Source organism: Streptomyces sp. NPDC026589 (genome assembly GCF_040638385.1).
In the GTDB taxonomy this organism is placed as follows: Bacteria; Actinomycetota; Actinomycetes; order Streptomycetales; family Streptomycetaceae; genus Streptomyces.
Window position 1 is genome coordinate 139,332 of sequence record NZ_JBEZYG010000002.1, and the last position, 56,714, is coordinate 196,045.

General features: G+C 71.0%; 46 protein-coding genes and 5 pseudogenes (2 of these 51 cut by a window edge). 25 read left to right on the forward strand and 26 right to left on the reverse strand.

The genetic code is table 11. From position 1 onward, the window contains the following. Positions 1 to 381: the 5' portion of a DUF3105 domain-containing protein gene (locus tag AB0F29_RS03635; protein WP_361867187.1), read on the reverse strand. The gene continues 312 nt to the left of window position 1, outside the view; the window shows 381 of its 693 coding nt (coding positions 1-381); the start codon lies at positions 379 to 381; its stop codon lies off the left edge, out of view. A gap of 289 nt (positions 382 to 670) precedes the next feature. Between AB0F29_RS03635 and glnA (AB0F29_RS03640) the strand changes: the two genes are divergently transcribed. Beyond that, the gene (glnA, locus tag AB0F29_RS03640; protein WP_003969536.1) at positions 671 to 2,032 is read left to right on the forward strand and encodes a type I glutamate--ammonia ligase; all 1,362 of its coding nucleotides are present in this window, start codon (positions 671 to 673) and stop codon (positions 2,030 to 2,032) included. A 426-nt stretch (positions 2,033 to 2,458) separates the two neighbouring features. Here glnA (AB0F29_RS03640) and AB0F29_RS03645 read toward each other — a convergent pair. From AB0F29_RS03645 to aac(6'), 3 genes and pseudogenes are all read right to left on the reverse strand, one after another. Further along, positions 2,459 to 2,770, reverse strand: a pseudogene (locus AB0F29_RS03645) (aminoglycoside phosphotransferase); the annotation flags it as partial. Positions 2,771 to 2,879: 109 nt separating this feature from the next. Then, positions 2,880 to 3,365: pseudogene (locus AB0F29_RS03650) on the reverse strand (transposase family protein); the annotation flags it as partial. An 89-nt stretch (positions 3,366 to 3,454) separates the two neighbouring features. Then, a complete protein-coding gene (gene aac(6'), locus AB0F29_RS03655) occupies positions 3,455 to 3,928 on the reverse strand; it encodes an aminoglycoside 6'-N-acetyltransferase (RefSeq protein ID WP_361867189.1) in 474 nt (157 codons plus the stop codon). An 884-nt stretch (positions 3,929 to 4,812) separates the two neighbouring features. Here aac(6') and AB0F29_RS03660 point away from each other — a divergent pair. Both AB0F29_RS03660 and AB0F29_RS03665 read left to right on the forward strand, forming a co-directional pair. Then, entirely contained in the window at positions 4,813 to 4,914 is a 102-nt protein-coding gene (locus tag AB0F29_RS03660; RefSeq protein ID WP_361867191.1) for a glutamine synthetase, read from the forward strand. A gap of 184 nt (positions 4,915 to 5,098) precedes the next feature. Then, positions 5,099 to 5,395 carry a hypothetical protein gene (locus AB0F29_RS03665; RefSeq protein ID WP_361867192.1) on the forward strand — a complete coding sequence of 99 codons (297 nt, stop codon included), beginning with the start codon at positions 5,099 to 5,101 and terminating at the stop codon, positions 5,393 to 5,395. Between the two features lie 161 nt (positions 5,396 to 5,556). On the opposite strand, the gene AB0F29_RS03670 is transcribed toward AB0F29_RS03665, so the two are convergent. Next, positions 5,557 to 5,853 (reverse strand): hypothetical protein, encoded by a 297-nt coding sequence (locus AB0F29_RS03670; RefSeq protein WP_361867193.1) that lies wholly within the window; start codon positions 5,851 to 5,853, stop codon positions 5,557 to 5,559. Positions 5,854 to 6,069: 216 nt separating this feature from the next. Then, positions 6,070 to 6,408 carry a hypothetical protein gene (locus AB0F29_RS03675; protein WP_018958162.1) on the reverse strand — a complete coding sequence of 113 codons (339 nt, stop codon included), beginning with the start codon at positions 6,406 to 6,408 and terminating at the stop codon, positions 6,070 to 6,072. Positions 6,409 to 6,567: 159 nt separating this feature from the next. On the opposite strand from AB0F29_RS03675, the gene AB0F29_RS03680 reads away from it, so the two are divergent. After that, positions 6,568 to 7,347, forward strand: coding sequence for a GntR family transcriptional regulator (locus AB0F29_RS03680; protein WP_361867194.1), 780 nt, complete (start codon positions 6,568 to 6,570; stop codon positions 7,345 to 7,347). Positions 7,348 to 7,468: 121 nt separating this feature from the next. On the opposite strand, the gene AB0F29_RS03685 is transcribed toward AB0F29_RS03680, so the two are convergent. After that, complete coding sequence (locus tag AB0F29_RS03685) at positions 7,469 to 8,080, reverse strand: TetR family transcriptional regulator (protein WP_361867195.1); 612 nt, start codon at positions 8,078 to 8,080, stop codon at positions 7,469 to 7,471. A gap of 214 nt (positions 8,081 to 8,294) precedes the next feature. Between AB0F29_RS03685 and AB0F29_RS03690 the strand changes: the two genes are divergently transcribed. From AB0F29_RS03690 to AB0F29_RS03700, 3 genes are all read left to right on the forward strand, one after another. After that, a complete protein-coding gene (locus AB0F29_RS03690) occupies positions 8,295 to 9,794 on the forward strand; it encodes an MFS transporter (protein WP_361867764.1) in 1,500 nt (499 codons plus the stop codon). A gap of 253 nt (positions 9,795 to 10,047) precedes the next feature. After that, complete coding sequence (locus AB0F29_RS03695) at positions 10,048 to 10,905, forward strand: putative protein N(5)-glutamine methyltransferase (RefSeq protein WP_361867196.1); 858 nt, start codon at positions 10,048 to 10,050, stop codon at positions 10,903 to 10,905. An 87-nt stretch (positions 10,906 to 10,992) separates the two neighbouring features. After that, a complete protein-coding gene (locus tag AB0F29_RS03700; RefSeq protein ID WP_361867198.1) occupies positions 10,993 to 13,989 on the forward strand; it encodes a bifunctional [glutamine synthetase] adenylyltransferase/[glutamine synthetase]-adenylyl-L-tyrosine phosphorylase in 2,997 nt (998 codons plus the stop codon). Between the two features lie 285 nt (positions 13,990 to 14,274). Here AB0F29_RS03700 and AB0F29_RS03705 read toward each other — a convergent pair whose 3' ends face one another. Continuing rightward, a complete protein-coding gene (locus AB0F29_RS03705; protein ID WP_361867200.1) occupies positions 14,275 to 15,255 on the reverse strand; it encodes a phosphatase PAP2 family protein in 981 nt (326 codons plus the stop codon). Between the two features lie 76 nt (positions 15,256 to 15,331). After that, entirely contained in the window at positions 15,332 to 16,375 is a 1,044-nt protein-coding gene (locus tag AB0F29_RS03710; RefSeq protein ID WP_073741864.1) for a LacI family DNA-binding transcriptional regulator, read from the reverse strand. Positions 16,376 to 16,721: 346 nt separating this feature from the next. Between AB0F29_RS03710 and AB0F29_RS03715 the strand changes: the two genes are divergently transcribed. From AB0F29_RS03715 to AB0F29_RS03755, 9 genes and pseudogenes are all read left to right on the forward strand, one after another. After that, entirely contained in the window at positions 16,722 to 17,993 is a 1,272-nt protein-coding gene (locus AB0F29_RS03715; RefSeq protein ID WP_361867202.1) for an extracellular solute-binding protein, read from the forward strand. Positions 17,994 to 18,012: 19 nt separating this feature from the next. Next, positions 18,013 to 19,032, forward strand: a complete 1,020-nt coding sequence (locus tag AB0F29_RS03720) for a sugar ABC transporter permease (RefSeq protein ID WP_228923434.1) — start codon at positions 18,013 to 18,015, stop codon at positions 19,030 to 19,032. Then, complete coding sequence (locus AB0F29_RS03725; RefSeq protein ID WP_361867203.1) at positions 19,029 to 19,907, forward strand: sugar ABC transporter permease; 879 nt, start codon at positions 19,029 to 19,031, stop codon at positions 19,905 to 19,907. The genes AB0F29_RS03720 and AB0F29_RS03725 overlap by 4 nt, the downstream gene beginning before the upstream one ends. A gap of 117 nt (positions 19,908 to 20,024) precedes the next feature. Beyond that, complete coding sequence (locus AB0F29_RS03730; RefSeq protein WP_361867205.1) at positions 20,025 to 21,701, forward strand: glycoside hydrolase family 13 protein; 1,677 nt, start codon at positions 20,025 to 20,027, stop codon at positions 21,699 to 21,701. Beyond that, a complete protein-coding gene (locus AB0F29_RS03735) occupies positions 21,686 to 22,744 on the forward strand; it encodes a LacI family DNA-binding transcriptional regulator (protein ID WP_361867207.1) in 1,059 nt (352 codons plus the stop codon). The genes AB0F29_RS03730 and AB0F29_RS03735 overlap by 16 nt, the downstream gene beginning before the upstream one ends. Positions 22,745 to 23,272: 528 nt before the next feature. Next, positions 23,273 to 25,006 (forward strand): carbohydrate-binding module family 20 domain-containing protein, encoded by a 1,734-nt coding sequence (locus AB0F29_RS03740; RefSeq protein WP_361867209.1) that lies wholly within the window; start codon positions 23,273 to 23,275, stop codon positions 25,004 to 25,006. 145 nt (positions 25,007 to 25,151) lie between these two features. Further along, positions 25,152 to 30,471, forward strand: a pseudogene (pulA, locus tag AB0F29_RS03745) (pullulanase-type alpha-1,6-glucosidase). Positions 30,472 to 30,651: 180 nt separating this feature from the next. After that, positions 30,652 to 32,892 (forward strand): regulator, encoded by a 2,241-nt coding sequence (locus AB0F29_RS03750; protein ID WP_361867210.1) that lies wholly within the window; start codon positions 30,652 to 30,654, stop codon positions 32,890 to 32,892. A 125-nt stretch (positions 32,893 to 33,017) separates the two neighbouring features. Further along, positions 33,018 to 33,722: a DUF2470 domain-containing protein gene (locus tag AB0F29_RS03755; RefSeq protein ID WP_361867211.1), complete on the forward strand. Its 705-nt coding sequence runs from the start codon at positions 33,018 to 33,020 to the stop codon at positions 33,720 to 33,722. Positions 33,723 to 33,737: 15 nt separating this feature from the next. On the opposite strand, the gene AB0F29_RS03760 is transcribed toward AB0F29_RS03755, so the two are convergent. The 3 genes from AB0F29_RS03760 to AB0F29_RS03770 form a co-directional block, all read right to left on the reverse strand. Then, positions 33,738 to 34,463, reverse strand: a complete 726-nt coding sequence (locus AB0F29_RS03760) for a TetR/AcrR family transcriptional regulator (protein WP_361867212.1) — start codon at positions 34,461 to 34,463, stop codon at positions 33,738 to 33,740. A gap of 182 nt (positions 34,464 to 34,645) precedes the next feature. Continuing rightward, positions 34,646 to 35,728: a PDR/VanB family oxidoreductase gene (locus AB0F29_RS03765; protein WP_361867214.1), complete on the reverse strand. Its 1,083-nt coding sequence runs from the start codon at positions 35,726 to 35,728 to the stop codon at positions 34,646 to 34,648. A 3-nt stretch (positions 35,729 to 35,731) separates the two neighbouring features. Continuing rightward, entirely contained in the window at positions 35,732 to 36,664 is a 933-nt protein-coding gene (locus tag AB0F29_RS03770; protein WP_361867215.1) for a metal-dependent hydrolase, read from the reverse strand. A gap of 90 nt (positions 36,665 to 36,754) precedes the next feature. Here AB0F29_RS03770 and AB0F29_RS03775 point away from each other — a divergent pair, with 90 nt between their 5' ends. Beyond that, positions 36,755 to 37,507, forward strand: coding sequence for a class I SAM-dependent methyltransferase (locus tag AB0F29_RS03775; protein ID WP_361867217.1), 753 nt, complete (start codon positions 36,755 to 36,757; stop codon positions 37,505 to 37,507). Positions 37,508 to 37,540: 33 nt separating this feature from the next. Here AB0F29_RS03775 and AB0F29_RS03780 read toward each other — a convergent pair. The 3 genes and pseudogenes from AB0F29_RS03780 to AB0F29_RS03790 form a co-directional block, all read right to left on the reverse strand. Next, a pseudogene (locus AB0F29_RS03780) lies at positions 37,541 to 37,765 on the reverse strand (hypothetical protein); the annotation flags it as partial. Between the two features lie 91 nt (positions 37,766 to 37,856). After that, a complete protein-coding gene (locus tag AB0F29_RS03785; protein WP_361867218.1) occupies positions 37,857 to 38,504 on the reverse strand; it encodes a response regulator transcription factor in 648 nt (215 codons plus the stop codon). Next, positions 38,489 to 39,757, reverse strand: coding sequence for a sensor domain-containing protein (locus AB0F29_RS03790; RefSeq protein ID WP_361867219.1), 1,269 nt, complete (start codon positions 39,755 to 39,757; stop codon positions 38,489 to 38,491). The genes AB0F29_RS03785 and AB0F29_RS03790 overlap by 16 nt, the downstream gene beginning before the upstream one ends. Before the next feature lie 243 nt (positions 39,758 to 40,000). Here AB0F29_RS03790 and AB0F29_RS03795 point away from each other — a divergent pair, with 243 nt between their 5' ends. Then, entirely contained in the window at positions 40,001 to 42,166 is a 2,166-nt protein-coding gene (locus AB0F29_RS03795; RefSeq protein ID WP_361867220.1) for an MMPL family transporter, read from the forward strand. 79 nt (positions 42,167 to 42,245) lie between these two features. Here AB0F29_RS03795 and AB0F29_RS03800 read toward each other — a convergent pair whose 3' ends face one another. The 3 genes and pseudogenes from AB0F29_RS03800 to AB0F29_RS03810 form a co-directional block, all read right to left on the reverse strand. Beyond that, complete coding sequence (locus tag AB0F29_RS03800; protein ID WP_361867221.1) at positions 42,246 to 42,923, reverse strand: winged helix-turn-helix domain-containing protein; 678 nt, start codon at positions 42,921 to 42,923, stop codon at positions 42,246 to 42,248. Between the two features lie 387 nt (positions 42,924 to 43,310). Next, positions 43,311 to 44,345 (reverse strand): glutamine synthetase, encoded by a 1,035-nt coding sequence (glnII, locus tag AB0F29_RS03805; RefSeq protein WP_361867222.1) that lies wholly within the window; start codon positions 44,343 to 44,345, stop codon positions 43,311 to 43,313. Positions 44,346 to 44,517: 172 nt separating this feature from the next. After that, positions 44,518 to 44,790 (reverse strand): annotated as a pseudogene (locus tag AB0F29_RS03810) (hypothetical protein); the annotation flags it as partial. 199 nt (positions 44,791 to 44,989) lie between these two features. Here AB0F29_RS03810 and AB0F29_RS03815 point away from each other — a divergent pair. Continuing rightward, positions 44,990 to 45,916 (forward strand): Gfo/Idh/MocA family oxidoreductase, encoded by a 927-nt coding sequence (locus AB0F29_RS03815; protein ID WP_361867223.1) that lies wholly within the window; start codon positions 44,990 to 44,992, stop codon positions 45,914 to 45,916. 145 nt (positions 45,917 to 46,061) lie between these two features. Here the strand turns inward: AB0F29_RS03815 and AB0F29_RS03820 are convergent, their stop codons facing one another. Further along, complete coding sequence (locus tag AB0F29_RS03820) at positions 46,062 to 47,480, reverse strand: PLP-dependent aminotransferase family protein (RefSeq protein WP_361867225.1); 1,419 nt, start codon at positions 47,478 to 47,480, stop codon at positions 46,062 to 46,064. Between the two features lie 47 nt (positions 47,481 to 47,527). Here AB0F29_RS03820 and AB0F29_RS03825 point away from each other — a divergent pair, with 47 nt between their 5' ends. After that, complete coding sequence (locus tag AB0F29_RS03825; RefSeq protein ID WP_361867227.1) at positions 47,528 to 48,046, forward strand: carboxymuconolactone decarboxylase family protein; 519 nt, start codon at positions 47,528 to 47,530, stop codon at positions 48,044 to 48,046. 83 nt (positions 48,047 to 48,129) lie between these two features. Here AB0F29_RS03825 and AB0F29_RS03830 read toward each other — a convergent pair whose 3' ends face one another. After that, positions 48,130 to 48,489, reverse strand: a complete 360-nt coding sequence (locus tag AB0F29_RS03830; protein WP_361867229.1) for an arsenate reductase family protein — start codon at positions 48,487 to 48,489, stop codon at positions 48,130 to 48,132. Positions 48,490 to 48,609: 120 nt separating this feature from the next. On the opposite strand from AB0F29_RS03830, the gene AB0F29_RS03835 reads away from it, so the two are divergent. The 4 genes from AB0F29_RS03835 (at position 48,610) to AB0F29_RS03850 (ending at position 51,074) form a co-directional block, all read left to right on the forward strand. Then, the gene (locus tag AB0F29_RS03835) at positions 48,610 to 48,915 is read left to right on the forward strand and encodes a hypothetical protein (protein ID WP_007450191.1); all 306 of its coding nucleotides are present in this window, start codon (positions 48,610 to 48,612) and stop codon (positions 48,913 to 48,915) included. Between the two features lie 101 nt (positions 48,916 to 49,016). After that, the gene (locus AB0F29_RS03840; protein WP_361867230.1) at positions 49,017 to 49,847 is read left to right on the forward strand and encodes a M55 family metallopeptidase; all 831 of its coding nucleotides are present in this window, start codon (positions 49,017 to 49,019) and stop codon (positions 49,845 to 49,847) included. 60 nt (positions 49,848 to 49,907) lie between these two features. Then, complete coding sequence (cpt, locus tag AB0F29_RS03845; RefSeq protein ID WP_361867232.1) at positions 49,908 to 50,441, forward strand: chloramphenicol phosphotransferase CPT; 534 nt, start codon at positions 49,908 to 49,910, stop codon at positions 50,439 to 50,441. Positions 50,442 to 50,507: 66 nt separating this feature from the next. Then, positions 50,508 to 51,074, forward strand: coding sequence for a GNAT family protein (locus tag AB0F29_RS03850; protein WP_361867234.1), 567 nt, complete (start codon positions 50,508 to 50,510; stop codon positions 51,072 to 51,074). A 52-nt stretch (positions 51,075 to 51,126) separates the two neighbouring features. Here AB0F29_RS03850 and AB0F29_RS03855 read toward each other — a convergent pair whose 3' ends face one another. Together AB0F29_RS03855 and glnA (AB0F29_RS03860) are read right to left on the reverse strand one after the other, a co-directional pair. Beyond that, positions 51,127 to 51,816 carry a hypothetical protein gene (locus AB0F29_RS03855; RefSeq protein ID WP_361867235.1) on the reverse strand — a complete coding sequence of 230 codons (690 nt, stop codon included), beginning with the start codon at positions 51,814 to 51,816 and terminating at the stop codon, positions 51,127 to 51,129. 150 nt (positions 51,817 to 51,966) lie between these two features. Continuing rightward, positions 51,967 to 53,376 carry a type I glutamate--ammonia ligase gene (gene glnA / locus AB0F29_RS03860; RefSeq protein WP_018958122.1) on the reverse strand — a complete coding sequence of 470 codons (1,410 nt, stop codon included), beginning with the start codon at positions 53,374 to 53,376 and terminating at the stop codon, positions 51,967 to 51,969. A 281-nt stretch (positions 53,377 to 53,657) separates the two neighbouring features. Between glnA (AB0F29_RS03860) and AB0F29_RS03865 the strand changes: the two genes are divergently transcribed. After that, on the forward strand, positions 53,658 to 54,065 hold the full coding sequence (locus AB0F29_RS03865; RefSeq protein WP_215108943.1) for an RDD family protein: 408 nt from the start codon (positions 53,658 to 53,660) through the stop codon (positions 54,063 to 54,065). A gap of 159 nt (positions 54,066 to 54,224) precedes the next feature. Here the strand turns inward: AB0F29_RS03865 and AB0F29_RS03870 are convergent, their stop codons facing one another. From AB0F29_RS03870 to lipB, 4 genes are all read right to left on the reverse strand, one after another. Then, on the reverse strand, positions 54,225 to 54,932 hold the full coding sequence (locus AB0F29_RS03870; protein WP_215108930.1) for a DUF4191 domain-containing protein: 708 nt from the start codon (positions 54,930 to 54,932) through the stop codon (positions 54,225 to 54,227). A 30-nt stretch (positions 54,933 to 54,962) separates the two neighbouring features. Beyond that, a complete protein-coding gene (locus tag AB0F29_RS03875) occupies positions 54,963 to 55,163 on the reverse strand; it encodes a hypothetical protein (protein WP_361867236.1) in 201 nt (66 codons plus the stop codon). A 266-nt stretch (positions 55,164 to 55,429) separates the two neighbouring features. Next, a complete protein-coding gene (gene lipA / locus AB0F29_RS03880; protein ID WP_361867238.1) occupies positions 55,430 to 56,410 on the reverse strand; it encodes a lipoyl synthase in 981 nt (326 codons plus the stop codon). A gap of 236 nt (positions 56,411 to 56,646) precedes the next feature. Next, a protein-coding gene (gene lipB, locus AB0F29_RS03885; protein ID WP_361867240.1) for a lipoyl(octanoyl) transferase LipB crosses the window boundary here: on the reverse strand, positions 56,647 to 56,714 show its 3' portion. The gene runs 772 nt beyond the window's last position; the window shows 68 of its 840 coding nt (coding positions 773-840); the start codon falls outside the window, past its right edge — the gene reads right to left on this strand; its stop codon occupies positions 56,647 to 56,649.

Sequence of the window (56,714 nt, forward strand, 5' to 3'; positions counted from 1 at the left end):
TTCGTATACGTCGCCGTCGCAGTTCATCCAGGACTGGTTGTGGTCGCCGCCCACCGGAGGCTTCATCGGATAGTCCACCGAGCCCGCCACGTGCTGGCGGCCGAGCTTCGCCGCGTCCCAGGACCTCAGCCCCTCGATGGCCCCGCCCGTGGCGTTGCCGTGGGAGTCGCCGTGACCGCCCGGGTGCTTGCCGTCCTGGGCCGCCGAGGCGTCGGCGGACTTCTCGTTCGCCTCGGAGTTCTCCAGCAGCAGGTACGAGCCGAAGGCGACGAGACCGGCCACGACGGCAGCGCTCAGCCCTATGGCGATGGCCCGGTTGCGGGTGGCGCGGGCGCGCGGGTCGGGGGCCTGCGGCTGGGGGAACCGGGGGTCGAAGCTCATGTCGTCGAGTCCTTCTGCGAAGGGGCCGGGAAGAGGGGGGACGGCCCGTGAACCGATGCGCGCGGACGGCCGGAAAACCGGGAGAAAAGCCGGGCGGAAAGCCGGGCGGAAAGGCGGCCAGTGCTCAGCTGCCGCCCCCGTGCGCCACGGTCGCCGATCGTAGTGGGTGGCCGAGTGCTCTCTCTCACACCGTGTGCGTAATCTGGGGGAAATCCCGGGTCGCGATACTGAAGTGTCCCCCTACCCCGGGCGGTGGAGCACGGGCCGTCTGAACTGCAAGGATGTGGCAATGGACAAGCAGCAGGAATTCGTCCTCAGGACCCTTGAGGAGCGCGACATCCGCTTCGTGCGGCTGTGGTTCACCGACGTCCTCGGGTTCCTCAAGTCCGTCGCCGTGGCTCCGGCCGAGCTTGAGCAGGCGTTCGACGAGGGCATCGGCTTCGACGGCTCGGCGATCGAGGGCTTCGCCCGAGTGTACGAATCGGACATGATCGCCAAGCCGGACCCGGGCACCTTCCAGATCCTGCCCTGGCGCGCGGAGGCCCCCGGCACCGCGCGGATGTTCTGCGACATCCTGATGCCGGACGGCTCCCCGTCCTTCGCGGACCCCCGCTACGTCCTCAAGCGCATCCTCGCCAAGACGTCCGACCTCGGCTTCACGTTCTACACCCACCCCGAGATCGAGTTCTTCCTGCTGAAGAACAAGCCGGTCGACGGCACCCGCCCGACCCCGGCGGACAGCTCGGGCTACTTCGACCACACGCCGCAGAACGTCGGCATGGACTTCCGCCGCCAGGCGATCACCATGCTCGAATCGATGGGCATCTCGGTCGAGTTCAGCCACCACGAGGGCGCCCCCGGCCAGCAGGAGATCGACCTGCGGTACGCGGACGCGCTCTCCACGGCGGACAACATCATGACGTTCCGTCTGGTGATGAAGCAGGTGGCGCTGGAACAGGGCGTGCAGGCCACGTTCATGCCGAAGCCGTTCTCGGAGTACCCGGGTTCGGGCATGCACACCCACCTCTCCCTCTTCGAGGGCGACCGCAACGCCTTCTACGAGTCGGGCGCGGAGTACCAGCTCTCCAAGGTGGGCCGCTCCTTCATCGCGGGCCTGCTGACGCACGCGGCGGAGATCTCGGCCGTCACCAACCAGTGGGTCAACTCCTACAAGCGCATCTGGGGCGGCTCCTCCCGCGCGGCCGGCGCGGGCGGCGAGGCCCCCTCGTACATCTGCTGGGGCCACAACAACCGCTCCGCCCTCATCCGCGTCCCGATGTACAAGCCCGGCAAGACCGGCTCGGCCCGCGTCGAGGTCCGCTCCATCGACTCCGGCGCCAACCCGTACCTCACCTACGCGGTCCTGCTCGCCGCGGGCCTCAAGGGCATCGAGGAGGGCTACGAACTCCCGGCCGGCGCCGACGACGACGTCTGGGCCCTCTCCGACGCCGAACGCCGCGCGATGGGCATCGAGCCGCTCCCGCAGAACCTGGGCGAGGCGATCTCGCTGATGGAGAAGAGCGAGCTGGTCGCGGAGACACTGGGCGAGCACGTCTTCGACTTCTTCCTGCGCAACAAGAAGCAGGAGTGGGAGGAGTACCGCAGCGAGGTCACGGCCTTCGAGCTGAAGAACCTGCTGCCGGTGCTGTAGCCGCGGGTCAGCGGCTCGGAGAACGCACTGCGGGCGGGTCGCCTCGGTCCAACCGAGGCGACCCGCCCGCAGTCATGAGCAACTCTGGTCCGGCCAGGGGCCGTCAGGCCCGGACGGGGGGTTCACGCACATGGAGGATGAGGGGGGCGGGGATCCACGGCTTGCGACATAGTCCCGAGGTGGCTCCCGGGGACCTTTATGCCCACCCCCCTTGACCGCGGACCTCGAAGGTTCTCTGACCGGTCTCTATCCACCGGGCAATCTAGCAAGGGGCACTGACAATCATCCGGGCCCAGGAGGAGCGACGGTGCATCCGCTCCCCGGCACTAGGTGGAGGAAGAGCACCGACATTTCCTCCCGGCATGCACTACATGCAGGAACCAACCGGGCACGCGCCAGTCCGCATCGACCCGCGTGGGCTGCTGTTCAGGCAGCTCTGCGGTGTGTGTGCCAGGCGCTGGCGGCAGCCGCGAGGCGCAGGGCCCACGGGTCGGGGCCGCCGTTGCTGATCTCGGACCAGAGAGCGGCGTTGGCGGTGGCGAAGGCGGTGATGCCCTCGGCGGGGGCGGTGTGCCAGGAGGGGATCTCGGCGGCCCACTGTTCGGCGGATACGGGTGTGTGACCGGTGGCGATGAGCCAGATGATCCAGTAGCCGGCGTCGAGCCAGGCTGCTCCGCGGGTTGCCCAGGCCCAGTCGACCAGACGGGCTCGATCGCCCTGGTGGGCGTGGTCGTCGAGGCCGATGCGGGCGGTGGCCATGGGGCTTCACTCTTCCTCGGGTGCGGACATGTGGGTGCGCAGTGGTGCGGGGGCTTCGGGTCGAAGTACGTCCCGAAGCCCCATGGGTCTTCATCGTGTTCTGCTTCTTCTCGCCGGAGACGAACGCACAGCGGCCCGGCCGGTGGGCTATCGGGCGGCGAACCTGGGTCCCGGTACCGTCGATCCGCAAAGTGACGTCCTCGACGTCGGCGTAGGCGAACACGTCCGCGAGGGTGCGCAGCCGAAGCCCTGGCCGGCCGGGGACGGCGAAGCCGCGGCTCGCGAGCAGCGGACGGATCTCACCGATCGCCTCGGTGACGGTGGAGCGGCCCACCCCATACAGCTCGGCAAGCGCGGCGTGCGGGAACTGGCTGCGCAGATGGACCAGAGTGACCAGCATCCGGTCGGTGAACACCAGCTTGTGCCTACGTCCGGCCCCGGCTTGGCGTCGGCGGTCTCCACCGCGCCGGTCATGCAGCGCGGACTCCCTTCGCGCTTGCCAGGGGGCGGCCAACTTCTCGATCAAACCGCCGAGATGCGCGGTGCAGATGCCACAGAAGGCAGAGTGGGACAAGGCTGCGCGGGCCCACTTCGTCTTCACACCCGAAGAACCCGGGCGGCCCTTGTCACGTCACGCCCCGCAGGATTCGAGGGTCAGTCGCGTCAGGCCAGCTCGTCTGCGAGCAGATCCATCAGCAGGCCGTCCCGCCAGGCACCTGTGCCGTGGTCGCGCTCGTACGCTCGCATGACCCCCACGGGTTTGAACCCGATCTTGCGGTAACAGCGGATCGCCGCGGTGTTGGCCGCGGCGGGATCGATGGTCAGCCGGTGATGGCCGCGGTCCTGGACCAGCCAACGTGCCAGCGTACGCACCGTGTCGGCGCCAAGCCCCTTCCCGTGGCGCCCCGCCGTCAGGAAGATATCGATGCTGGCGTGGCGGAACTCGGGATCGGTCTCTTCGTCAAACTGGACGGCGCCGATGACCTCACCCTCGAAAATCACAGCCAGCATGTCCTCATAGCTGTCCGGAGGCGACCACCACGCCGCGACTTCCGGTTCTCGTACGACCTCCTCGAGGATCTCAGTATCGTCATCGGTCACCGGCCGCAGCACGACCTTGTCCCCACGCAGCTCCATGCCCTCATTCTCTCCGAGTGGTGAAGGCCTCTTCAGCCCATGCGGCCCTTCGCCACGTCACGAGCTGATCCGCTCCATAGCCGACCACGTCGTAAGTGGTAGGCCCGCGTCGTAGGCGGGTTTCAGCCTCGTGAAGCCCAGCAAGCGCATCCCTTATGGCGCCTATGTCCATTGAACTGCGTGGATGGACGCGGAATTGCGATGGTCGTAAGTTTCTGGCGAGAAAGGTAGTCGAGATATGCCCAGTTCAGAAGCCTGTAGAGAGGTCTGCATGTGGAGGTGGTGCGCACTTTTCCGGTGTGGTCAGAGCCGGACCGGAGCGCTTCTCGAAACAAGCGGAGGCGGGCGCGTCCACTGCTAGCTTCGTGGCTCAAAGAAGGCCCCATCCGAGTCTGGGGAGACGTGACGGATGGGGCCAACCAGTGCAGCTCGGGTGAGCTACCACCAGAAAAGGATGAGATGGATCACCAACTCACACCTGTTCAGTCAGAGCCTACTCAATGAGTCAGTAGCAGAACTATGACGGTTGCAGCAGTCATGGTGGGGGCTGGCACGTTCTTCGCCGGATGCGCAGCGATTATCAGCACGTGGACCGGCGCACAGGAGCAGCGCAACGCTTGCCTTGCTCCGGGTCGGTACAGCGGCGAAGTACAGCAACAGGAGCGACCGCAAGCGACCAGCGCAGTCCGAAGGTTGCAGTTGGGCCAGCCAGCAACGCTTGAGTAGTCGCCTCGCCCTGAGTCCACATCGAGTGGCAACCGAGATTGACGACTGGTACCACGGAGTCGCTTCTCGGGGCCGTGGAAGTGCGCTCGGCGCCAACCAATGCCGATAGCTCAAGAGCGGGTTACCGCGCTGATCGATGACATGGCCGCAGGTCAGAAATGCTGGCAAGCCACTTCCTCCGCAACAAGAAGCAGGAGTGGGAGGAGTACCCCAGCGAGGTCACGACCTTCGAGCTGAAGAACTTGTTGCCGGTGCTGTAGTAGCGGTGCCGGGCGGGGAGCCCTCGCCCGGCACTGTGATCGGGCCGATGTATGCGGGATCGGGCCGACGGAAGCGGGCCGTCGGCCTCGACGCGTTCTTCCGATGCCGGGCGGTCCGCGCTCTGCCTGTCCATCTGGCAGGATTCTGGTTCCGTGGTCGCGAGCGGGCGATACAGTCCGTGTCGTGGACATACCCGACTGGTTCCTCTGGGCCGTTCTCGGCTTTGCCGTCTTGCAGGCGGCCGCTCTTGTCCGGATTATTCGCCGCTTGCGCGAATCCGACCGCGCCGTGCGCTCCCTGGCGCGTCTCGAACTGCTGGACGCCGTCAGCACCTTGATGTTCATGACCGGCCTGGTGCTGAGTCTCGCAGTGGCGGCGTCCTGGTTCTGGCTCCTCCTCGCCGGCTTTGCCCTCATGATCGTCGTCTACGCCGTGAAGGGCCTCGAACTCCTCCGCGCCCGCCGTCGCACTGTGGCTTGACCCTTGGTAATGCTCAAGGGGATGGCATTTCGCGTCCGAACCCTTTGGCGACCCCCCCACAGGATCGACCGGTCCGGGGCGCGGTCGAGCCTGTGGTGGGCGGTAGCGGGGCCGGATCTTCGCCATCCGGGGCGGGCGCGGGCCAGGCGTGGCCGGAAGGGTTAAACCGGCGGCGTACCCGGCGGTGATGGCGCCGGTGGCGGGTGGGGCAGCGGAGGGCCTGGGTCGGGTGGGGTCTTCGGGGGGCCGCTCCCGTGTTTGCCGTCGTTCAGGACCTTTCGGGGCGTCAGGCCGTAGATGCCGAACGGCGGGAAGAGGTCGACGCGACGCGGGTAGGCGCCCTCCGCGCACTCCTCGCAGAGCAGGTCGCGGCCGGTGGGGGTATGGCGGGCGGCGGTGACCGGGGCGTTCCAGCATGCCTCGCAGTCGAGGACGTCCGTCGTGGAGAGGGCGATCATCCTGGCCTCCCGGGTGGTGCCGATAACGCCTGGTGGGTCCTGCCCATCAGGTGCCTCCGTCTCTGGTGAGGGGGTGCTGGCAACCAACCCGGCCCGGCTGTTGTTCTGCCGAGGAGCGGACGGCCGGGGCCGGGTCGGATCAGGGGGTTCGCCCGGCTGCGCGCCGTCCGTTCGCCGTGGTCGCGCGCCATTCGCGCCGGCGTCCCGCGCCGCCTCTCATCGGCGGGTCTCCCGCCAGACGCGGACGAGCTTCGCCGCGTCGGGGCAGATCGTGCCGGTCCGGCACGCGGTGCAGGTCAGGGTGTGGCCGAGCAGGGCGCGGTACGCCGTGTCCGGGGATTCGGTCGTGGTCACGTTCGCCTCTCTGCTGATCTCGGCCCACACGTATTCGGCGGTGCGGTTGAGCGTGTGGCCGTAGCGGTCCGCCGTGGCCAGCGCGGCCAGGACGGCCGAGTGTGCGGTCGCGCTCAACTCGGAGGGGAGATCGGCCTCGACGCGGAAGGTGTCCAGGCCGGTGGTGAGGCGCGGTTCGGTGCCCGTGGCGGCGGCGAGCATGCCGGTCAGCGCCGCGGCCCGCGCTTGTGCAGAGCGCACACTTCTCCCCTGATGACCGAATGTCACTCCAAGTAATGCTGAGTATTCAGCTTCAACCTGATGGGTTAGCTTTGTCAACAGCGACGCCCATATCGACGCCGAACACACGGAGCTGCTCAAATGCCACGTGATACGCCGTACTTGCAGGTGGCGGATGCTCTGCGGGCTCGCATCAGGGCCGGTGAATGGGCGGTGGGCGACAAGCTGCCGTCCCGGGCCCGGTTCGCCGAGGAGTACGGCGTCGGTCAGTCCGTGGCGCAGCGGGCCATGGAGCGCCTGATCATCGAGGGCATCCTCGAAGGTCGCGCCGGCTCCGGCACCTACGTCCGCCGGGCCCGCGAGCGCCGGCGCATGGTCCGCTCACGCCACCGCGAGCAGCGCGGCAAAAGCCCCTTCGCCTCGGACATGAGCGAGCTCGACCACGAGGCCGACTGGGAGTGCACCAGCACGGCCCGCGTCCCCGCGCCGGAGGACATCGCCGAACGGCTGGCGATCGAGCCCGGCGACCTCTGTGTCGTGACCGATTACGAGTTCCTCGCCGACGGCCTGCCCGTACAGCTCGCCAAGAGCTGGGAGCCGATGGCCATCACCGACGGCACCCCGATCCTGCTCCCGGAGATGGGGCCGCACGGCAAGATCGGCGTCGTGGAGCGGATGCGGTCCATCGGCGTGAACATCGCCACCGGCATCGAGCTTCCCCGCCCGGCCCGCGCGACGCGGGAACAGGCGAATCTGCTGGGGATCTCCCTCGGTGACCTGGTCATCGAGGTGGAGCGCACGTACTTCGACCGTGAGGGGCGCCCCGTGGAGACGGCCGACATCATCGTGCCGGACATCCGCTGGGAGATCGCCTACGAGATCCGCGTCGAGCAGCCGGACTCCGACCAGCCGGACTCCTGAGCCAGGTGCTGACAGTCGGGCTCCCGGGGGAGTCCGTGCGCCGTGCGCCGCGCCGACGGGTCACTGAGGCGTGAGGCGTGAGTCGTGAGCGGGGGCTACCCCAGCTACCCCAGCCCCTTCCTCACGCGAACCCCCGCCCCATCTCGTCCAGGATCTCGTCGATCACCGCCGCCGGCTCGCGCGTCAGGTCCTCCTCGATCCACATGCGCATCGCGATCCGCAGCGAGGAGAGGAAGCCCGCCGCCAGGACGATCGGGCGGACCGGGGCCGAGGCCGGGCCGGGGCGGGCGGCCACCGCTTCGGCCAGGTCGCGTTCCAGGGTGGCGTGGTTGGCCAACTGGCGGGCCAGCAGTGAGGGGTGACGCATCGCCAGGCGGGTGCGCACCGCCCACTCGCGCTCCGGGGGCGCCACGCGTTCCGCGAACTGGGCCACCGCCGCGCGCAGGGCAGGCCAGGCGGGTTCGTCGGCGGGGCGGTCCCGCACCGTGCGGACCAGGGCCCTGATCTGCTGCTCCTCGCCGTAGAGAAGGGCGTCCTCCTTGTTGGTGAAGTAGTTGGAGAACGTCCTGCGGGAGATGCCGGCCGCGTCCGCCACCGCCTCGACCGTCACCTGGTCGAAGCCGTGCTCCACCGTCAGGCGCAGGGTCGCCTCGTGCACGGCCTGTCGGGTGGCTTCCTTCTTGCGTTCCCGGAGCCCCGGTCCCGGTCCCGGTCCCGCAGTGCTGCTGTTCATGGGGGCATTATCCCCGAGTGCGAGATTATTGCGCAGTGAGCAAAATTGCCCAGTGTGCATGTATGGTGAAGTCTTCTTCCTCCCGTACCGGCGGCGCGCGCGGACACCCCTCGCGACCGCCCCGTACGGGCCTCTCGTACGAACTTTCCGGAGGTTGCGCGTGAGCGCAGCAGACACCGCCACCGCCCCATCCGGGGTCCCCGCCGCCGCACCCATGGACCACCGGCACGTCCTGCGGGCCCTGAGCGGACTGCTCATCGTGCTGTTCGTGGCGATGATCAGCAGCACCGTGGTCTCGGTCGCGCTCCCGCAGATCATCGGGTCCCTCGACGGCACGCAGTCGCAGTACACCTGGGTCGTCACCGCGACCCTGCTCGCCTCCACGGCCTCCACCCCGATCTGGGGCAAGCTCGCCGACCTGTTCAGCAAGAAGCTGCTGCTCCAGATAGCCATCGGGCTCTTCGTCGTCTCCTCCGTCGCCTGCGGATTCGCTCAGTCCACCGAGCAGTTGATCGCCTTCCGCGCCGTACAGGGGCTCGGCATGGGCGCGCTCCAGGTGCTCGTCCAGGTGATCATCGCCGCGATGATCAGCCCGAAGGAGCGCGGCCGCTACAACGGTTACCTCGGCGGCGTCATGGCCGTCGCCACCGTCGGCGGGCCGCTGCTCGGCGGGTTCATCACCGACGCCTCCTGGCTCGGCTGGCGCTGGTGCTTCTTCATCGCCGTGCCCTTCACGCTGGTCGCCTCCGTGATCCTCGCCCGCACCCTGCACCTCGCCGAGGTCCGCAGGCCCGACACCAAGGTCGACTACCTCGGCGCGTCGCTGATCGCCGCCGGGGTCAGCCTCCTGCTCCTCTGGGTCACCTTCGTCGGCACCGACTTCGACTGGATCTCCTGGCAGAGCGGCCTCATGGTCGGCGGAAGCGTACTCATCCTCGGTGCGGCCGTTCTCGTCGAGACCCGGGTCAAGGAACCCGTCGTCCCGATGCACGTCGTCCGCCGCCGGGACCCCGCCCTCGCGATCGTCGCCAGCCTCGCCGTCGGCATGGCCATGTTCGGCGGCGCGGTCTTCCTCGGCCAGTACTTCCAGATCGGCCGGGGCTACTCACCCACCGAGGCCGGACTGCTCACCATCCCGCTGATGGCCGGCGTACTCGTCTCCTCGACCGTCGCCGGACGCCTCGTGTCGAAGACCGGCAAGGTCAAGCCGTTCATCGTCGCGGGTGTGATCGTGCTCGCGCTCGGCTTCCTCGGGCTGTCCTTCATCGACCACCGGACCTCGCTCGTCCTGGTGTCGCTGGGGATGCTGGGCGTGGGCGTCGGGGTCGGCCTGTCGATGCAGAACCTGGTGCTCGTCCTCCAGAACACCGTCCCGCTCAGCGAGATCGGCGCTGCCAGCGGGGCGATCACCTTCTTCCGCTCCCTCGGCGGCACCATGGGCGTCTCGGTGCTCGGCGCGGTCCTCGCCCACCAGGTCGCCACCAGGATCACCGACGGGCTGACGAAACTCGGCGTCGACCCGGCCGCGTCCGGCTCCAGCGGCTCCACCCTCAACGTCGCCGCCATGCCGCCCCAGGTCCAGGACGTCGTGCGGGCCGCCTACGGGGAGGCGACCGGCCACATCTTCCTCATCTCGGCCGGCATCGCCGTGATCGGTGTGATCGCCTCCCTGTTCCTGACGCCCACCAAGCTGCGGGACAGCGTCGATCTGTAGCAGAGCGAATCCGGGGATCCGGGCCGACAGCCCGTTCTCGCGCCCGTACGGGCGCGAGAACGGGCTGTTGTACTGTTACCACCCCCGTACGCCACGGGGATCGACGAGATCGACCGAGGAGGTGAGACCCATTACCGCTGGATCAGGCTGGGTGCTCACCCCGCGCGATCGCGTCGTACGACCGGCAGCAGCCGACCGGACGGCATAGTCGATCGCGGAGCGCCCATCGGTTTTCCCGAAAGGCTTCGCTCGTATGCCGGTTCACCCGTTGAGTTCCCTCTCCTCCACCGTCCTCGCCCTCCGACGCGCCGGCTGCGTCTTCGCCGAGGACGAGGCCCGTCTTCTCCACGAGGCCGCCGCCTCCGCCGACGAACTGTCCTCCCTCGTCGAGCGCCGCGCCGCCGGGCTGCCGCTCGAACACGTCCTGGGCTGGGCGGACTTCCACGGCCGCCGCTTCGCCGTGGACGTGGGCGTCTTCGTGCCCCGTCGCCGTACGGAGTTCCTGGTCGCGCAGGCCGCCGCCCTCGCACCTCGCCGGGCCGTCGTCGTCGACCTCTGCTGCGGTTCCGGTGCGCTCGGCGTCGCCCTCGCCTCCGCTTCGGACGCGGCCGAACTGCACGCCTGCGACGTCGAACCCGCCGCCGTGCGCTGCGCCCGGCGCAACATCGGCGACCTGGGGCACGTCTACGAGGGCGACCTGTTCGCCCCGCTTCCCGCCACCCTGCGCGGCCGGGTCAACATGCTGCTCGCCAACGTCCCCTACGTCCCCACCGACGACGTCGAGCTGCTGCCCGCCGAGGCTCGCATCCATGAACCCCGCGTCGCCCTCGACGGGGGCGGCGACGGGCTCGACGTCATGCGCCGGGTCGCCGCCGAAGCGCCCCGGTGGCTCGCGCCCGGCGGCAGCCTGCTCGTGGAGGCGAGCGAACGGCAGCGGGACACGGCGGTCGACATCCTGCGCGCCGCCGGGCTGAGCCCCCGGGTCCTGGTCTCCGAGGAGTTGTACGCCACCGTCCTCGTCGGCACGGCCCCCGTCGGAGCAGCGGAACACCAGGGGTCTCCTCCGTGGGGGGACCCCGTCACCGCCCCGGATCCGCCGGCACAGGGCTAGGCTCGAAGGGCCCCGGGGGCGGCGACGGAGCCGCGCCGGGGCGACGCACGGGGACACGGTTCGGTTCGGCTGGCGGGAGAGCACGGAATGACGACGGCGCCGGGGCGCAGAAGCAGTACGTTCACCAGGCTGCTGCGGCACGGATTCACCGACCCGTCCGCCGCGGACCAGCTCCTCGGCCTGGACGCGCTGGCCTCCGTACGGTCCGATCCCGTCCTCCTGGAGGCGCTCGGGGCCACCGCCGACCCGGACCTGGCCCTGCGCGGCCTGGTCCGGATCGCCGAGGCCGAGACGGAGAGCGAGCGGCAGGTGCTGCTCGGCACCCTCGTCACCGCCAAACCCCTGCGCGACCGGCTCCTCGGGGTCCTCGGCGCCTCGGAGGCGCTCGGGGACCACCTGGCCCGGCACCCGCGCGACTGGCAGACGCTCGTCACGTACGAGGCGGTCGACCTGAACCCCGGGGTCGCCGACTTCGAACGCGGGCTCGCCGATGCCGTCGACCCGGACTCGCTGCGGGTCGCCTACCGCAGGTGTCTGCTCACCCTCGCCGCCCGCGACGTGTGCGGGACCACCGACCTCGCGCAGACCGCCGCCGAACTGGCCGACCTCGCCACCGCCACCCTGCGCGCCGCTCTCGCCATCGCCCGCACGGCCGCGCCCGAGGACGCGGCCCGGTGCCGGCTCGCCGTCGTCGCCATGGGCAAGTGCGGCGGGCGCGAGCTGAACTACGTCTCCGACGTCGACGTGATCTTCGTCGGGGAGGCGCGCGACGGAGTCGACGAGACCGAAGCCATGCAGGCCGCCACCCGGCTGGCCGCCCACATGATGAGGCTCTGCTCCGAGACCACCGCCGAGGGCACCATCTGGGAGGTCGACGCCAACCTCCGCCCCGAGGGCCGCAACGGGCCGCTCGTGCGCACCCTCAGCTCCCACCTCGCCTACTACCAGCGCTGGGCCAAGACCTGGGAGTTCCAGGCCCTGCTGAAGGCCCGGGCGGTGGCCGGCGACCCCGGGCTGGGCGCGCAGTACGTCGAGGCGGTGTCGCCGCTCGTCTGGTGCGCCGCCGACCGGGAGAACTTCGTCCCCGACGTGCAGAAGATGCGCCGTCGTGTCGTCGACAACATCCCCGCCGACCGGATCGAGCGGGAGCTGAAGCTCGGCCCGGGCGGACTGCGCGACGTCGAGTTCGCGGTGCAGCTCCTCCAGCTGGTGCACGGGCGCAGCGACGCCTCCCTGCACAGCGGCTCCACCCTCAAGGCGCTGCGGGCGCTCGCCGAGGGCGGGTACGTGGGGCGCGCGGACGCCGCCCAGCTCGACGAGGCGTACCGCTTCCTGCGCTCCATGGAGCACCGCATCCAGCTCTACCGGCTGCGCCGCACCCACCTCGTCCCCGACGACGAGGCGGGTCTGCGGCGGCTCGGCCGGTCGCTCGGGATGCGCACCGATCCGGTGAACGAGCTGAACAAGGCCTGGAAGCGGCACGCCTCCGTCGTACGGCGGCTGCACGAGAAGATCTTCTACCGGCCGCTGCTGGACGCCGTCGCCCAGCTGGCCCCCGCCGAGTCCCGGCTCAGCGCGAAGGCCGCCGCGATCCGCCTGGTGGCCCTCGGGTACGCCGACCCGGCCGCCGCCCTGCGGCACCTGGAGGCCCTCTCCTCCGGGGTCACCCGCAAGGCCGCCATCCAGCGCACCCTGCTGCCGGTGCTGCTCGGCTGGTTCGCGGACTCCGCCGACCCGGACGCCGGGCTCCTCGGCTTCCGCAAGGTGTCCGACGCGCTCGGCAAGACCCCGTGGTATCTGCGGCTCCTGCGCGACGAGGGCGCAGCCGCGGAGAACCTCGCCCGGGTCCTCTCCGCCGGCCGCCTCGCCCCCGACCTGCTGATGCGGGCCCCGGAAGCGGTGGCGATCCTCGGCGACCCGGAGGGGCTCACGCCCCGCACCCGGGCCCACCTGGAGCAGGAGATACTGGCCGCGGTGGGGCGTGCCGGGGACGCGGAGTCGGCCGTCGCGGTGGTGCGCGGGGTGCGCCGCCGCGAGCTGTTCCGCACGACGGCCGCCGACCTCATCGGCTCGTACGGCACCGAGGACAACCCCGCCGAGCAGGATCACGGGGCCCTCGTCGACCGCGTCGGCTCGGCCGTCAGCGACCTCAACGCCGCCACCGTCGCGGGCGCGCTGCGGGCCGCCGTCCGCGCGCAGTGGGGCGACACCCTGCCGACCCGGTTCGCCGTCATCGGCATGGGCCGCTTCGGCGGGCACGAGCTGAGTTACGGCTCCGACGCCGACGTCCTCTTCGTCCACCGGCCGCGCGAGGGCGTGAGCGACGAGGAGGCGGCCCGGGCCGCCAACACGGTCATCGCGGAGATGCGGCGGCTGCTTCAGCTGCCGACCGCCGATCCGCCGCTGCTGATCGACGCCGACCTGCGCCCGGAGGGCAAGAGCGGGCCGCTGGTCCGCACCCTGAAGTCGTACGAGGCCTACTACCGGCGCTGGTCGCTGGTCTGGGAGAGCCAGGCGCTGCTGCGGGCCGAACCGGTGGCGGGCGACGAGGAGCTCGGGCGCGACTTCATCGAGCTGGTCGATCCGCTGCGGTATCCCATGGAAGGGCTCGGCGAGGACGCCGTACGAGAGATCCGCAGGCTCAAGGCGCGGATGGAGTCCGAGCGGATGCCGCGCGGCGCGGATCCCACGCTCCACACGAAGCTGGGGCGGGGCGGGCTGAGCGACGTCGAGTGGACCGTGCAGCTGATGCAGATGCAGCACGGGTGGGCGGAGCCGGGGCTGCGTACGACGCGTACGCGTGAGGCGCTGGCCGCCGCGTGTGCGGCGGAGCTGATTCCGGTGGAGGACGCGCAGACGCTGGACGAGGCGTGGGTCCTGGCGACGCGGGTCCGCAACGCGGTGATGCTGGTGCGGGGGAGGCCGGGCGACACGTTTCCGTCCGACCCGCGGGAGGCGGCGGCGGTCGGGCGGTACCTGGGGTACGAGCCGGGGCATGTCGGGGACATGTTGGACGACTACCGGCGGATTACGCGGCGGGCGTGGGCGGTGGTGGAGGAGCGGTTCTACGGGGCGGGGTCCTGAGGGCGTGCTCCCGGGGCTCGGCCCCGGGGCCCCCTCGGGGCTCCGCCCCGGGCCCCGCTCCTCAAGCGCCGGAGGGGCTGGAAAGGATGTCCTCAAGCGCCGGACGGGCTGGATTCGGGGCTCCGCCCCGGACCCCGCTCCTCAAACGCCGGAGGGGCTGGGAGGGAGCGCCGGACCGGCTGGGTGAGGTTTGCGGAGGGGCTCGAAGGAAGCGCCCGACCGGCTGGGAGCGGATTGGCGGAGGGGCTCAGCGGAACCGCCCGACGGGCTGGAAACGGTCCTGCGCTACGGCCTCCGCGAGCCCGCCGTCTGCGGTGCGGGCTTCGGGTCCGGCTCCGATGCCGGGCGGGGGAGTCTGGTCCGCAGGGCGGTCAGGCGGCTCTTGCCGGCCGGTACCCACTTCGGCAGCCGGTGCGGCAGTGAGCCGTACCAGACGCGGGAGACCCCGTAGCCGAACCCGAGGCAGGCCATGCCGCCCACCGCGTCCAGCCAGAAGTGGTTGGCGGTGGCCACGATGACGACCAGGGTGAGCGTCGGGTAGAGCAGGCCCAGGATGCGGGCCCAGGGCGCCGAGGCCAGGGCGAAGATCGTCAGGCCGCACCAGAGCGACCAGCCGATGTGCATCGACGGCATCGCCGCGTACTGGTTCGACATGTTCTTGAAGTTGCCCGAGGCCATCGAGCCCCACGTCTCGTGCAGGAGCACGGTGTCGATGAAGTTCGCGCCGTTCATCAGACGGGGTGGCGCCAGCGGGTAGAGGTAGTAGCCGAGCAGGGCCACGCCCGTCGTCGCGAAGAGGACCAGCCGCGTCGCCGCGTAACGGCCCGGGTGGCGGCGGAACAGCCACACGAGGACGCCGATGGTCACGACGAAGTGCAGCGTCGCGTAGTAGTAGTTCATCGACACGATCAGCCATGTCACGGAATTGACCGCGTGATTGACCGTTTCCTCGAAGGCGAGGCCCAGGGACTTCTCCGCCGACCAGATCCAGTCCGCGTTGCGCAGCGCCTGGGCCTTCTGCTCCGGAACGGCATTGCGCACGAGCGAATACAGCCAGTAACTGACCGCGATGAGCAGGATCTCGAACCAGAGCCGGGGGCGGCGGGGCCTCCGCAGGGAGCGGAGCCGGGCGAGCACTCGGCCGGTCTTCCCGGAAGCCGGGGGAACGGTGGATGCGGTGGCGGCTTCTGGGGCCGCCTGGGCCGCGATGGGTGAAGGATCGGCCGTCGACCGGCCTTCGTGCGTGGTCACCTGTGTTTCACCCATAGGCAGAGAGTCTTCCATAGTGATTCCCCTGCCCCCGATCATCCTCCGGTCGGGTTCCGGTCGCACGTCCTGCGCCTCAAGGACGAGGGAGCGACCCTGAGCCGCCTGCGGGGCCCGAGGCCGTCGAACCGCGAACCACCAGCTCGGGCATGAAGACGAACTCGCTGTGCGGCGCCGGGGTTCCGCCGATCTCCTCCAGGAGCGTGCGGACGGCGGCCTGGCCCATCGCCGTCACCGGCTGCCGGATCGTCGTCAGCGGCGGGTCCGTGAACGCTATGAGCGGCGAGTCGTCATAGCCCACGACCGAGAGATCGCGCGGCACATCCTTGGAAAGTCGGCGGGCCGCCCGGATCGCCCCGAGCGCCATCATGTCGCTCGCGCACACGACCGCCGTGCAGCCGCGCTCCATCAGGGCGGAGGCGGCGGCCTGGCCGCCCTCCAGCGTGTACAGGGAGTGCTGGATCAACTCCTCCACCTCGTCCGGTGCGAGCCCGAGCTGCTCCCGCATCGTTGCGTGGAAACCCTCGATCTTGCGGAGCACCGGCACGAAGCGCTTGGGGCCGACCGCCAGTCCGATACGGGTGTGGCCCAGGGCCACCAGATGCGTCACCGCGAGGCGCATCGCCGCCCGGTCGTCCGGGGAGATGAACGGCGCCTGCACCTTGGCGGAGAAACCGTTCACCAGGACGAACGGGACGCCCTGGCCGCGCAGTTGCTCGTAGCGTTGCATATCGGCCGAGGTGTCCGCGTGCAGCCCGGAGACGAAGATGATGCCGGAAACGCCCCGGTCCACCAGCATTTCGGTGAGTTCGTCCTCGGTGGAGCCGCCGGGCGTCTGGGTCGCCAGCACCGGGGTGTAGCCCTGTCGGGTCAGCGCCTGGCCGATGACTTGCGCCAGCGCCGGGAAGATCGGGTTCTCCAGCTCCGGGGTGATCAGGCCGACCAGTCCCGCGCTGCGCCTGCGCAGCCGCACCGGGCGTTCGTACCCCAGGACGTCGAGCGCCGCGAGGACGGATTCGCGGGTGGTCGCCGCGACTCCGGGCTTGCCGTTCAGGACCCGGCTGACCGTTGCTTCGCTGACCCCCGCCTGAGTTGCGATATCGGCAAGCCGTGCGGTCATGGGATGGGACTGTACCGGGCCCGTGTCGGATTGCCCACCGTCTGCGGGGCGGTGCGGGGGAGGGTGCCGGAGGGTTCTCCGGCAACGTCTTGCAAGGACTTGCGGTCCCGGATCGCGGGCTGCGGTCGGATCGTCGCACTGCGGATATGCCGTGTCCCGCCTGCCCTTGCCAGGGATGAGGGAGTGTCGTCAAGGGGCTTGACGGCAACCTTGAGGACACGCGAATGTAACGATCGCCAAGCCTTGCAGAAATCTTCCGCAAGGTCTTTCGGTCGTCTTTCATCCTTGTTACGTTCACGTCGACCCGGCGCCGCGACGGAGCGGTACGGCAGTTGAAGGAGTTCAGATGCGACGTGGCATAACGGCCACCGCCCTGGTCGCGGCCCTGGCGCTCGCGGCGACCGCCTGCGGCAGCGACGAGAAGTCCGGCGGCGGCAAGAGCTCGGGCGAGCTCTCCGGCACGGTGACCTGGTGGGACACCTCCAGCGTCGGCAGTGAGGACAAGGTCTTCAAGAAGCTGGCCGAGGGCTTCGAGAAGAAGCACCCGAAGGTCGACGTCAAGTACGTCAACGTGCCCTTCGGCGACGCGCAGAACAAGTTCAAGAACGCCGCCCAGGCCGGCGACGGCGCCCCCGACGTGATCCGCTCCGAGGTCGCCTGGACGCCGGACTTCGCCAACCTCGGCTACCTGGCCCCGCTGGACGGCACCCCCGCCCTGAAGAACCAGGACGACTTCCTCAAGCAGGCCGTCGCGTCCACGAAGTACGAGGACAAGACGTACGCGGTCCCGCAGGTCATCGACTCCATGGGCGTCTTCTACAACAAGAAGCTGTTCAAGGAGGCCGGCGTCGAGGCGCCCGCCGACCTGGCCGACCTCAAGACCGTGGCCGAGAAGATCAAGGACAAGACCGGCAAGACCGGCCTCTACCTCCGCGGCGACGACCCGTACTACTTCCTCTCCTTCCTCTACGGCGAGGGCGGCGACATGGTCGACGCCTCCTCCAAGAGCGTCACCATCGACAGGCCCGAGGGCGTCAAGGCGTTCGAGGCGGTCAAGGCCCTGGTCGACGACGGCACCGCGAAGACGGATGCCTCGGACGGCTGGGAGAACATGATGCAGTCGTTCAAGAACGGCGACGTCGCGATGATGATCAACGGCCCCTGGGCCGTCGCCGACACCCTGACCGGCAAGGAGTTCACGGACAAGGCCAACCTGGGCGTCGCCCCGGTCCCGGCCGGCTCCGCCGCCCAGGGCGCCCCGCAGGGCGGCCACAACCTGGCCGTCTACGCCGGCTCCAAGAACCTCGACGCCTCCTACGCTTTCGTCGAGTACATGACCTCCGTGGACAGCCAGGCCACCGCCGCCGGCGAGCTGAACCTGCTGCCCACCCGCACCTCCGCGTACGCCAAGCAGGAGGCCGTGGACAGCGAGATCGTCGGCTTCTTCAAGCCGGTCGTCGAGACCGCCGTCGAGCGCCCCTGGATCCCCGAGGGCGGCAGCCTCTTCGAGCCGCTGCGCATCGAGTACACCAAGGTCCTCACCGGCCAGACCACGCCGGAGAAGGCCGCCAAGGCCACCGGCGACTCCTACCGCAAGCTCCTTGAGGGCTGGAAGTAACAGGAAGGTTGGCCGACTGATGGCTGTCCACACCAGCCAGTCGGTGGTGAAGGCCGCGGGCGAGAACACCGCCCGCGGCCGGAGCCGCGGTACTGGCACCCCACCACCGACCCCCGGCCGTCTGCGGCGGGCGCTGTCGGTCCACTGGTACGCCTGGGCCATGGTCGCCCCGGTCGTCGTCGTGATCGGCGTGATCATCGGCTATCCGCTGGTCCGCGGCATCTACCTCTCGATGACCGACGCGGACGAGCGCAACGTCGCCCGCTCCATCGGCGTCAACGAGATCCCCGCCACCTACGAGTTCGTCGGCGCGGACAACTACATCGACGCGCTGACCGGCTCGCAGTTCCTCGGCACGCTCGGCTGGACGCTGGTGTGGACCGTCTCCTGCGTGAGCGTCACGTTCGTCCTCGGCATGGCCCTGGCGAACATCCTCAACCGCCGCATCGCCGGACGCTCCGCCTACCGCATGGCCCTCATCCTGCCCTGGGCCATCCCCGGCTTCGTCTCCGTCTTCGCCTGGCGCTTCCTCTACAACGAGGAGCGCGGCCTGCTCAACAAGGTCCTCGGCGGCGCCGGCATCGACGCCGTGCCGTGGCTGAACGACCCGACCTGGGCCAAGTTCGCGGTCATCGCCGTCAACGTCTGGCTCGGCATCCCGTTCATGATGGTCGCCCTCCTCGGCGGACTCCAGTCCATCCCCTCCGAGCAGTACGAGGCGGCCGAGATGGACGGCGCCACCGCCTGGCAGCGCTTCCGCCACATCACGCTGCCCGGACTGCGCCCGGTCTCCACCACGGTGGTCCTGCTCTCCACCATCTGGACCTTCAACATGTTCCCGGTGATCTTCCTGCTGACCCGCGGCGGACCCGGCGAGGCCACCCAGATCCTCGTGACCCAGGCGTACAAGTTCTCCTTCGAGATCAGCCCACGCGACTACGCGCAGTCCTCCACCTGGGGCGTGCTGATCCTCGTACTCCTGATGCTCTTCGCCGTCGTCTACCGGCGAGTCCTGCGCTCCCAGGGAGACAACTGGTGACCACCGCGACCGACACCCCCGCCCGGCACAGCGCCCCCAAGGTCCGGCTGCGCGGTGAGCGCTCCCCGCTCGCCTCCGTCGCCCTGCACCTCACTCTGATCATCGCCTCGGTGATCGCGGTCTTCCCGGTGCTGTGGGTCCTGCTGACCTCGCTCAAGCCCGCCAAGTTCGCGACCACCACGGACTTCTTCCGCGAGACGACGTTCGTCAACTACACGAACCTGATCCGCGACACGGAGTTCCTCAACTGGTTCGCCAACTCCGTGATCATCTCCGCGCTCTCCACCGTGATCGGCGTCTTCGTCGCCGCCACCACCGGATACGCGGTGAGCCGCTTCCGCTTCCCCGGCAAGCGCGGGCTGATGTGGACGCTGCTCATCACCCAGATGTTCCCGGTCGCCGTCCTCATCGTGCCGATCTACAACATCATGTCGAGCCTCGGGCTGCTCAACCAGCCCATGGGACTCGTCATCACCTACCTCACCATCTCGGTGCCGTTCTGCGCCTGGATGATGAAGGGCTTCTTCGACACCATCCCGCGCGAGATCGACGAGTCGGGCGAGGTCGACGGCCTCACCCCGTTCGGCACCTTCTTCCGGCTGATCCTGCCGCTGGCCAAGCCCGGCCTCGCGGTCACCGCGTTCTACTCCTTCATCACCGCCTGGGGCGAAGTGGCGTACGCCTCCGCCTTCCTGGTCGGCGACGAGAACCTCACCCTGGCCGGCGGACTCCAGAAGTTCGTCAACCAGTACGGAGCCCAGTGGGGCCCCATGACGGCGGCCTCCGTGCTCATCGCCATCCCGGCCGCCCTGGTGTTCCTCTTCGCCCAGAAACACCTGGTCACCGGCATGTCCGCCGGAGCCGTCAAGGGCTGAGAGGCCCCCTGGCCACCGCACCAGCACCCGCACGCACCACCGCACCCGTCACGGCGGCGCCGGAAACCCGGACCCGGTCCCCGGCGCCGCTCCCCACCCAGACACCCCAGGGACGACATGACCCAGCACCTCGCTGCCCCCTCCACCGGCACGTCCGACGACGCCCCGGGCCACCGCACCGGCTGGTGGCAGGACGCGGTGATCTACCAGGTCTATCCGCGGAGCTTCGCCGACGGCAACGGCGACGGCATGGGCGACCTCGCCGGCGTCACCGCCCGCCTGCCCCACCTGAAGGACCTGGGCGTCGACGCGGTCTGGCTCAGCCCCTTCTACGCCTCCCCGCAGGCCGACGCGGGCTACGACGTCGCCGACTACCGTGCCATCGACCCGATGTTCGGCAACCTGCTGGACGCCGACACTCTGATCCGCGAGGCCCACGGCCTGGGCCTGCGCATCATCGTCGACCTGGTCCCCAACCACTCCTCCGACCAGCACGAGTGGTTCAAGCGCGCCCTGGCCGAGGGCCCCGGCTCCGCCCTGCGCGACCGCTACCACTTCCGCCCCGGAAAGGGCGCCGCCGGCGAACTCCCGCCCAACGACTGGGAGTCCATCTTCGGCGGCCCCGCCTGGACCCGTACGGCGAACCCGGACGGCACCCCCGGCGACTGGTACCTCCACCTCTTCGCCCCCGAGCAGCCCGACTTCAACTGGGAGCACCCGGCCGTCGCCGACGAGTTCCGCTCCATCCTGCGCTTCTGGCTCGACATGGGCGTCGACGGCTTCCGGGTCGACGTCGCCCACGGCCTCGTCAAGGCCGAGGGGCTGCCCGACCTCGGCTCCCACGACCAGCTCAGGCTGCTCGGCAACGACGTCATGCCGTTCTTCGACCAGGACGGCGTGCACGCGATCTACCGCAGCTGGCGCACCATCCTCGACGAGTACCCGGGCGAGAGGATCGCCGTCGCCGAGGCCTGGACCCCGACCGTCGAGCGCACCGCCAACTACGTGCGCCCCGACGAGATGCACCAGGCGTTCAACTTCCAGTACCTGGCCACCGCCTGGGACGCCGCCGAACTGCGCGAGGTCATCAACACCTCGCTCGCCGCGATGCGCCCGGTCGGCGCGCCCGCCACCTGGGTGCTCTCCAACCACGACGTCACCCGGCACGCCACCCGCTTCGCCAACCCGGCGGGCCTCGGCACCCAGATCCGCACCCCCGGCGACCGCGAGATGGGCCTGCGCCGGGCCCGCGCCGCCTCCCTGCTGATGCTCGCCCTGCCCGGCTCCGCCTACGTCTACCAGGGCGAGGAGCTCGGCCTGCCCGACGTCACCGACCTGCCCGACGAGGCCCGCCAGGACCCCTCGTTCTTCCGCGCCGACGGCCAGGACGGCTTCCGCGACGGCTGCCGCGTCCCGATCCCGTGGACCCGCGAGGGAGGTTCGTACGGCTTCGGCGACGGCGGCAGCTGGCTCCCGCAGCCCGCCGGCTGGGGCGAGCTGTCCGTCGAGGCGCAGACCGGCGTGGAGGGCTCCACCCTGGAGCTGTACCGCGCCGCCATCGCCGCCCGCCGGGAGCACCCGGGCCTCGGCGCCGGCACGGACGTCGAGTGGCTGGACGGCCCCGAAGGCGTCCTCGTCTTCTCCCGCCCCGGCTTCGTCTGCACCGTCAACACCACCGGCGCCCCCGTCCGCATCGCCGCCCGTGGCCGGGTTCTGCTCGCCAGCTCTCCGGTCACCGTGGACGGCGCCGAGGCCGAGCTGCCCGCCGACACCACGGTGTGGTGGACGGTGTGACACTGCCCGCGCCCAGGACCGCGGCGGCGCCCCGCCTCTCCGACATCGCCGGACAGGCGGCGGTCAGCGAGGCGACGGTCAGCCGGGTCCTGAACGGGAAGCAGGGCGTCGCGGACTCCACGCGTCAGCGGGTGCTCGCGGCGCTCGACATCCTGGGCTACGAGCGGCCCGTACGGCTGCGGCAGCGCAGCGCGGGACTGATCGGCCTGGTGACGCCCGAACTCACCAACCCGATCTTCCCGGCGTTCGCGCAGTCCGTCGAACAGGTGCTGGCCGGGCACGGCTACACCCCCGTGCTCTGCACCCAGCTGCCGGGCGGTGCGACGGAGGACGAACTCGTCGAGCAGCTCGTGGAGCGCGGCGTCGGCGGCATCGTCTTCCTCTCCGGGCTGCACGCGGACACCTCCGCCGACCCGGGCCGGTACGCCGCGCTCACCGAGCGCGGCGTGCCGTTCGTCCTGATCAACGGCTACAACGAGCGCATCAGCGCACCGTTCGTCTCGCCCGACGACAACGCCGCCGTACGGATGGCCCTGGGGCACCTCGCCGAGCTAGGCCACCGCCGGATCGGCCTGGCCATAGGCCCGCAGCGCTACGTCCCCTCCCGCCGCAAGCGCGACGGGTTCGTGGAGGCGGCCGTCTCGGTGCTCGGCATGGACAGGGCCGAGGCCGAACTGCTCGTCTGCTCCACGCTGTTCAGCGTCGAGGGCGGCCAGGTGGCGGCGGGCGCCCTGCTGGACGCGGGGTGCACGGGCATCGTCTGCGGCAGCGACCTGATGGCCCTCGGCGTGGTCCGCGCCGCCCGCGGGAGGGGCCTGGAGGTGCCCCGTGACGTCTCGGTCGTCGGCTTCGACGACTCACAGCTCATCGCGTTCACCGACCCGCCGCTGACCACGGTGCGCCAGCCGGTGCAGGCGATGGCGGCGGCCGCCGTGGGCGCGCTGCTGGAGGAGATCGGGGGCAGCCCGGTGCAGCGCACCGAGTACGTCTTCCAGCCGGAGCTGGTCGTACGGGGCTCGACGGCGGCGGTACGCAACGGCTGACCGCGAAGCGGCAGCGGGCACGTACGGCGGCGGGCGCGGTACGGGAACGGGCACGTACGGCAGCGGGCACGGTACGAAAACGGGCACGTACGGGAACGGACACGTACAGGAGAGGCACCAGGAGTCGGCCCAGGACGGGCCGGCGGGGAGTTGCAGCGACTCCGGGTGCCTCTCTTGCCGTGACCGGCCCGGCCGGCCGGGCGCGTGGGGTCCGACGGCGTGCAGCGGTGCCGGATCCCCCGGCCGACCGGACCGGAGTCGGGATGAAACGTAACAGGCCCGCAATATCTTGCGAAAGACCTTGCAGCGAGAAATCGCGCGGAAGTCGGGAAGAAAGCTCCGCTGTTTCGCGGATGTGAGCGGGGGATGTCCAAAGGGTTGACCGGTGACGGGTGGGCTCGTACGGTCTGCTCCGCGGCAAGGTTTGCATTCTTGCAGCAAGAACCTTCAGGAGCCTTGAGGGCACGGCGCGTTGCCGACTGAGGCTGCACCGTCATCCCCGCTTCCCCCACCCGCAGGAGGAAAGTCATGGCACGCAGATCCCTGTCCGCCGCGCTCGCCCTCGTGGCCGGCGCCGCCGCTCTCGTCGTCCCCACCGGATTCGGCGCGGCGGGCACCGCACAGGCCGCCGCCCCGGGCGACAAGGACGTCACCGCCGTGATGTTCGAGTGGAAGTTCGCCTCCATAGCCAAGGCCTGCACGGACACCCTCGGTCCGGCGGGCTACGGCTACGTCCAGGTCTCGCCGCCGCAGGAGCACATCCAGGGCGGCCAGTGGTGGACCTCCTACCAGCCCGTCAGCTACCGGATCGCCGGCCGGCTCGGCGACCGGTCCGCGTTCTCCGCCATGGTGAACACGTGTCACTCGGCCGGGGTCAAGGTCATCGCCGACTCGGTCATCAACCACATGTCGGCGGGCAACGGCACCGGCACCGGAGGCTCCGCGTACTCCAAGTACGACTACCCGGGCCTCTACTCCGGCGCCGACATGGACGACTGCCGGTCCCCGATCGGCAACAACTACAACGACCGCGGCAACGTCCAGAACTGCGAACTGGTCGGCCTCGCCGACCTGGACACCGGCGAGGACTACGTACGCGGCAGGATCGCCGGCTACCTCAACGACCTGCTCTCGCTCGGCGTCGACGGCTTCCGGATCGACGCCGCCAAGCACATGCCCGCCGGCGACCTCGCCAACATCAAGTCCCGGCTGACCAACCCGAACGTCTACTGGAAGCACGAGGCGATCTTCGGGGCCGGTGAGGCCGTCTCGCCCTCCGAGTACCTCGGCAGCGGAGACGTCCAGGAGTTCCGGTACGGGCGGAGCCTCAAGCAGGTCTTCCTCAACGAGAACCTCGCCGACCTGAAGAACTTCGGCGAGGGCTGGGGCTTCATGGAGTCCGGCAAGTCCGCCGTCTTCGTCGACAACCACGACACCGAGCGCGGCGGCGACACCCTCAACTACAAGAACGGGTCCGCCTACACCCTGGCCAGTGTCTTCATGCTGGCCTGGCCCTACGGCTCCCCGGACGTCCACTCCGGCTACGAGTTCAGCAACCACGACGCGGGACCGCCGAACGGCGGCCAGGTGAACGCCTGTTACAGCGACGGCTGGAAGTGCCAGCACGCCTGGCGCGAGATCTCCTCCATGGTCGGCCTCCGCAACACCGCGCGCGGCCAGGGAGTCACCAACTGGTGGGACAACGGCGGCGACCAGATCGCCTTCGGCCGGGGGAACAAGGCCTATGTCGCCATCAACCACGAGGGCTCCGCGCTGAACCGGGCCTTCCAGACCTCGCTGCCCGCCGGCGACTACTGCGACGTGCAGTCCGGCAAGGGCGTCCAGGTCAACGGCTCCGGCCAGTTCACCGCCACCGTCCCGGCCGGCACCGCCGTCGCCCTGCACACCGGTGCCCGTACCTGCGGAGGAGGCGGCACGAACCCCGACCCGGACCCCGGCAACGGCACCTCCGGCGCCTCCTTCGGCGTCAACGCCACCACCCAGCCCGGCCAGAACATCCACGTCACCGGTGACCAGGCCGCCCTCGGCAACTGGAACCCGGCGAGCGCGCCGAAGCTCGACCCGGCGGCGTACCCCGTGTGGAAGCTGGACGTGAACCTGCCCGCCGGGACCACGTTCGCCTACAAGTACGTCCGCAAGGACGCGTCCGGCAACATCACCTGGGAGAGCGGAGTCAACCGCACCGCCACCGTCCCGGCCTCCGGGAAGGTCACGCTGACCGCCGACGCCTGGCGCGGCTGACACCCGAACCCCCAGCGGGCCGGTGGCACCGCCACCGGCCCGCTTCCCCCTGAGCGACCCATCGCTCGACCCATCGCTCGGGCTGAGCGACCCCTTGCTCGGGCCCCCGCTCGACCTACCGATCAAGCCCCAAGGAGCACCCTCCGTGTCCCGAACCATCCTCGGACGATGGACGGTGGCCGCCCTGTGCGCGGCGCTGCTGCCCGTCGTCCCGGCGGCCACCGCCGCCGCGTCGCCCCGGCCGCCGGCCCCGCCGTCGGACGCGAAACTCGCCCGTGAGGCGGACCGGCACGACCTCACGCGCGAGCAGTTCTACTTCGTGCTGCCCGACCGGTTCGCCAACGGCGACACCTCCAACGACCGGGGCGGGCTGACCGGTTCGCGGCTGGAGCACGGCTACGACCCCACCGACAAGGGGTTCTACCAGGGCGGCGACCTCAAGGGCCTCACCCGGAAACTCGACTACATCAAGGAGCTCGGCACCACCGCCATCTGGATGGCGCCGATCTTCAAGAACCGGCCCGTGCAGGGCACCGGCAAGGACGCCTCGGCGGGCTACCACGGCTACTGGATCACCGACTTCACCCAGGTCGACCCGCACTTCGGCACCAACGCCGACCTGGAGCGGCTGATCGACAAGGCCCACGCCAAGGGCATGAAGGTCTTCTTCCGACGTCATCACCAACCACACCGCCGACACCGTCGACTACGCGGAGAAGGCCTACGGCTACCAGCCCAAGGGCGCCTTCCCCTACCTCGACGAGGACGGCCGCCCCTTCGACGACCGCGACGGCGTCGAGAAGGTGCACCGGGACTCCTTCCCGTACACACCGGTGAAGACGCCCGGTACCGGCGAGAAGGTCCCCTCCTGGCTCAACGACCCGACGATGTACCACAACCGGGGCGACTCGACGTGGGCCGGCGAGTCCAACGAGTACGGCGACTTCTCCGGGCTCGACGACCTGTGGACCGAGCGTCCCGAGGTCGTGAAGGGCATGGCGAAGATCTACGAGAAGTGGGTCCGCGACTTCGACATCGACGGCTTCCGCATCGACACCGTCAAACACGTCGACCTGGACTTCTGGACCCAGTGGGCCACCGCGCTCGACGCGTACGCCGCGAAGCGCGGCCGGGACGACTTCTTCATGTTCGGCGAGGTCTACTCCGCCGACACCGAGGTGACCTCCCCGTACGTCACCCGGGGCCGCCTGGACTCCACGCTGGACTTCCCGTTCCAGGACGCCGCCCGGCAGTTCGCCTCCCAGGGCGCGCCCGCCGACCGGCTCGCCTCCGTGTACGAGAACGACTACCGCTACACCACCGACAAGGCCAACGCCTACGAGCAGGTCACCTTCCTCGGCAACCACGACATGGGCCGTATCGGGACCTTCCTGAAGCAGGACAACCCGAAGGCCGACGACGCCGAACTGCTGAAGCGGGCCCGGCTCGCCAACGAGCTGATGTTCCTCGGCCGGGGCAACCCGGTGATCTACTACGGCGACGAGCAGGGCTTCACCGGAGCCGGCGGCGACAAGGACTCCCGCCAGACGCTCTTCGCGTCGAAGACCGCCGACTACCTCAACGACGACCAGCTCGGCACCGACCGCACGCACGCCTCGGACGCGTACGACACGAAGCACCCGGTCTACCGCTCCATCGCCGCCCTGTCCAAGCTCACCAAGGCCCACCCGGCACTGCGCGACGGCACCCAGATCGAGCGGTTCGCGGAAGGCTCGGTGTACGCCACCTCGCGCATCGACACCGAGCGGCCGTACGAATACCTCGTCGCCTCCAACAACGGCACGAGCCCGCGGAAGGTCCAGCTCGCCACCGAGTCGGCCGACATGAACTTGCTTACGCTGTACGGCGGTTCCGGCTCGGTCCGCAGCGGAAAGGACAAACGGGTCACCGTCACCGTGCCCGCCCTCTCCAGCATCGTGCTGAAGGCGGACCGGACCGTGGACGCACCCGCTGCCAAGCCCACGATCGCGCTGAAGGCCCCGGCCGCCGGCGCCACCGGCACCGTCGGGATCACCGCCGACGTGGACGGCGGACAGCTCAACCGGGTCGTCTTCGCCGCCCAGGTGGGCGACGGGAAGTGGAAGACGCTCGGTTCGGCCGACCACGCCCCGTACAAGGTCACCCAATACCTCGACGAGACGGTGAAGGCGGGAACGCCGCTGCGCTACAAGGCCGTCGTCGTCGACCGGGCGGGCCGCACCTCCAGTGCCCTCGCCGCGACCACCGCGGGAGCGACCCCGCCGAAGCCGAAGCCCGTCGCCGTCGAGCGCGACCGGGCGGTCGTCCACTACCAGCGCCCCGACGGCGACTACGAGGGCTGGCAGCTGAAGTCCGGCGGGAAGACCGCCGAGTTCATCGGCCGGGACGCCTACGGGGCGTTCGCCTGGCTCGACCTGGAGAAGGGTGCCGACTCCGTCCCGTACACCGTCGAGAAGAACGGCACGGCGGACGGTCCGCGGCGGACTGTCGACCTCGGCGTGACCGGTCAGGTCTGGATCGAGCAGGGCAAGGACGGGCAGCGGGCCGAAGCCCCCGAGGCCCCGCCGCAGGACACCGGCAAGGCGGTCCTCAACTACCACCGCCCGGATGGGAACTACGACGGCTGGGGGCTGCACACCTGGTCCGGCGCCAAGGAGCCCACCGACTGGTCCAAGCCGCTGACGCCCGTGAAGAAGGACGCCTACGGGGTCACCTTCGAGGTGCCGCTCGTGGACGGGGCCACCACCCTCAGCTACATCCTGCACAAGGGCGACGAGAAGGACCTGCCCACCGACCAGTCCCTGGACCTCGCCACCTACGGCCACGAGGTCTGGATGCTCGGCGGCAGGCCCGGCTACCTCCTCCCGCAGACCGGCGGCGGCGCGGCCCCCGACCTGTCGAAGGCCGAGGCGCAGTGGCTCGACAAGGACACCGTCGTCTGGAAGGTGAAGGCCACCGACGCCACCAGCCAGCAGCTCGTGTACGCGGAGAAGGGCGGCATCTCCGTCGTCGACGGGGCGCTCTCCGACGAGGGCCGGTGGCTGCGGCTCACGCGGTCCGCGCTGAGCGACGCGCAGAAGGCGAAGTACCCGCACCTCAAGGACTACCCGGCGTTCACCGTGGACGACCGCGACCGGGACCGGGTCCGCGCATCCCTGCGTGGCCAGATCGTCGCCACCCAGCGCGCCGCCAACGGGGCCCTGCTCGCCGCCACCGGCGTACAGACCGCGGGCGTCCTGGACGACCTGTACGGCAAGAAGGCGGCCTTGGCCGAACTCGGCCCGGTCTTCCGCAAGTCGACGCCCACGCTCTCTGTCTGGGCCCCCACCGCCCGGACCGTCTCGCTCGAACTCGACGGCCGCACCCGCCCGATGAAGCGCGACGACCGCACCGGCGTCTGGTCGGTCACCGGAAAGAAGAACTGGCGGGGCAAGCCCTACCGGTACGCCGTGACCGTCTGGGCCCCCACCGTGCAGAAGATGGTGACCAACAAGGTCACCGACCCCTACTCCACGGCCCTGACCGCCGACTCCGCCCGCAGCCTCGTCGTCGACCTCACCGACCCGAAGCTCGCCCCGCGCGGCTGGTCGGGTCTGAGGAAGCCCGCCGCGACCCCGCTGCGGGACGCCCAGATCCAGGAACTGCACGTCCGCGACTTCTCCGTCACGGACCGCACGGCGACCCACCCCGGTGAGTACCTGGCCTTCACCGACACCCGCTCGAAGGGCATGAAGCACCTCAAGAAGCTCGCCGACTCCGGCACCGCTTACGTCCACCTGCTGCCCGTCTTCGACATCGGCACGATCCCGGAGAAGAAGAAGGACCAGCGGAAGCCCGCCTGCGATCTCCACGTCTACGCCCCCGACTCCGAGGAGCAGCAGGTCTGCGTGAGCAAGGCCGCCGCCAAGGACGGCTTCAACTGGGGCTACGACCCGCTGCACTACACCGTCCCCGAGGGCTCCTACGCCTCCGACCCGGACGGCACCCGGCGCACGGTCGAGTTCCGGCAGATGGTGCAGGGCCTCAACCAGGCCGGACTGCGCACCGTCATGGACGTCGTCTACAACCACACCGTCGCCTCCGGGCAGGACGACAAGTCGGTCCTCGACAGAATCGTCCCCGGCTACTACCAGCGCCTCCTGGAGGACGGCTCCGTCGCCACCTCCACCTGCTGCGCCAACACCGCGCCCGAGAACACCATGATGGGCAAGCTCGTCGTCGACTCGATCGTCACCTGGGCGAAGGAGTACAAGGTCGACGGCTTCCGCTTCGACCTGATGGGCCACCACCCCAAGGACAACATCCTCGCCGTCCGCGCGGCGCTGGACGGGCTCACGCTCGCCGAGGACGGCGTCGACGGCAAGAAGATCATCCTGTACGGCGAGGGCTGGAACTTCGGCGAGATCGCGGACGACGCCCGCTTCGTCCAGGCCACCCAGAAGAACATGGCCGGCACCGGCATCGCCACCTTCTCCGACCGGGCCCGCGACGCCGTGCGCGGCGGCGGCCCCTTCGACGAGGACCCCGGCGTCCAGGGCTTCGCCACCGGCCTCTACACCGACCCCAACTCCTCCCCGGCCAACGGCACCCGCGCCGAGCAGAAGGCCCGGCTGCTGCACTACCAGGACCTGATCAAGGTCGGGCTGACCGGCAACCTTGCCGACTACACCTTCACCGACACCTCCGGCCGTACGGTCAAGGGCTCCGAGGTCGACTACAACGGGGCGCCCGCCGGATACGCGGCCGCACCCGGCGACGCGCTCGCCTACTCCGACGCCCACGACAACGAGACCCTCTTCGACACCCTCGCCTTCAAGCTCCCGGTCGACACGACGGCAGCCGAACGGGCCAGGGCCCAGGTGGTGGCCATGGCCGCCTCCGTCCTCTCCCAGGGGCCCTCGCTCTCCCAGGCCGGCACCGACCTGCTGCGCTCCAAGTCCCTGGACCGCAACTCCTACGACAGCGGCGACTGGTTCAACGCCCTGCACTGGGACTGCCGCGACGGCAACGGCTTCGGCCGGGGCCTGCCGCCCGCCGCCGACAACCAGGACAAGTGGGCGTACGCGAAGCCGCTCCTGGCCGCCACCGGCACCATCGCGCCGAACTGCGCGCAGATCGACGGGGCCTCGGCCGCCTACCGCGACCTGCTCACCATCCGCTCCACCGAGAAGGAGTTCTCCCTGCGTACCGCCGGCCAGGTGCAGTCCGCCCTGTCCTTCCCGCTCTCCGGCACGGCCGAGACACCGGGCGTGATCACCATGCGCCTCGGCGAGCTGGTCGTCGTCCTCAACGCCGCGCCGACCACCGCCGACCAGCGGCTCGCCGCGCCGGCGGGGAAGACGTACGCACTGCACCCCGTCCAGGCCACGGGTGCGGATCTTACGGTCAAACGAGCCAGGTACGACGGGAAATCGGCCACTTTCACCGTCCCGGGACGCACGGCGGCCGTCTTCACGCTGCGCTGACCTCCGGCAGCACTACGGTGACGGCAGACGTCGGCAATGGAGCCGCGACAGCCGTCCTGGTTCACCGGGCCGGTCCCGCTCTCCCCCTCGGGGAGGCGGGGCCGGCCCGGTGCGTGCGGCAGGAGCCCCACCCGGGGCGGTCGGCTCGCCGGCGCACCCTGCTCCAGCGCCCGGACGGTGATGATGACCAAGGTGGGATACCTCCCCGACGAGACGAGCAGCTTCGTCGGGAGGCGGGCCGAACTGGCTCGCCTGGGAACCGCGTTGACCATCCGGCGGATGACCACCCTGATCGGCCCCGGCGGCGTCGGCAAGACCCGGCTCGCGCTCCGGGCCGCCCGCGCCGCCGCCGACCGCTACGCGGACGGCGCCTGGTGGGCCGACCTCTCCCCGCTCCCCGACGACGGGCTGCTGCTCCCCACCGTCTCGGACGCGGTCGGACTCGCCGACCACACCCTGCGGATGCCCGTCGAGGCGCTCTGCGAATGGCTCGGCGACAAACGACTCCTGCTGGTCCTCGACTCCGCCGAACACCTCCGTGCTGCCTGCTCGCACCTGCTGGCCGAGATCCTGACCACCTCGCCCGGCCTGACCGTCCTGGTCACCAGCAGGCAGCCGCTCGGCACCCGGGGCGAGTACGTCGTCGAGGTGCCGCCGCTCCCGGTCGACGGCGCGCCCGACGCCCTCCAGCTCTTCGCCGACCGGCTGCGCGCCACCGACCCCGGGGCCGGCCTCGACGCCCCCGGCGACGAGGCGGCGGCCACCGAGATCTGCCGCCGCCTCGAAGGTATCCCGCTCGCCATCGAGCTGGCCGCCGCGGGCATCGGCCGGCACAGCGTGGCCCAGCTCGCCACCCGGATCGGCAGCCGCTTCGACGCCCGGGGCGCCGGCTTCGGCGCGCCCGGCCGGGGCGGCGGCCTCGCCCTCGCGCCCGGTTTCGAAGCGCCGGGTTTCGCGGCATCCGGATTCGGAGCTCCCGGTTTCGACGCATCCGGCGTGGACGGCGCACCCGGGTTCGACGGGTGCGACAGGGCCGTCGGGTTCGAAGGGGATGCGGGCACGGCCCGCCTCGACCTCCTCGCCGACGCGACGGTGTGGCCCCGCCGCCACCGCACCCTGCGCACGGCCATCGGCTGGTCCCACGAGCTCTGCACCCCGCTGGAGCGCCTCCTGTGGGCCCGCCTCACCCCGCTGCGGACCGACTTCGACGAGGCGGTCGCCCGCGAGGTCTGCGCGGGCGGCCCCCTTACCCCGGACGAGGTGGACCGGGCGCTCCAGGGCCTCGTCGCCCAGAGTGTCGTCCAACGCGACGGCGACCGCTACCGGATGCTCGACACCCTCCGCGAGTACGGCCGGATGTGGCTCACCGAACTGGGCGAGGCCCGCGCCGCCGCCGACCGGCACGCGAGAAGCTTCCTCGGCCTCGCCCGCCGCGCCCACGACGGCTGGACCGGCCCGAACCAGGTGTCCTGGTACCACAAGGTGTCCGACACCCACCTCGACCTGTGCGCCGCCCTGGAACACCTGCTCGTCCACGACGTCGGCGGGGCCCAGGAGATGGCGGGCCGCGTCGGCTTCTTCTGGGCCTGCTGCGGCCACCTCACCGAGGCCCGGAACTACGCCCGGCGCGCCCTGGACGCGGGCCCCGTCGAAGGACCCCGCCGGACCAGGCTGCAATGGGTTCTCGGCGTCGCGGCCCTGCTCCAGGGCGACTTCGCGACCGCCGAGAAGTGCGGCGCGCTCTGCACGGCCGGCGCGCTGTTCGACCGGGACGACGAGGGCATGCTCGGCGCGGCCTATCTCTCCGGTCTCACCCAGCTGATGAACGGGGAGCCCGAGGCGGCGCTGGAAGCGGCCGGGCGGGTCCTGCGGATGACCGAGGGAGTGCCCGTGGACTCGGCCCACCGGCTGCGCTGCCACCTCATCACCGTCTTCGCGCTCACCGCGCTCGGCCGGCTCGCCGAGTCCGAGGCAGCCGCCACCACACTGCGCCGGGCCTGCGAACGCGGCGGCGAACACTGGACCCGCTCCTACGCGGACTACCAACTCGCCCTGATCGCCCTGCTCCAGGGTCACCCCGAAGCCTCCGCCACGCACGCCCGGTCGATGCTCGCGGGCAAGCACCGGCTCCGCGACAGCTTCGGCATCGCGCTGGGGCTGGACATCCTGGCCGCCGCCATCGCCGCCCAGGGCGCGGGCGCGCAGGCCGCCCGGGTCTATGGCACCGGACACGCGTACTGGCGCATGGTCGGCCATCCCCAGCGCGGCACGCCCGAGCTGGGGCCGGTCCGCGAGAGGTGCGAGCTCCAGGCGCGGGCGGCCGTCGGCGACGAGGCCTACCAGCGCGCCTTCGAGCGCGGCCAGTCGGACAACGCGGAGGTCGGTCTCGCCGCCGCCCTCCGCACCGAGCTACAGCTCTGACCTGGGCGTGAACGGGGCCGGTGCACGGATGGAGCCCCGGACTACCCACACCCGGGCCAAGTAGGTAAGGTTAGGCATACCTAAGTAGCTGCTTGGGTTCCGCTGACCCTTCCTGGAGAACTCGGATGCGTCTTTCCCGCCCCCGCGCCTCGCAGCCGACCCGCGCCGAGCGCGTCCGGTCGATCCTGACCGTCGCCCACTCCATGACCGTGGTCAGCGACGGAGTGCACACCGAAGTCCGCCGCCTCGACGGCACGGGCGCGATGGGCCACATCCACCTGCACACCCCGGACGACGGCAGTCACGCGCCGAGCGCCGAACGCGTCCCGGCCCGCCTGGAGTTCACGGACATCGCCCCCACCCCCGTACGCGACCGGCTGCGCGCCCGCGTCACGGTCACCGGGCTGCTGACAGCCCCGTACACCACCGACACCGAGCAGAGCACCTGCATGGAGTTCGGGCAGGCCGTCCTGGAGGACGCCGAGGGGCGCACCTTCATCACCCTGGAGGAGCTCGAAGAGGTGGAGACCGACCCGATCGCCGCCTGCGAGGCGGGCATGCTCACCCATCTGGTGGACGACCACGCCGAACTCGTCCCCCTGCTCCTGCGCCTCGTCCACCCCCGCCCGGAGCGCGGCATGACGCGGGCCGTGCCGCTGGCGATGGACCGCTTCGGGGTGACCCTGCGGCTCGAATACCCCAGCACCCACGAGGACGTGCGGCTGCCGTTCCCTCGCCCGGTCACCGAGATCGACCAGGCGGGCCCGCAGATCCACGCCCTGCTGGCCGCCGCCCGCCGCGTCTCCCACCGCAACGGCCTGCCGGCCTGAGGGCTGTCCCGGGAATCAGTGCGGCAGCCGCTGCGCGGGCACGGCGGGCACGTCCGGGGCGAACGCGGAGAGCCGGGCGAGCAGCTCCCCGAACGGGCCGTCCGCCGGCTCCTGGGACAGCACCCGCAGCACGATGCCCGCCATCTCCTGGTCGTACGCGGCGCTGACCGCGGCGAGCGCCGCGAAGTCGTGCACCAGCTGCGTCTCCAGCTCGGCGCGCGGGATGCGCCGCCCGTCCAGCCAGATCAGCGCCGTCGACTCGGCGAGCGAGACCCAGGAACGGACCACCAGCTCCAGCCGGGCCGGTGGTTCGGTCACTCCGAGGTGCGTGATGATCTGCTCGTACGCGGCCTGCCGCACCCCGTCGATCATGGCGTTCGCGGTCGAGGAACCGACCGCGGGCCCGCCCCGCATCAGCGCCGAGAAGCCGGGGCCGTGCTCGTCGACGAAGTCGAAGAACCGCCCCATCACCCGGAGCAGCCGCGCGCCCAGGGGCCCCTCCGGAGGCTCCAGGAAGCGCGCCGCCAGCTCGTCCGCGGCCCGCCGGAGCGCCGCCTCGTACAGGCTCTGCTTCCCGGGGAAGTAGTGGTACACCAGCGGACGGGAGATGCCCGCGGCCGCGGCGATCTCGTCGATCGACACATCCTCGGGCGAGCGGCGGCTGAACAAGTCCAGCGCGACGCCGATCAGTTGCTGTCTGCGCTCGTCGACGCCCATCCTGCGCCGCACCCCGGTCGTCATACGGACAGCCTATCCGGGGTGCGTACGCCCCCTCCCTCTCCCCTCAGCCGCCGACGGAGCCGAGCAACCACTTCGTCGTCAGTTCGTGGATGTCGACCCGGCTGCGATCGTCGTGCTCGGCGAACATGAACTGGTAGGCCGCCGCGCCGAAGGAGGTCAGTACGTGACGTCGCCGTAGCCGTTCAGAGGTCCAGGACGAGACGCCCGCCCCGGCAGCGCGAGACGCAGATCAGCATCGAGTCGCCCCGCTCGTCGTCGGTCAGCAGATCGTCCCGGTGATCGATCTCGCCCTCCAGGACCCGCTGTTGGCAGGTCCCGCAGAACCCCTGCTCGCAGGAGTACGCGACATGGGGCGCCGCCGTGCGGACAGCGGCCAGCACCGACTGCCCGGCCGCGACCGGCACCGTGCGCCCGCTGCGCCGCAACTCCACCTCGAACGCCCCGGAACCCGGGCCCGCCGCGCCCTCCGTCGCGGCCGAGAACCGCTCCAGATGCAGCGGGAGCCCCTCCGGGAGCGCGGCGGCCACGGCATCCATCAGCGGCTCGGGCCCGCAGCAGTAGACCGCCGTGCCCGGGGCGAGACCGCCGAGCGCCGCCGCGACGTCCGGGTGGCCCGCCTCGTCCTGGGCGACGACCGTGACCCGGTCCCCGTCCGCGCCGAGCCTCTCGATCTCCGCCAGGAACGGCATCGACCCCCGCGACCGGCCCCCGTACAGCAGCCGCCAGTCGGCCCCCGACGCGGCCAGCGACCGCAGCATCGGCCACACCGGGGTGATCCCGATGCCGCCGACGACGAAGACGTAAGCCCTGGCCTCGGCCAGCGGGAAACGGTTGCGCGGCCCGCGCACCTCGATCTCCAGGCCCTCCCGGAGCTGCTCGTGCACCTCCCGCGAACCGCCCCGGCCGTCCTCCATCAGCCGGGCCGCCACCGTGTACGCGCCGGTGTCCTCCGGGTCGCCGCACAGTGAGTACTGCCGCACCAGGCCGGACGGCAGCACCAGGTCCAGATGGGCCCCCGGCTCCCAGCGCGGCAGACCGGCCCCCTCCAGCCGGAGCTGGACGACACCGTCGGCGACCTCGCTCCGCCGGGTGATCAGCAGTCGGCGCACCGAGGTCGCGCGCCGCTTGGAGTGGCCCGAGATCGGCTCGGGCAGGGCGGGCAGCGGCCACAGCGGGGACCGGGCGATCCGGCGTTTCAGGGCGCGCCGGGTGAGCAGGGCGACGCCGGAGACGAGCACGACGGTGCGCAGACGGGGCAGGGCCATGGTTCAGGACCTTCCCGTCGTGGCGGTCGTGGCGGTCGTGGCGGTCTCAGCGGTCTCAGCGGCGAGCGCGGCGGGGGAGCGGGCGAGGTAGTCGACGGCCTGGGCCGTACTGCACTCCCGCGACGGGTGGTACGACCGGCTGAGATAGCTCGGCACGGACCGCAGGATCGCGCCCGTGCTGGGCAGCGTGCCCTGCTTTCCGCTCGCGTGGAACGCCTTGAACGAGGCCTTGCCGCCCAGCAGCGTGGGGTCGTTCTCCATGAAGAAGCGGGTGCCGCGCTGCCAGAGGAACACCAGCGCGGAGAACGCCGCCGCCCAGGTGCGCACCCGCCGCCGGTAGCCGCCGTCCACGTGCAGGAAGACGTCGAAGGCCACCGACCGGTGCTCGACCTCCTCCGCCCCGTGCCAGCGCAGCAGATCGAGCATCGTCGGATCCGCTCCCCGGCGGTCCAGGGCGTCGGCGTTGAGGATCCAGTCGCCGAGGAACGCGGTGTAGTGCTCGATCGCCGCGATCGTCGCCACCCGCTCCATCAGCCACCACTTCGAGGCCCGCCCCGGCGGCAGCGTCCGGTCTCCGAGCAGCTTCTCGAAGAACCAGTCGACCTGCGCGGTGTACGGGGTCGGATCGAGGCCCAACTCCCGCAGGTGCGGCAGCACATCGTCGTGGGCCTGGGAGTGCACGGCCTCCTGGCCGATGAACCCGATGACGTCCTCGCGCAGTTGGTCGTCGTGTATGTACGGGAGTATCTGGCGATAGACGTGGATGAACCAGCGCTCCCCGGCCGGGAGCAGCAGGTGGAGCACGTTGATGGTGTGTGTGGTGAACGGGTCGCCCGGCACCCAGTGCAGGGGAGTCTTCTCCCAGGCGAAGGACACCTTGCGGGCCTTGAGGGGCGTCCGCTCCGACGCGACCGCCGCTGGCTGCGTGTTAGACATGGTGTCAATGTACTGACGGGTAGACGGGGGGACCAGAGGCGTGCAGAGGTTTCCGTGCCCTTCCCGAGGGCGCCGCGCGATGATGGCCGCATGACGAAACCTGTGCAGGCCCGGTCCTTCGACGCCATCGCCGCCGACTACGACGCGCACCGCCCCTCCTACCCGCCCACCCTGTTCGACGCCGTCGAGGAGCTGGCCGGAGTGCCGCTCGCCGGAGCCCGGGTCGCGGACGTCGGAGCGGGGACCGGTCTCGGCACGGCACGGCTGTACGAGCGCGGCGCCCGGGTCACGGCGGTGGAGCCGGGCGACGGGATGGCCGAGCAGTTCCGCCGCAGCCTGCCGGACGTGCCGCTGGTCCGGGGCGACGGGAACAACCTGCCGCTGCGGACCGGCTCCATGGACCTGATCACGTACGCCCAGGCCTGGCACTGGACCGACCCGGCACGCTCGATACCCGAGGCCCGCCGGGTACTGCGCCCGGGCGGGGCGCTGGCGCTCTGGTGGAACGACGGCGACCCGTCCGTGGAATGGCTCGTCGAGCAGGAGAACCGGATGCGGGTCTTCTTCGGGGTGGAGGTCCCCGCCGTCCCGTCCCACCGGGCCCGCTTCCGGGCCGAACTGCCCGACGGGCTCGACTTCCGTATCCGGCAGGTGGCGTGGAGCCGCCGCGTACCGGTCGACGCCCATATCGCCACCCTGGCCACCCACTCCGACTTCCTGATCGGCGACCCGGTCGAGGTCCGCGACTTCTTCGACCGGGAACGGGCCCTGCTCACCGCCCTGTTCCCGGACGGCGAGGTCGAGGATGCCTACGTCGTGAGTCTTGCCGTAGCTCACCCCTGAGCCCGTCCCGGGTGCGGGGCGGGCGGCCGACTCTCAGGCGAAGGAGGCCAGGGGGGCGTCCACCGGGGCTCCGGTGAGCCGGTTGGCCAGGGTCGACAGGGTGTACGCCCCGATTCCCAGGACCACTTCGAGGGCGTTCTGCTCGGTGTAGCCGTACGCCAGGAAGTCCCGCGGCGTGGCGTCGTCCACCGCGCCCGCCGAGGCGAGCACCGACAAGGTGAACCGCCGCACGGCTTCGAGGCGTTCGTCCGGAAGCGGAGCCCCGCCCCGGCCGCGCACCCCAGCCGCGCACCCCAGCCGCGCACCCCAGCCGCGCACCCCAGCCGCGCACCCCGGCCACGCGCGACGGTCAGCCGTGGTCCAGATACGCCAGCACCGCCAGCACCCGGCGGTTGTCGTCGTCCGACGGGGGCAGGTCGAGCTTGCCGAAGATGTTCGAGGTGTGCTTGGCCACCGCCCGCTCCGTGATCACCAGCTGCGAGGCGATGGCGGCGTTGGAGCGGCCCTGGGCCACCAGCTCCATCACCTCCCGCTCGCGCGGGGTGAGGCCGCCCATCGGTTTGTCCTGCGAGCGACGCGAGAGGAGCTGGGAGATGACCCGCGGGTCCATCGCCGTGCCGCCCGCCGCCACCCGCCGTACCGCGTCGATGAACTGGTCCGCGTCGAAGACCCGGTCCTTCAGCAGATAGCCGATGCCGCCGTCGCCGTCCGCCAGCAACTCCCGTGCGTACAGCTGTTCCACGTGCTGCGAGAGCACCAGTACCGGAAGCCCCGGGCGGGCCCGGCGGGCGGCCAGGGCGCACTGGAGGCCCTCGTCGGTGTGGGACGGCGGGAGCCGGACGTCGACGACGGCGACGTCCGGCTCCAACTCGGCCAGGGCCTTGGTCAGTTCGGGCCCGGTCTCCACAGCCGCGGCGATCTCGAAGTCGTACGCCTCCAGCATGCGCACCAGGCCGTCGCGCAGCAGGAAGAGATCTTCGGCTAGGACAACTCGCAAGGAATCTCCATGGTCACCATGGTGGGACCGCCCGCGGGACTGCTGACGGCCAGGACGCCGTCGAATGTACCCAGTCGCCGTTCGATTCCGCTCAGGCCCGAGCCCGATCCGACGGCCGCACCGCCCCGGCCGTCGTCCGTCACGGAGATCCGGAGCATTCCCTCCGCGTGGTGCAGGTCCACGTAGATCCGCTCCGCCCCCGCGTGCTTCACCGCGTTCGTCAGGGCCTCGCTGACCGCGAAGTACGCCGCCGACTCCACCGGGGCCTCCGCCCGCCCCGGCAGCTCCACCGTCACCTCGGAGGCGACCGGCAGCCGCAGGGCCAGCGCCCGGACCGCGTCGCCGAGGCCCCGCTCCGCGAGAACCGGCGGGTGGATGCCCCGGACCAGGTCCCGCAGCTCGGTCAGCGCCTCCGCCGAGGACTCCCGGGCCATCGCCAGCATCTTCTTCGCCTGTGCCGGGTCCTTCTCGATCAGCGCCTCGATCGTGCCCAGGTTCATGCCCATCGCGACCAGTCGGGCCTGCGCCCCGTCGTGCAGGTCCCGCTCGATGCGGCGCAGCTCGGACGCGGCGGTGTCCACGGCCTCGTGCCGGGTCTCGGTGAGCCGCTGGACGCGCTGCTCCAGCTCCTGGTCCCGGGTGGGCGCCAGCAGCGTCCGGGCGAGCACGAAGTGCAGCCGCAGCAGCGGCCGGCTCGCCCACAGCCCGACGTGGAAGAGCACGATTCCCAGCGCCAGGGCCGCGAACCCCGTCGCCTGGCTGTCCACCGGCACGAAGCCGTACCAGTACGGATCGTCCCGGAACACCCGCCACAGGCCCGCCGCCAGGACCAGCCCCTCGACGGGGTAGATCATCAGGGCCGCCGCCAGGACCGCCACCACCGTGCCCGCCGTCATGTCGACCAGCAGCCACTGGAGGTCCCGCCAGGTCGCCGGGTCCTTCAGCATCAGCGTGGTGCGCTCCACCTGACCCGTCACGCCCGACCGCAGGTCCTTCGGCAGGGGCCGATACAGGACCGGAATCCGTACGTCCGACCAGGTCACCGCCCACAGCCGCCGCTGGTTGGCGTGTCTGCGGACCGCCTCCAGCACCACCGGGGTGGTGAACACACCGATGCCCAGCAGGATGAAGGCGATCGAGAGCACCGCGAGCACGAACAGAGTGATGGACGCCGCGAGGCCGACCACCGACAGGAACAGTCCGCGCCCCGCCGCCAGCGCCGCCGGCCGCAGCCGTCCAGAGAACACCTTCATCGCGGGTCTCTCCCCCTCACCGGAGCCGGGCAGGTCCCGGTCCGGGTGCCAGTCTCACCCGGCGCCGCCCCGCCGCGTCAGCCGGTCCGCCACCCGGAGGGGGTGTACCTGGCACCACCCCCGCACCCGCCCCCTACGCCTCCGTGACCGGGGGCCCCGACGGCTGGGGCGGACCGCGCCCGATCCCTAGATTCGAGGCGTCCCGATCACTTACCTGACGCTTACCTCCGGGGGAGAAACCGCATGAGGCGCAATCTCGCCGCACGCATTGGCGTGTGGAGCACGCACCACCGCAAGACGGCCGTATTCGGCTGGCTGCTCTTCGTCGTGCTCGCCACGGGCATCGGCGGGGCCACCGGCATGGTCGAGATGACCAACGCGGAGAACGGCGCGGGCGAGTCCGCCCGTGCCGAGCAGATCCTCCTCGACGCCGGACTCGCCAAGCCCGCGGGCGAACTCGTCATGGTCTCCGCCCCCGCGGCGGGGGACTGGAAGCCGGCCGCCGAAGCCCTCGCCGACGCCGTACGGCAGACGGGCGAAGCACGGAACATCGCCCCGCCCGTCGCCTCCGAGGACGGCAAGGAGGCCCTCATCGCCTTCGAGATGAAGGGCGAGGCCGCCACCGCGTCCGACCGGGTCCAACCCGTCCTGGACGCGGTCGCCGCCGTGGGCGAGGACCACCCGGACACCGAGATCCACCAGTTCGGCGAGGCCAGTGCGGGCAAGTGGCTCGGCGACCTGCTGGCCGAGGACTTCAAGAGGGCCGAGTTCACCGCCGTACCGCTCGCCCTCGGCATCCTCCTCGTCGCCTTCGGCGCGGTCGTCGCCGCCCTCCTCCCGGTCGGGCTCGCCCTCACTGCGTGCATGGCCGCCTTCGGCCTCCTGTCCATCGCCAGCCACCAGCTGCACCTGTTCCAGACCACCTACTCGGTGATGTTCCTGATGGGCTTCGCCGTCGGCGTCGACTACTGCCTCTTCTACCTGCGCCGCGAACGCGACGAACGCGCCGCCGGACGGGACGCCGAGACCGCCCTGCGCATCGCGGCCGCCACCAGCGGCCGGGCGGTACTCGTCTCCGGCCTCACCGTGATGGTCGCGATGGGCGGCATGTTCCTCTCCGGGCTCCTGCTGTTCAAGGGGTTCGCGCTCGCCACGATCATCGTCGTCTTCATCGCCATGCTCGGCTCGGTCACCGTTCTGCCCGCCCTGCTCTCCTGGCTCGGCGACCGCATCGACGCCGGCCGCATCCCGCTGCTCAACCGCCGCGCCCAGCACGGCCGGGCCGGCAGCGGCCGCATCGTCGGCCGGGTGCTGGGCCCCGTACTCGCCCGGCCCCGCACCTTCGCCGTCGCCGCCGTCGTCCTGCTCCTCGCGCTCGCCGCGCCCGCCCTCGGCATGAAGACCGAATCCCTCGGCCTGGAGAAGCAGTTCGGCTCCGACTCGCAGCTCTCCATCGCCCACAGCCGCATCACCGACAGCTTCCCCGGCGGCCCCGCCCCCGCCCTCGTCGTCGTCACCGCGCCCGACATCACCGACCCGGAGGTCACCAAGGCCCTCGACGGCTTCGAGGGCGTCACCGCCCACGGGGCCAAGAACGTCGCCGAGATCGAGATCCCCCTCCCGGGCGGCACCGGCGACCTCACCGAACTGCGCGAGAAGCGCCTGCCCGCCGCGTTCGACGGCACCGGTGCGAAGGCCCACGTCACCGGGGAGACCGCCGGATCGGTCGACTTCAACGATCAGCTCCGGCGCGGCATCGTCCCGGTCTTCGCCTTCATCACCGCGGTCACCTTCCTGCTGATGCTGTTCTGCTTCCGCAGCTACGTCATCGCCCTGACGTCCATCGCCCTCAACCTGCTCTCGGTGGCCGCCTCCTACGGCGTGATGACCGCCGTCTTCCAGCACGGCTGGGGCGCGTCGCTCATCGGCTCCGAGGGGGTCGGGGCGATCGAGGCATGGATGCCGCTGTTCGTCCTCGTCGTCCTGTTCGGCCTGTCCATGGACTACCACGTGTTCGTCGTCTCCCGGATCCGGGAGGCGCGCGGCGGTGGCCTGGACAACCGGGCCGCGATCGAGACCGGCATCCGGCGCACGGCCGGGGCGGTCACCGGAGCAGCGGCCATCATGGTCGCGGTGTTCGCGGTGTTCGGCACCCTGTCCATGCAGGACATGCAGCAGATGGGCGTCGGCCTCGCCGTCGCGGTGCTGCTGGACGCCACCGTCGTACGGATGGTGCTGCTGCCCTCCGTGATGCTGCTCCTGGGCGAGCGCAACTGGCGTACGCCCCGCCTCCTCTCGCGCCTGCCGAGCCTGGAGGAGGAGAACCACGAGGGACACGACGAGCCGGCCGGCCCGGTGAGCACCCCCGGCCCGGTGAGCACCCCCGCCCCGGCGGGCCGGCAGCTCTGAGACGCCCGGACGGCCCCGGACCACGGTGAGGAGGAACCGTGATCCGGGGCCGCCGGACGTTCCGGGTGGACCGAGCCGGTCAGGGCGTGTACTTGTACCCGACCCGCCGGACCGTCTGGATCGAACGGCGGTACTGGGCGCCGAGCTTGCGGCGCAGCCGCGCGACATGGACGTCGACGGTGCGCCCGTCGCCCACGTGCCCGTACCCCCACACCGTCGTCACCAACTGGTCGCGGGTGTGGACCCGGTGCGGGTGCGCCACCAGATGCGACAGCAGCTCGAACTCCAGGTACGTGAGGTCGAGGGCGACACCGTCGACGGAAGCCGTACGCCGGGTGGCGTCGATCCGGACCGGACCGACGGGCGCCCCCTCGTCGGCCTCCCGGTCGGGCTCGGGCTGCTGGGGGAACGGCGAGCCGCCCGGCCGGAGCCGGGAGGCCGCGACGGCCCCCGCGAGCGCCGGCTGCTGATCGGCCGGCACGAGCACCAGGTAACCGATCATCGGCGGCTGACCGGGAAGGGCGGGCAGGGTGTGCTGTGGGGCGGGCAGCCAGGTGGCCCCGGGCGGGAGGAAGTCCGCCACGTGGGCCGGCCCGGCGACCTCGTCACGCTCGACCGCGCGCAGCCGGTGCCGGTTCGGGTGGGCGGGGAGGGAACGGGCGGTGGGACGGGCCGCAGCGGGCGCCGGGGACGCCGCGGTGGCGGCGGACGCGGCGGTGGCGGCGGACGCGGCGGAGAAAGTACGGGTGTTCGCCATGAGGGTCAGCTCTTTCGCGCGAGGAGTCGTCAGGGACGGACTTGCGTCGTGCGCGCGGACCGAAGGCCGGGGTGAGCGGCTTTAGTGGGCCTGCGCGTTCCACGCGCGGCAACACACCCGGTCGAAATCATGGTGCTGACGGGAAGGCCAGAACGGTTCGAGGTCGCTGCGACCCGACGCGATGTGCTGGTAGCTGGCCATGTGCTCCATTGAAGCAGACATCGCGGCCGTGCATCAGACTCCTCTCACCCGTCGATACGGACCCTTTGCGTAACGTTCCTCACGCCCGGCCGTCACCGAACACGGGGGAGGGGCCCGTCACCCAACACGGGGGGAGGGGCCCGCCGGCGAACCGGCGGACCCCTCCTTACGTGACCGGCGTCGGGATCAGACCTGGCCGGCCTTCTCCAGCGCGGTGCAGCAGGTGTCGACGATCAGCCGGGTGACGACGTACGGGTCGACGTTGGCGTTCGGGCGGCGGTCCTCGATGTAGCCCTTCCGGTCCTGCTCGACCTGCCACGGGATGCGGACCGAGGCGCCGCGGTCGGAGACGCCGTAGTTGTACTCGTTCCACGGGGCGGTCTCGTGCAGTCCGGTGAGCCGGTCGTCGATGCCCGCGCCGTAGTTCTTCACGTGGTCCATCGGCTTGGAGCCCTCGCCCAGCGACTCGCACGCGGTGATGATCGCGTCGTAGCCCTCGCGCATCGCCTTGGTGGAGAAGTTGGTGTGCGCGCCCGCCCCGTTCCAGTCGCCCTTGACCGGCTTCGGGTCCAGGGTGGCCGAGACGTTGAAGTCCTCGGCGGTGCGGTAGAGCAGCCAACGGGCCACCCACAGCTGGTCGGAGACCTCCAGCGGGGACAGCGGGCCCACCTGGAACTCCCACTGGCCGGGCATGACCTCGGCGTTGATGCCGGAGATGCCGAGCCCCGCCGCCAGGCAGTTGTCGAGGTGCTTTTCCACGATGTCGCGGCCGAAGATCTCGTCCGCGCCGACACCGCAGTAGTAGCCGCCCTGCGCGGCCGGGAAGCCGCCCTCGGGGAAGCCGAGCGGCCGGTGGCCGTCGAAGAAGGTGTACTCCTGCTCGATGCCGAAGATCGGGGCCTGGCCCGCGAACCGCTCGGCGAGGGGGCGCAGCGCGGCCCGGGTGTTGGACTCGTGCGGCGTCATGTCGATGTTGAAGACCTCGCACAGGACGAGGATGTCCGCGCCGCCGCGGATCGGGTCCGGACAGGTGAAGACGGGCTTCAGTACCCGGTCGGACGCGTGGCCCTCGGCCTGGCTGGTGCTGGAGCCGTCGAATCCCCAGATGGGCAGATCCGCCACGTCCCCCGACGGCGCGCCGTCCATGATCTTCGTCTTGGAGCGAAGCTTGGCGGTCGGCTCGGTGCCGTCTATCCAGATGTACTCAGCCTTGAACGTCACGGACGCCATCCTTCGCGGGTGCAGCGGTGCAGCGGTCTATGCGCCGCAGCTTGGCAAGACGCGATTTCCCGTCCGTTGCCCGGATGTGAACCCCGTGTTACCGAGGTTTCCTGTGTTACGGGGCCCGCGTCCAGGCCGGTCACCCATGGCTCGGAGGTAACGGAAAACGCTCGGACACCGCCCTTGAGCAGGGCCGAGAACTCAGCCGCCCGGAGCCGGCGGACCAGCTCCTGGCGGCTCGACCCAGCGGAGCGGCCGCCCCGCGCAGGGCGCCGGTCAGCTCGGCGCGCCGCTCGGCACGCTGCTCGAAGCCGAGCGACAGCACGTACAAGGTGAGCCGGGTCAGCGGCATCACGGTCAGATCCCCCCGCGCCGACGGGGCGCCCCGCCGCTGGACCGCGGCCTGCTGCTCCTTGGTGCGCAGCCGCTCCAGCCGCTCCAGCCGGGTCATCCGGGAGTCCCGCGGCCGGCCCCGGAAACGTAACGGGGCAGGGTCGCTCCGCGCCACCGCATTCGGGCGCCCGGCGACATCCCGCGCGAAGAGCCGGCGCCCCGTGCCCGGGCGGGCCCGTACTCGGGCGGTGGACGCCAGGCCCCCATCCGGCCCCCGCACGGCCGGCCGGCGCACCCGGCACACTGGCCCCATGGACTCACCTGCCGGCACCACGAACCCTCTCCGCATCGGCCTCCTCGGCACCGGCCCCTGGGCGCACAACACCCAGGCCCCCGCGCTGGCCGCCCATCCCGGCGTCGAACTGAGCGGGGTGTGGGGCCGCAGGGCCGAAGCGGCGGATGCCCTCGCCGCCGCCCACGGGACCCGCGCGTACACCGGGGAGGAGGGCATCGACGCACTCCTGGCGACGAGCGACGCGGTGGCCTTCGCGCTGCCGCCGGACGTGCAGGCCCCGCTCGCGGTCCGCGCCGCCGAGGCGGGCTGCCACCTCCTGATGGACAAGCCCGTGGCCACGACGGTGGAGGGGGCCCGTGCGGTGGCCGGGGCGGCGGAGAGGGCGGGGGTGGCCTCGGTCGTCTTCTGCACGCTCCGGTTCGCGCCCGAGACCTCCGCGTGGATCGCCGAACAGGCCGCGCTGGGCGGCTGGTTCACGGCTCGCGCCCAGTGGCTGGGATCGCTCTACGCGGCAGGTTCGACCAGCGCGTACGCGGACTCCCCGTGGCGGCGCGAGAAGGGCGGCCTGTGGGACGTCGGCCCGCACGCGCTCTCCGTGCTGATCCCGGTCCTCGGCGACGTGGAGCACCTCACCGCCGCCCGGGGGCCTGCCGACACCACCCACCTGATCCTGCGCCACACCTCCGGCGCGTCCAGCACGGTGACCCTCGGACTCAGCGCCCCGCCCGGCGCGGCAGGCGTCGAGATCGAGTTCCGGGGCGAGCGGGGCACGGCGTCGGTCCCCGGCTGGGCCGGCGCGGAGACCGCGTTCCGGGGCGCGGTGGACGCCCTGGCCGAAGCGGTACGCACAGGGGTGCCGCACGCCTGCGACGCACGCTTCGGCCTCCACCTCACGGAGCTGCTCGTGGCGGCGGAGACGCAGGCACAGGCACAGGCGGGCTGACCGGCAGGAGCGAGGGGCACGGGCGTGCGGCACCCCGCGGCTGGGCCTTCGGGGTCCGGGCCGGCCGGACCCCCGGGGCTCCAACCCTCCGGGACCGCCGGCGCCCCTGGGCGTGCGGCACCCCGCGGCACCCTGCCACACCGGCTCACCCCGGTGGCAGGGCCCGGCACAGGGCCTCCAACGCCTCCGGGTAGGCGGATTCGGCGGGTGTCGCGTATCCGACGACGAGCCCGTCGCGGGGGCCCTCCGCCCGCTCCGCCTGCCCCGCCCCCGGGTGCAGGTAGTCGCCCAGGCCTTCCACCGCCAGCCCCTGCCAGGCCGCCGCCCGGACCGCCGAACGCTCGGTGCCGGGAGGCAGTTCCAGCAGCGCGTGCAGGCCGGCGGCGATCCCGGTGACCCGGATGTGCGGGGCCCGCCGCTCCAGGGCCGCCACCAGCTGGTCCCGGCGGCGGCGGTGGCGCTGCCGCATCCGGCGGACCTGCCGGTCGTACGCGCCCGACTCGACGAAGTCCGCGAGCGTCAGCTGCTCGGTGGCGCTGGAGAACTGCTCCCGCTCGCCCTTCGCCGCGACGACGGGGCCGACGAGCCGCTGGGGCAGCACCAGCCACCCGATCCGGAGGGTGGGGGACAGACTCTTGCTCACCGACCCGACCAGCACCACATGCTCGGGATCGAGCCCTTGGACAGCACCCACGGGCTGCCGGTCGTAGCGGAACTCCCCGTCGTAGTCGTCCTCCACGACGAGCCCGCCGGTGGCCCGGGCCCAGTCGACGACGGCCGCCCGCCGCGCGGGGTGCAGAGGCCCGCCGGTGGGGAACTGGTGGGCGGGCGTGAGGAGCACGGCACGGTCGTGGCGGGTGAGCCCGTCGACCCGGGCGCCGTCCGCGTCCACGCCGAGCGGCCGGGTGCCGACCCCGTGGGAGGCGAGCAGCGCACGGTGGAAGGGCAGGCCGTACTCCTCCGCCGCCCACGGACCGCCCACCACCTCCGCCAGCAGCCGCAGCCCGTGCGCGGCCCCCGAGCACAGCACGATCCGCTCCGGCGCGGCCCGCACCCCCCGCACCCGGGCCAGATAGCCGGCGAGGGCCCGCCGCAACTCGGGCCGCCCGTGCGGATCGCCGGGCCCGAACGCGTCGTCGGGGGCGGCGGCGAGCGCACGCCGCACCGAGGCCAGCCAGGCGGTGCGCGGGAACACCGAGGGGTCCGGCTGCCCCTGGACCAGGTCATGGACCGGGCGGGCGGCGCGCTCGGGGGTGCGCGGCCGGTGCACGGGGGTGACCGGGACGGCCCGCTCGGCGACCCGCGTGCCCGAGCCCTGCCGGGCGGCCAGCCACCCCTCCGCGACCAGCTCGGCGTACGCGTCGGCGACGGTGTTCCGGGCGAGGCCGAGATCGGCGGCGAGGGACCGGTAGGGCGGCAGCCGGGCACCGGGGGCGAGCCGCCCGCTGCGCACGGCCTCGCGCAGCGCCGCCATCAGCAGGGCCCGGCGGTTGCCCGTGCCGGAGAGTTCCAGCGGCAGATCGCTGCCCAGGATCTCCGCGGAATTGACCCATGAATCCGTCATGGAAATGCACCCCACACCCAGTCGCCCGTCGCCCTAGATTCGTACCCATGACGACGACGGAGATCAAGACGAACGACCGCACCACCGCCCCGGCCACCACCGTCCGGAGCAACAACGCCACCGGCAGGCTCGACTTCGCGAAGAGCGCCCCGAAGGTCTTCCGGGCCGTGATCGGCCTGGACGCGGCGGCCCGCGCGGGCCTGGACCCGACGCTGGTCGAACTGGTCCAGATCCGCGCCTCGCACCTGAACCGCTGCGCGTACTGCCTGCACATGCACACCACGGACGCGCGGAAGGCGGGCGAGAGCGAGGAGCGCCTGCACATGGTCGCGGTGTGGCACGAGGCGGACCACTTCTTCACCGAGCGGGAACGGGCCGCCCTGGCCCTGACGGACGCGGTCACCCGGATCGGGGACGCCGGCGTCCCCGACGAGGTCTACGACCGCTCGGCGGCCCACTTCGACGAGGAGGAGCTGGCCCATCTGCTGGCCCTGATCCTCACGATCAACACCTGGAACCGCATAGCCCTGTCCACCGCCAAGCGCGCGGGCACGGACGAACGCTGAGGGCTCCCGCACGGGGCTGACCCGGCGGCCGGGCCACGGACCGGCGCCGGGCGCCGAATCACTTCCAGCGGAGCCGGGGACCGCTACCGCCCCAACGCGTCCCGCACCGCTTCCTCGCTCCGCGCCACCACGGCCGTACCGTCATCGGCGGTGATGATCGGCCGCTGGATCAGCTTCGGGTGCTCGGACAGCGCGACGATCCACCGCTCCCGCGAACCGGCCTCCCGCGGCCACTCCTTCAGCCCCAGCTCCTTTGCCGCCGCCTCCTGCGTCCGCGTGATGTCCCACGGCTCCAGACCGAGCCGGTCCAGCACGGCCCGGATCTCCTCGGGCGAGGGCACGTCCTCCAGGTAACGGCGGACGGTGTATTCGGCCCCCTCCGCATCAAGCAGGGCGAGGGCGCCGCGGCACTTCGAACAGGCCGGATTGATCCAGATCTCCATGGGGCCAAGGTTACGCGAGGGACTGCCGAAATGGCCTCTGGCCAGGGGCGATTGTCAGTGGGGGGCAGTAAAATGGAGGGAGTTCGTGAGGGTTCCACCACGCTGCCAGGAGGATGCCGAATGGCTGTTGCCACAGTCACGACCGAGCCGCTCGACCGACAGCTCCCGATGCCCTTCCACCCGCCGCTTCCCACCCCGCCGACGAAGAAGCGACTGCCCGCGGGCCGCCCCCGCGAGTGGTACGTCTCCCACAACCGCCGCCTCAAGGCCATGCGCCTGGCCATCGCCCTGCTCGACAGCGGGGTCTACCAGCCCTCCAGCGCGGGCAACCACCGGATACGGATCACCGCCGAGCGCCTCGGCATCCACCCCCCGTCCGACACCACCTGCCGCATGGTCCGCGCCCTGATCCGCTACGGCCGCTGACCACACCGCACCGCCGATCGCCCGGTGCCCCCGGCCTGCTCGTCCGGCCGGGGGCACCGGACCGCCCGCCGCCACCCGCCTCCCGGTAGGCTCCCGAACCCATGAAGCTACTCATCTCGGTCGACATGGAAGGCGTCTCGGGAATCGTCCATTCCAGCGAGACGAACCCCGAGCGCTACGACTACCAGCGAGGCCGGGAGCTGATGACGGCCGACGCGAACGCGGTCGTCGCGGGCGTCCTGGACGCCGACCCCACGGCCGAGGTGCTGGTCGCCGACGCGCACGGCACCTTCCGCAACCTCCTGCCGGAGCAACTCGACCGCAGGGCCCGGCTGGTACGGGGCAAGCCGCGCGCGCTGAACATGCTCGCCGGGCTCGACGAGGCGACCGACGCCGCGCTCTTCGTCGGCTACCACGTCCGCGCGGGCGAGGGGCCGGGCGTGCTGGCGCACACCATGAACGGCGAGATCCTCGACGTACGGGTGGCGGGCCGCGCACTGGGCGAGATCGGGCTCAACGCCGCCATGGCCGGCCACCTCGGCGTACCGGTCGTCCTGCTCAGCGGCGACGACGCGGCCTGCGCCGAGATGAACGCCCTGGTCCCCGGGACGGTCACCGTCGCGGTCAAGGAGGCCCTGGGCATGGCGGCGGCCGTGACGCTGCACCCGGAGGAGGCCCGGGACCGGCTGCGCCGGGCGGCGGCGGACGCGGTGACCCGCCGCGCGGCCATCGAGCCCCTGACGCTCGCCCCCGCCCCGCTGGACGTGGAGGTCGACCTCGCCAGCCCGCACACCATCGACCTGGCGACCCTCGTACCGGGCTTCTCACGCGCCGGGGGCGCCCGTACGGTCACCTTCACATCCCCCGACTACGCGACGGCGTACCGGCTCATCCTGCTCCTCGCGCAACTGGCCACGATCAAGCCCGCCTGACCGGCCGGAGCCGCTCGAAAACGCGTCGAACACCGCTCCGGTTCCCTCTACTGTGACCGGGTGACAACCCAGGTGATCGTGCTGAACGGCGGCTCCAGCTCCGGCAAGTCCGGCATCGTCCGCTGCCTCCAGGCGGAACTGCCGGACCCGTGGCTCGCCGCCGCGGTCGACGCTTTCGTCGATGCGCTGCCCGCGTCCCTGCGCACCTCGGACGCGGGTATCGAGTTCGCCGAGGACGGCGGCGTGGCGGTCGGCCCGGAGTTCCGCAGGCTGGAGGCGGCCTGGCGCGAGGGCGTCGCCGCGATGGTCCGCGCAGGCGCCAAGGTCATCGTCGACGACGTGTTCCTCGGCGGCCCGGCGTCCCGGGAACCGTGGCGGAAGGCGTTGACGGGTCTGGACGTCCTCTGGGTGGGCGTCCGCTGCGAGGGCGCGGTCGCGGAGGCCCGCGAGATCGCCCGGGGGGACCGCCCGAGAGGCATGGCGGCAGCACAGGCGGAGACGGTCCACCGGGGCGTGGCGTACGACCTGGAGGTCGACACGACCCACACGGAGTCCCTGACCTGCGCGCGAACCATCGCCGCCCACCTCACGTAACCGCACCGCACCACCACATCACCGCAAGCCGGCCCCCGAAACGGGCCGCCGAGACAGTGGAGAGCGATGACCGACCTGTGGACCGGCGAGAGAATACGCCTGCGGGGCGTCGAACCGCAGGACTGGGAGGGTTTCCGGGCCCTGGCCCTGCACACCGTGGACGCCCGCAACGCCGACGTGGTCGAGCCGCCCCGCTCGGACGAGAGCTTCCGCGCCTGGGCCACCGAGCGCGCCGGCCGCACCCCGAACCCGGCCGCGTACCACCTGGTCATAGAGACCCGCTTCGAGCACGCCTTCGTCGGCGCGGTCTCGGTCGGCGAGACGGACGCCCGGGCAGGCCGCTTCCGTACGGGCATCGAGGTCACCCGGGAACACCGCCGCCAGGGCTACGCGGCCGAGGCCTCCGAACTGGTCCTCACCTACATGTTCGCCGAACAGCGCTGCCACAAGTGCGAGGTGGAGGTCTACGCCTTCAACGACGCCTCCCTGGCCCTCTACCGCAGACTCGGCTTCGTGGAGGAGGGCCGCCTGCGCCAGCACGAGTTCTTCGCCGGCGCCTACCACGACGTGGTCCTGCTGGGCATCACGGCCGACGAGTACTGGTCGGGGCGGGCGCGGCCCTCGCTGCGGTGAGGGCGGGTCCGCGGCGGCGCAGGCCCGGTCAGGGGCGACCGTACGGGGAGCTTCAGTCTGCCCACTGCTCGGCGGTGCTGCGCGGGTCCTCCGCCAGGATCGCCGCCGCGAACCGCAGGGCCTGGTCCTCGGCCGGCTCGGTCCACGTGACGGGCAGTTCGTAACCGAATCGGCGGGGGTGGTCGCCGGGCCGTCGCTCCTGCGTGAACTGGACCTCGACCCCGCAGGGCTCTTCGCGCGAGGATCGCACCTGCTCCAGGACACATCCCCATCGTTCGAACCAGCCACTGTCCACCAGCGTCTTCTTCAGTAGCCGGGCGACGGTGTCCATCGGCTCCTCCCACGTCAAGTCGGCTGCTGCGCGGGCCAGTTCTGCGTCGTACTGGGCGGCGTCGAAGTGGAGATCGTCCGGAAGCGCGGCGTGGATGCTGCTGGTGTTCTTCCAGGACGACCAGAGCACCCGGTCGCCCGCACGCCGGATATCGACGAAGAGCGCTCCGCAGCACCCCGGATAGCAGTCGGGTTCGCCCACGATGACGAGCCCGGAATCCTGCGTTGGCGTCAACGGCCACGTCTCCGCCGGGCCGTCCCACTCCTGGCGGCAGTTGCCCAGCCCGTCGAGGTAGAACTCCTTCAGGAGGTCCCTCCCGTCGACGAACGGACGTACCTCGACCCAGGTGTCCGCCCCTGCGGGCGGGAGGACGTGGCGCAGGCTGAGGGTGCTGATCGGCTGTTCCGGCATGCCCTCATGATCGGCTACCGGTGGCCTTCCCGACCATCGAATAAGGCTGCCGGCCGGAGGGCCTTCCTCACGCGCCGAGGGCCGCCACTCCCGGAAGGAGGTGGCGGCCCTCGGCGTCTCGGGCGCGGGTGAGTCCGGCCCGTGGTGTTCTTAGAGGTCGAAGTACAGCTCGAACTCGTGCGGGTGCGGCCGCAGCTGGATCGGGGCGATCTCGTGGGTGCGCTTGTAGTCGATCCACGTCTCGATCAGGTCCGACGTGAAGACGCCGCCCGCCTGGAGGTACTCGTTGTCCGCCTCCAGGGCTTCAAGCACGGCCGGGAGGGACGTCGGGACCTGCTGGACGTTGGCGTGCTCCTCGGGAGCCAGCTCGTAGAGGTCCTTGTCGATCGGCTCGGCCGGCTCGATCTTGTTCTTCACGCCGTCGAGGCCCGCCATCAGCAGGGCCGAGAACGCGAGGTACGGGTTCGAGGACGGGTCCGGGGCGCGGAACTCGACGCGCTTGGCCTTCGGGTTCGAGCCGGTGATCGGGATGCGCATCGCGGCGGAGCGGTTGCGCTGCGAGTACACCATGTTGACCGGGGCCTCGAAGCCGGGGACCAGGCGGTGGTAGGAGTTCACCGTCGGGTTGGTGAAGGCCAGCAGCGACGGGGCGTGCTTCAGGATGCCGCCGATGTAGTAGCGGGCCATGTCCGAGAGGCCGGCGTAACCCTGCTCGTCGTAGAAGAGCGGAACGCCGCCCTGCCACAGCGACTGGTGCACGTGCATGCCCGAGCCGTTGTCGCCGAAGATCGGCTTCGGCATGAAGGTCGCGGTCTTGCCGTTGCGCCAGGCGACGTTCTTCACGATGTACTTGAAGAGCATCAGGTCGTCGGCCGCGGCGAGCAGCGTGTTGAACTTGTAATTGATCTCGGCCTGGCCTGCCGTGCCGACCTCGTGGTGCTGGCGCTCGACCTGGAGGCCGTTCTTGTCCAGCTCCAGGGAGATCTCGGCACGCAGGTCGGCGAAGTGGTCGACCGGCGGGGTCGGGAAGTAGCCGCCCTTGTAGCGGACCTTGTAGCCGCGGTTGTTCTCCTCCGACCCGGTGTTCCAGGCGCCGGCCTCGGAGTCGATGTGGTAGAAGCTCTCGTTCGCCGACGTCTGGAAGCGGACGTTGTCGAAGACGTAGAACTCGGCCTCCGGGCCGAAGTACGCGGTGTCCGCGAAGCCGGTCGAGGCGAGGTACGACTCGGCCTTCTTGGCGATGTTGCGCGGGTCACGGCTGTACTGCTCGCCCGTGATCGGGTCGTGGATGAAGAAGTTGATGTTGACGGTCTTGTCACGGCGGAAGGGGTCCACCCGAGCCGTCGACAGGTCCGCGCGCAGCGCCATGTCCGACTCGTGGATGGCCTGGAAGCCGCGGATCGACGAACCGTCGAAGGCCAGTTCCTCGGCCGGGTCGAAGGTCGCTGCCGGGATCGTGAAGTGCTGCATCACCCCGGGCAGGTCGCAGAACCGGACATCGATGAACTTGACGTCGTTGTCCGCTACGTACTTCTGCACTTCGTCGGCGTTCTGGAACATCCAACTCCTCCTACTCCCGGCCCGGGAGGGACGGGGTTGTAGCTCGTGGTGCGGCCAGTGCGGTGGCGCACGCTGGACCCGACCATAGGCAGGCGTGATTTCTCAAGCGTGACCCATTTGTTTCGCCCAAGTTAACCGGGGCGGTGGTGGGAGGCATCCCAGCGACTGTTTCCGGTGCCCCGCCCGGCCAGGGGCAAACACGGGCGCAGTACCGTGGACGGGTGGACAACAGGCAAGCAATCGGATCGTGGCTCTCGGGGCCCCGCGCGGCCGCCGAGGAGATGGGCGCCGACTTCGGCTACCGCGGCAAGGGACTCGGGCTGCCCGAGGAGGGGCCCGGCTCGGTCGCTCCGCTCGGACGGCGCTTCGGGGCCCTCTTCATCGACTGGTCGCTCTGCATGGTGATCGCATACGGGCTGCTCGCTCGCGGTGACCAGCAGGCGGCGGGGAACTGGGCGCTCGGGGTCTTCCTCGTGATGAGCCTGCTGACCGTCGGCACCATCGGCTGCACGCCCGGGAAGCGCCTCCTGGGCGTCCGGGTGGTCGCCGACGACGGCGGGCGGCTCGGGTTCGTGCGGGTCGTCGTGCGGACCGTCCTGCTGCTGCTCGTCATCCCCGCACTGGTCTGGGACCGCGACGGGCGCGGACTGCACGACCGGCTGTCGCGTGCCGTGCAGGTCCGGATGTGACACCCCCCCACGGAAGGGGCATGAGGGTTCGGATGTGACCTTCCCGGTGCGGGCATGAGGGTCCGGATGTGATCTCCCCGGTGCGGACATCGGAAACGGGGCGGCCCCGGGACCGTTCACCGGTCCGGGGGCCGCCCCGTTTCACGTCTGTCGCCGTGGTCAGCGCATCTTCCCGCCGCGCGGCATCCGCATGCCCTTGGGCATCGGGCCCTTCGGCAGCGGCATGTTGCTCATCAGGTCGCCCATCGCGCGCAGCCGGTCGTTGGTGGAGGTCACCTGCGGGCCGGTCAGGACGCGGGGAAGCTTCAGCATCTTGGTGCGGACCTTCTTCAGCGGCACCTGGCCCTCGCCGTTGCCGACGATGATGTCGTGCACCGGCACGTCCACCACGATGCGGGCCATCTTCTTCTTCTCGGACGCCAGCAGGCCCTTCACCCGGTTCGGGTTGCCCTCGGCCACCAGGACGATGCCGGCCTTGCCGACCGCCCGGTGGACGACGTCCTGGCTGCGGTTCATCGCCACCGCGGGGGTGGTGGTCCAGCCGCGTCCGATCCGGTCCAGGACGGCGGCCGCCGCTCCGGGCTGGCCCTCCATCTGTCCGAAGGCCGCCCGCTCGGCGCGACGGCCGAAGATGATCGCCATCGCGAGGATGGCCAGGACGAAGCCCAGGATGCCCAGATAGACCGGGTGCCCGATCGCGAAGCCGATGCCGAGGAGGACACCGAACGTGACGATTCCGACACCCGCGACGACAAGACCGATCTTGCTGTCGGTCCGCCTGGTCATCTTGTAGGTCAGGGCGATCTGCTTGAGCCGCCCCGCGTTCTCGGCGCTGTCCGCGCCTTCAGTTTTTGCCTTCCTCGCCATGTACTGAAGTTTACGTGGCGTGGGAGCGACCTAGGAACGCTGGTCGGCCACGGCTTCCAGCACGTGCTGGGCCTCCACCCGGTCCTTGGCGCGGCGGCGGTCCTCCAGGACGGCCGTCCAGGCGTTGCGGCGGGCGGTGCGCTGGCCGCCGCTCAGCAGCAGCGACTCGACGGCCCGCAGGGCGGTGGTGACGGACGGAAGGGCGTGGGCGCGGACCGGTGCGGCCTGCATCGTGGTGTTCCCCCTCGGAACGGATGCGCCTCGGGGCGCGGATGAGTGTGGGAAGCGGTGACGGCGGCTGCTGGAGTCGCTGCCGCATGTGTACCCAGGGTCACCGCTTGGTGTTACCAGTGCATGACCGGGTGGTCAAACACCAATGAAGCCTTGATTCCGGCGCCGCGCACGCCGAAGCGGTCCGTACGCGTCCCCGACCTGCGGGGAGCGTCCGGACCGCTTCGACGGTGCGGTTACTGCTCGGTAGTCGCTCGTGAGCGGACTCACACGGCCTGTGCGGCCTGAGCGCTTCCGGCGGCGGCGACGCCGCGCGCCTCCATCGCCTGCTGGAAGAGACGCCCCGCGCGGTACGAGGACCGCACCAGCGGGCCCGACATCACGCCGGAGTAGCCGATCGCGTCGGCCTCGTCCTTCAGCTCGACGAACTCGTGCGGCTTCACCCAGCGCTCGACCGGGTGGTGCCGCACCGAGGGGCGCAGGTACTGCGTAATCGTGATGAGCTCGCAACCTGCGTCGTACAGGTCCTGGAGCGCCTCGCTGACTTCCTCGCGGGTCTCGCCCATGCCGAGGATCAGGTTCGACTTGGTGATCAGACCGGCCTCGCGGGCCCGGGTGATGACCTCCAGGGAACGCTCGTAGCGGAAGCCGGGGCGGATTCGCTTGAAGATCCGCGGCACCGTCTCCACGTTGTGCGCGAGCACCTCGGGGCGCGAGGAGAAGACCTCGGCGAGCTGCTCGGGCTCGGCGTTGAAGTCGGGGATCAGCAGCTCGACCTTGGTCGCCCCCGCCTCCCGCTCCGCGGTGAGCGCGTGGATCTGGCGGACGGTCTCGGCGTACAGCCAGGCGCCGCCGTCCTCCAGGTCGTCGCGGGCGACGCCGGTGATGGTGGCGTAGTTCAGGTCCATCGTGACGACCGACTCGCCGACACGGCGGGGCTCGTCACGGTCCAGCGCCTGCGGCTTGCCCGTGTCGATCTGGCAGAAGTCGCAGCGCCGGGTGCACTGGTCGCCGCCGATGAGGAAGGTGGCCTCGCGGTCCTCCCAGCACTCGAAGATGTTGGGACAGCCCGCCTCCTGGCAGACCGTGTGCAGCCCTTCGCCCTTCACCAGCTGCTGCAGCTGCTTGTACTCGGGGCCCATCTTCGCCCGCGTTTTGATCCACTCGGGCTTGCGCTCGATGGGGGTCTGGCTGTTCCGGACCTCCAGGCGCAGCATCTTGCGCCCGTCGGGTGCGACAGCGGACACTCCGGCTCCCCTTTGCTCTCTGCTGCGTTGGATTCGCGTCGGGTTCGCGTGGGATGCGCGAGCGATGCGCGAGGGAATCGCTTGGGATTCTTTGGCGAACACCAGGGTACGCCCGTACATCGAACGGTCTTACGTCTGCCCAACCTGCGGCCGACGGGGCCTATTCCCCGGCCGGTGGCGACTGTCCGGGCCTACTGGCCGGTAAGGCCGGTGGGGCCTGCACTGCCTGTGCGCCCCTAGGCGGGGGCCGGGGCCGGAGCCGGGGCCGGAGGTGTGGACGCGGCTTTCGGCTGCTCGACCGCGC

What these genes read in the sequence shown, in the direction of transcription:
- AB0F29_RS03720 (WP_228923434.1), top strand. Translation starts at nt 18,013, where the DNA reads ATGGCTGTCCACACCAGCCAGTCGGTGGTGAAGGCCGCGGGCGAGAAC.
- AB0F29_RS03795 (WP_361867220.1), top strand. Translation starts at nt 40,001, where the DNA reads ATGAGGCGCAATCTCGCCGCACGCATTGGCGTGTGGAGCACGCACCAC.
- AB0F29_RS03685 (WP_361867195.1), bottom strand. Translation starts at nt 8,080, where the DNA reads ATGAACAGCAGCACTGCGGGACCGGGACCGGGACCGGGGCTCCGGGAA.
- AB0F29_RS03840 (WP_361867230.1), top strand. Translation starts at nt 49,017, where the DNA reads ATGAAGCTACTCATCTCGGTCGACATGGAAGGCGTCTCGGGAATCGTC.
- AB0F29_RS03800 (WP_361867221.1), bottom strand. Translation starts at nt 42,923, where the DNA reads ATGGCGAACACCCGTACTTTCTCCGCCGCGTCCGCCGCCACCGCCGCG.
- AB0F29_RS03775 (WP_361867217.1), top strand. Translation starts at nt 36,755, where the DNA reads ATGACGAAACCTGTGCAGGCCCGGTCCTTCGACGCCATCGCCGCCGAC.
- AB0F29_RS03765 (WP_361867214.1), bottom strand. Translation starts at nt 35,728, where the DNA reads ATGGCCCTGCCCCGTCTGCGCACCGTCGTGCTCGTCTCCGGCGTCGCC.
- AB0F29_RS03695 (WP_361867196.1), top strand. Translation starts at nt 10,048, where the DNA reads ATGCCGGTTCACCCGTTGAGTTCCCTCTCCTCCACCGTCCTCGCCCTC.
- AB0F29_RS03875 (WP_361867236.1), bottom strand. Translation starts at nt 55,163, where the DNA reads ATGCAGGCCGCACCGGTCCGCGCCCACGCCCTTCCGTCCGTCACCACC.
- AB0F29_RS03850 (WP_361867234.1), top strand. Translation starts at nt 50,508, where the DNA reads ATGACCGACCTGTGGACCGGCGAGAGAATACGCCTGCGGGGCGTCGAA.
- AB0F29_RS03815 (WP_361867223.1), top strand. Translation starts at nt 44,990, where the DNA reads ATGGACTCACCTGCCGGCACCACGAACCCTCTCCGCATCGGCCTCCTC.
- AB0F29_RS03755 (WP_361867211.1), top strand. Translation starts at nt 33,018, where the DNA reads ATGCGTCTTTCCCGCCCCCGCGCCTCGCAGCCGACCCGCGCCGAGCGC.
- AB0F29_RS03670 (WP_361867193.1), bottom strand. Translation starts at nt 5,853, where the DNA reads ATGATCGCCCTCTCCACGACGGACGTCCTCGACTGCGAGGCATGCTGG.
- AB0F29_RS03730 (WP_361867205.1), top strand. Translation starts at nt 20,025, where the DNA reads ATGACCCAGCACCTCGCTGCCCCCTCCACCGGCACGTCCGACGACGCC.
- AB0F29_RS03820 (WP_361867225.1), bottom strand. Translation starts at nt 47,480, where the DNA reads ATGACGGATTCATGGGTCAATTCCGCGGAGATCCTGGGCAGCGATCTG.
- AB0F29_RS03825 (WP_361867227.1), top strand. Translation starts at nt 47,528, where the DNA reads ATGACGACGACGGAGATCAAGACGAACGACCGCACCACCGCCCCGGCC.
- AB0F29_RS03700 (WP_361867198.1), top strand. Translation starts at nt 10,993, where the DNA reads ATGACGACGGCGCCGGGGCGCAGAAGCAGTACGTTCACCAGGCTGCTG.
- AB0F29_RS03835 (WP_007450191.1), top strand. Translation starts at nt 48,610, where the DNA reads ATGGCTGTTGCCACAGTCACGACCGAGCCGCTCGACCGACAGCTCCCG.
- glnA (WP_018958122.1), bottom strand. Translation starts at nt 53,376, where the DNA reads ATGTTCCAGAACGCCGACGAAGTGCAGAAGTACGTAGCGGACAACGAC.
- AB0F29_RS03715 (WP_361867202.1), top strand. Translation starts at nt 16,722, where the DNA reads ATGCGACGTGGCATAACGGCCACCGCCCTGGTCGCGGCCCTGGCGCTC.
- glnA (WP_003969536.1), top strand. Translation starts at nt 671, where the DNA reads ATGGACAAGCAGCAGGAATTCGTCCTCAGGACCCTTGAGGAGCGCGAC.
- AB0F29_RS03750 (WP_361867210.1), top strand. Translation starts at nt 30,652, where the DNA reads ATGATGACCAAGGTGGGATACCTCCCCGACGAGACGAGCAGCTTCGTC.
- AB0F29_RS03760 (WP_361867212.1), bottom strand. Translation starts at nt 34,463, where the DNA reads ATGACGACCGGGGTGCGGCGCAGGATGGGCGTCGACGAGCGCAGACAG.
- AB0F29_RS03870 (WP_215108930.1), bottom strand. Translation starts at nt 54,932, where the DNA reads ATGGCGAGGAAGGCAAAAACTGAAGGCGCGGACAGCGCCGAGAACGCG.
- AB0F29_RS03740 (WP_361867209.1), top strand. Translation starts at nt 23,273, where the DNA reads ATGGCACGCAGATCCCTGTCCGCCGCGCTCGCCCTCGTGGCCGGCGCC.
- AB0F29_RS03680 (WP_361867194.1), top strand. Translation starts at nt 6,568, where the DNA reads ATGCCACGTGATACGCCGTACTTGCAGGTGGCGGATGCTCTGCGGGCT.
- AB0F29_RS03830 (WP_361867229.1), bottom strand. Translation starts at nt 48,489, where the DNA reads ATGGAGATCTGGATCAATCCGGCCTGTTCGAAGTGCCGCGGCGCCCTC.
- AB0F29_RS03865 (WP_215108943.1), top strand. Translation starts at nt 53,658, where the DNA reads ATGGGCGCCGACTTCGGCTACCGCGGCAAGGGACTCGGGCTGCCCGAG.
- AB0F29_RS03855 (WP_361867235.1), bottom strand. Translation starts at nt 51,816, where the DNA reads ATGCCGGAACAGCCGATCAGCACCCTCAGCCTGCGCCACGTCCTCCCG.
- AB0F29_RS03790 (WP_361867219.1), bottom strand. Translation starts at nt 39,757, where the DNA reads ATGAAGGTGTTCTCTGGACGGCTGCGGCCGGCGGCGCTGGCGGCGGGG.
- AB0F29_RS03660 (WP_361867191.1), top strand. Translation starts at nt 4,813, where the DNA reads ATGCTGGCAAGCCACTTCCTCCGCAACAAGAAGCAGGAGTGGGAGGAG.
- AB0F29_RS03710 (WP_073741864.1), bottom strand. Translation starts at nt 16,375, where the DNA reads ATGACCGCACGGCTTGCCGATATCGCAACTCAGGCGGGGGTCAGCGAA.
- AB0F29_RS03690 (WP_361867764.1), top strand. Translation starts at nt 8,295, where the DNA reads ATGGACCACCGGCACGTCCTGCGGGCCCTGAGCGGACTGCTCATCGTG.
- AB0F29_RS03675 (WP_018958162.1), bottom strand. Translation starts at nt 6,408, where the DNA reads ATGCTCGCCGCCGCCACGGGCACCGAACCGCGCCTCACCACCGGCCTG.
- AB0F29_RS03770 (WP_361867215.1), bottom strand. Translation starts at nt 36,664, where the DNA reads ATGTCTAACACGCAGCCAGCGGCGGTCGCGTCGGAGCGGACGCCCCTC.
- AB0F29_RS03705 (WP_361867200.1), bottom strand. Translation starts at nt 15,255, where the DNA reads ATGGGTGAAACACAGGTGACCACGCACGAAGGCCGGTCGACGGCCGAT.